The organism is Tenebrionibacter intestinalis, from assembly GCF_016632365.1.
Classification (GTDB): Bacteria; Pseudomonadota; Gammaproteobacteria; order Enterobacterales; family Enterobacteriaceae; genus Tenebrionibacter; species Tenebrionibacter intestinalis.
This window is the reverse complement of the sequence record NZ_JAEPBH010000011.1, coordinates 1-57,671: the sequence shown is the minus strand read 5'-3', so window position 1 is coordinate 57,671 and position 57,671 is coordinate 1. Positions and strand designations below refer to the sequence as shown.

The 57,671-nt window shown below is 54.4% G+C and carries 42 protein-coding genes (1 of these 42 running past the window's edge); 20 read left to right on the top strand and 22 right to left on the bottom strand.

Going from position 1 to position 57,671, the window contains the following annotated elements; translation table 11 throughout:
- Positions 1 to 225, top strand: the 3' portion of a protein-coding gene (locus JJB97_RS05800; protein WP_238713086.1) for a secondary thiamine-phosphate synthase enzyme YjbQ. 192 nt of this gene lie to the left of the window's left edge; only the last 225 of its 417 coding nucleotides appear in the window; the start codon falls outside the window, past its left edge; it ends in the stop codon at positions 223 to 225.
- 2 nt (positions 226 to 227) lie between these two features.
- Complete coding sequence (locus JJB97_RS05795) at positions 228 to 584, top strand: MmcQ/YjbR family DNA-binding protein (RefSeq protein ID WP_238713085.1); 357 nt, start codon at positions 228 to 230, stop codon at positions 582 to 584.
- A gap of 151 nt (positions 585 to 735) precedes the next feature.
- Here JJB97_RS05795 and uvrA read toward each other — a convergent pair whose 3' ends face one another.
- Positions 736 to 3,567 carry an excinuclease ABC subunit UvrA gene (gene uvrA, locus JJB97_RS05790; protein WP_238713084.1) on the bottom strand — a complete coding sequence of 944 codons (2,832 nt, stop codon included), beginning with the start codon at positions 3,565 to 3,567 and terminating at the stop codon, positions 736 to 738.
- A gap of 220 nt (positions 3,568 to 3,787) precedes the next feature.
- Here uvrA and ssb1 point away from each other — a divergent pair, with 220 nt between their 5' ends.
- The 5 genes from ssb1 (at position 3,788) to JJB97_RS05765 (ending at position 11,733) form a co-directional block, all read left to right on the top strand.
- Positions 3,788 to 4,330 carry a single-stranded DNA-binding protein SSB1 gene (gene ssb1, locus JJB97_RS05785; RefSeq protein ID WP_238713083.1) on the top strand — a complete coding sequence of 181 codons (543 nt, stop codon included), beginning with the start codon at positions 3,788 to 3,790 and terminating at the stop codon, positions 4,328 to 4,330.
- 2,461 nt (positions 4,331 to 6,791) lie between these two features.
- Positions 6,792 to 8,303 (top strand): diguanylate cyclase, encoded by a 1,512-nt coding sequence (locus tag JJB97_RS05780; protein ID WP_238713082.1) that lies wholly within the window; start codon positions 6,792 to 6,794, stop codon positions 8,301 to 8,303.
- Positions 8,304 to 8,501: 198 nt separating this feature from the next.
- A complete protein-coding gene (locus tag JJB97_RS05775; protein ID WP_238713081.1) occupies positions 8,502 to 9,473 on the top strand; it encodes an HlyD family secretion protein in 972 nt (323 codons plus the stop codon).
- Entirely contained in the window at positions 9,455 to 10,609 is a 1,155-nt protein-coding gene (locus JJB97_RS05770; RefSeq protein ID WP_238713080.1) for an ABC transporter permease, read from the top strand. Before JJB97_RS05775 ends, JJB97_RS05770 begins: the two co-directional genes overlap by 19 nt.
- A complete protein-coding gene (locus JJB97_RS05765) occupies positions 10,606 to 11,733 on the top strand; it encodes an ABC transporter permease (protein ID WP_238713079.1) in 1,128 nt (375 codons plus the stop codon). Before JJB97_RS05770 ends, JJB97_RS05765 begins: the two co-directional genes overlap by 4 nt.
- Positions 11,734 to 12,387: 654 nt before the next feature.
- Here the strand turns inward: JJB97_RS05765 and JJB97_RS05760 are convergent.
- Complete coding sequence (locus tag JJB97_RS05760) at positions 12,388 to 12,666, bottom strand: YjcB family protein (protein ID WP_238713078.1); 279 nt, start codon at positions 12,664 to 12,666, stop codon at positions 12,388 to 12,390.
- Between the two features lie 266 nt (positions 12,667 to 12,932).
- Complete coding sequence (soxS, locus tag JJB97_RS05755; protein WP_238713077.1) at positions 12,933 to 13,256, bottom strand: superoxide response transcriptional regulator SoxS; 324 nt, start codon at positions 13,254 to 13,256, stop codon at positions 12,933 to 12,935.
- A gap of 81 nt (positions 13,257 to 13,337) precedes the next feature.
- Here soxS and soxR point away from each other — a divergent pair, with 81 nt between their 5' ends.
- The 4 genes from soxR (at position 13,338) to JJB97_RS05735 (ending at position 17,971) form a co-directional block, all read left to right on the top strand.
- Positions 13,338 to 13,805, top strand: coding sequence for a redox-sensitive transcriptional activator SoxR (soxR, locus tag JJB97_RS05750; protein WP_238713076.1), 468 nt, complete (start codon positions 13,338 to 13,340; stop codon positions 13,803 to 13,805).
- Between the two features lie 67 nt (positions 13,806 to 13,872).
- Positions 13,873 to 14,544 carry a glutathione S-transferase family protein gene (locus JJB97_RS05745; protein WP_238713075.1) on the top strand — a complete coding sequence of 224 codons (672 nt, stop codon included), beginning with the start codon at positions 13,873 to 13,875 and terminating at the stop codon, positions 14,542 to 14,544.
- A 285-nt stretch (positions 14,545 to 14,829) separates the two neighbouring features.
- A complete protein-coding gene (locus JJB97_RS05740; protein ID WP_238713074.1) occupies positions 14,830 to 16,179 on the top strand; it encodes an NCS2 family permease in 1,350 nt (449 codons plus the stop codon).
- Positions 16,180 to 16,324: 145 nt separating this feature from the next.
- Positions 16,325 to 17,971, top strand: a complete 1,647-nt coding sequence (locus JJB97_RS05735; protein ID WP_238713073.1) for a Na+/H+ antiporter — start codon at positions 16,325 to 16,327, stop codon at positions 17,969 to 17,971.
- Between the two features lie 405 nt (positions 17,972 to 18,376).
- On the opposite strand, the gene JJB97_RS05730 is transcribed toward JJB97_RS05735, so the two are convergent.
- From JJB97_RS05730 to acs, 4 genes are all read right to left on the bottom strand, one after another.
- Positions 18,377 to 19,258 (bottom strand): LysR family transcriptional regulator, encoded by an 882-nt coding sequence (locus JJB97_RS05730; RefSeq protein ID WP_238713072.1) that lies wholly within the window; start codon positions 19,256 to 19,258, stop codon positions 18,377 to 18,379.
- Positions 19,259 to 19,497: 239 nt separating this feature from the next.
- The gene (gene actP, locus JJB97_RS05725; RefSeq protein WP_238713071.1) at positions 19,498 to 21,147 is read right to left on the bottom strand and encodes a cation/acetate symporter ActP; all 1,650 of its coding nucleotides are present in this window, start codon (positions 21,145 to 21,147) and stop codon (positions 19,498 to 19,500) included.
- Positions 21,144 to 21,458 carry a DUF485 domain-containing protein gene (locus tag JJB97_RS05720; protein ID WP_238713070.1) on the bottom strand — a complete coding sequence of 105 codons (315 nt, stop codon included), beginning with the start codon at positions 21,456 to 21,458 and terminating at the stop codon, positions 21,144 to 21,146. Before JJB97_RS05720 ends, actP begins: the two co-directional genes overlap by 4 nt.
- A 178-nt stretch (positions 21,459 to 21,636) precedes the next feature.
- On the bottom strand, positions 21,637 to 23,595 hold the full coding sequence (gene acs / locus JJB97_RS05715; RefSeq protein WP_238713069.1) for an acetate--CoA ligase: 1,959 nt from the start codon (positions 23,593 to 23,595) through the stop codon (positions 21,637 to 21,639).
- A gap of 418 nt (positions 23,596 to 24,013) precedes the next feature.
- Here acs and gltP point away from each other — a divergent pair, with 418 nt between their 5' ends.
- The gene (gene gltP, locus JJB97_RS05710) at positions 24,014 to 25,327 is read left to right on the top strand and encodes a glutamate/aspartate:proton symporter GltP (RefSeq protein ID WP_238713068.1); all 1,314 of its coding nucleotides are present in this window, start codon (positions 24,014 to 24,016) and stop codon (positions 25,325 to 25,327) included.
- 59 nt (positions 25,328 to 25,386) lie between these two features.
- Here the strand turns inward: gltP and fdhF are convergent, their stop codons facing one another.
- The gene (gene fdhF, locus JJB97_RS05705) at positions 25,387 to 27,534 is read right to left on the bottom strand and encodes a formate dehydrogenase subunit alpha (RefSeq protein WP_238713067.1); all 2,148 of its coding nucleotides are present in this window, start codon (positions 27,532 to 27,534) and stop codon (positions 25,387 to 25,389) included.
- 135 nt (positions 27,535 to 27,669) lie between these two features.
- Here fdhF and JJB97_RS05700 point away from each other — a divergent pair, with 135 nt between their 5' ends.
- Entirely contained in the window at positions 27,670 to 28,455 is a 786-nt protein-coding gene (locus tag JJB97_RS05700) for a tyrosine-protein phosphatase (RefSeq protein ID WP_238713066.1), read from the top strand.
- Between the two features lie 147 nt (positions 28,456 to 28,602).
- Here JJB97_RS05700 and JJB97_RS18530 read toward each other — a convergent pair whose 3' ends face one another.
- The 4 genes from JJB97_RS18530 to ygfK form a co-directional block, all read right to left on the bottom strand.
- Positions 28,603 to 28,731 carry a hypothetical protein gene (locus JJB97_RS18530; protein ID WP_263457875.1) on the bottom strand — a complete coding sequence of 43 codons (129 nt, stop codon included), beginning with the start codon at positions 28,729 to 28,731 and terminating at the stop codon, positions 28,603 to 28,605.
- Positions 28,731 to 30,203, bottom strand: a complete 1,473-nt coding sequence (locus JJB97_RS05695) for a nucleobase:cation symporter-2 family protein (RefSeq protein ID WP_238713065.1) — start codon at positions 30,201 to 30,203, stop codon at positions 28,731 to 28,733. The genes JJB97_RS18530 and JJB97_RS05695 overlap by 1 nt, the downstream gene beginning before the upstream one ends.
- Positions 30,204 to 30,590: 387 nt before the next feature.
- A complete protein-coding gene (gene ssnA, locus JJB97_RS05690; protein WP_238713064.1) occupies positions 30,591 to 31,919 on the bottom strand; it encodes a putative aminohydrolase SsnA in 1,329 nt (442 codons plus the stop codon).
- A 2-nt stretch (positions 31,920 to 31,921) separates the two neighbouring features.
- Positions 31,922 to 35,020, bottom strand: coding sequence for a putative selenate reductase subunit YgfK (ygfK, locus tag JJB97_RS05685; protein ID WP_238713063.1), 3,099 nt, complete (start codon positions 35,018 to 35,020; stop codon positions 31,922 to 31,924).
- Positions 35,021 to 35,318: 298 nt separating this feature from the next.
- Between ygfK and JJB97_RS05680 the strand changes: the two genes are divergently transcribed.
- Entirely contained in the window at positions 35,319 to 36,155 is an 837-nt protein-coding gene (locus JJB97_RS05680; RefSeq protein WP_238713062.1) for an XdhC family protein, read from the top strand.
- A gap of 245 nt (positions 36,156 to 36,400) precedes the next feature.
- Here the strand turns inward: JJB97_RS05680 and arcC are convergent, their stop codons facing one another.
- Genes arcC through ygeW form a run of 5 tightly spaced genes read right to left on the bottom strand, consistent with a single transcriptional unit; the run spans position 36,401 to position 42,463 of the window.
- Positions 36,401 to 37,336, bottom strand: coding sequence for a carbamate kinase (gene arcC / locus JJB97_RS05675; RefSeq protein ID WP_238713061.1), 936 nt, complete (start codon positions 37,334 to 37,336; stop codon positions 36,401 to 36,403).
- Entirely contained in the window at positions 37,333 to 38,733 is a 1,401-nt protein-coding gene (gene hydA, locus JJB97_RS05670; protein WP_238713060.1) for a dihydropyrimidinase, read from the bottom strand. The genes arcC and hydA overlap by 4 nt, the downstream gene beginning before the upstream one ends.
- A gap of 45 nt (positions 38,734 to 38,778) precedes the next feature.
- A complete protein-coding gene (locus tag JJB97_RS05665) occupies positions 38,779 to 39,996 on the bottom strand; it encodes a YgeY family selenium metabolism-linked hydrolase (protein ID WP_238713059.1) in 1,218 nt (405 codons plus the stop codon).
- Positions 39,997 to 40,015: 19 nt separating this feature from the next.
- Positions 40,016 to 41,218 (bottom strand): diaminopropionate ammonia-lyase, encoded by a 1,203-nt coding sequence (dpaL, locus tag JJB97_RS05660; protein ID WP_238713058.1) that lies wholly within the window; start codon positions 41,216 to 41,218, stop codon positions 40,016 to 40,018.
- Positions 41,219 to 41,272: 54 nt separating this feature from the next.
- On the bottom strand, positions 41,273 to 42,463 hold the full coding sequence (ygeW, locus tag JJB97_RS05655) for a knotted carbamoyltransferase YgeW (RefSeq protein WP_238713057.1): 1,191 nt from the start codon (positions 42,461 to 42,463) through the stop codon (positions 41,273 to 41,275).
- Positions 42,464 to 42,800: 337 nt separating this feature from the next.
- Here ygeW and JJB97_RS05650 point away from each other — a divergent pair, with 337 nt between their 5' ends.
- On the top strand, positions 42,801 to 44,522 hold the full coding sequence (locus tag JJB97_RS05650; protein WP_238713116.1) for a sigma 54-interacting transcriptional regulator: 1,722 nt from the start codon (positions 42,801 to 42,803) through the stop codon (positions 44,520 to 44,522).
- A gap of 108 nt (positions 44,523 to 44,630) precedes the next feature.
- Here JJB97_RS05650 and JJB97_RS05645 read toward each other — a convergent pair whose 3' ends face one another.
- From JJB97_RS05645 to JJB97_RS05635, 3 genes are read right to left on the bottom strand one after another with little or no spacing between them, the layout of a single operon-like run.
- Entirely contained in the window at positions 44,631 to 45,245 is a 615-nt protein-coding gene (locus tag JJB97_RS05645; RefSeq protein ID WP_238713056.1) for an NTP transferase domain-containing protein, read from the bottom strand.
- A gap of 18 nt (positions 45,246 to 45,263) precedes the next feature.
- Positions 45,264 to 45,725, bottom strand: coding sequence for a (2Fe-2S)-binding protein (locus JJB97_RS05640; protein WP_238713055.1), 462 nt, complete (start codon positions 45,723 to 45,725; stop codon positions 45,264 to 45,266).
- A gap of 10 nt (positions 45,726 to 45,735) precedes the next feature.
- Positions 45,736 to 48,963: a molybdopterin cofactor-binding domain-containing protein gene (locus JJB97_RS05635; RefSeq protein ID WP_238713054.1), complete on the bottom strand. Its 3,228-nt coding sequence runs from the start codon at positions 48,961 to 48,963 to the stop codon at positions 45,736 to 45,738.
- A gap of 354 nt (positions 48,964 to 49,317) precedes the next feature.
- Between JJB97_RS05635 and JJB97_RS05630 the strand changes: the two genes are divergently transcribed.
- Complete coding sequence (locus JJB97_RS05630) at positions 49,318 to 51,258, top strand: FAD-dependent oxidoreductase (protein WP_238713053.1); 1,941 nt, start codon at positions 49,318 to 49,320, stop codon at positions 51,256 to 51,258.
- Between the two features lies 1 nt (position 51,259).
- Complete coding sequence (locus JJB97_RS05625; RefSeq protein ID WP_238713052.1) at positions 51,260 to 51,769, top strand: 4Fe-4S dicluster domain-containing protein; 510 nt, start codon at positions 51,260 to 51,262, stop codon at positions 51,767 to 51,769.
- 190 nt (positions 51,770 to 51,959) lie between these two features.
- Here the strand turns inward: JJB97_RS05625 and JJB97_RS05620 are convergent, their stop codons facing one another.
- On the bottom strand, positions 51,960 to 52,295 hold the full coding sequence (locus tag JJB97_RS05620; RefSeq protein ID WP_238713051.1) for a zinc ribbon domain-containing protein YjdM: 336 nt from the start codon (positions 52,293 to 52,295) through the stop codon (positions 51,960 to 51,962).
- A gap of 745 nt (positions 52,296 to 53,040) precedes the next feature.
- Between JJB97_RS05620 and JJB97_RS05615 the strand changes: the two genes are divergently transcribed.
- Positions 53,041 to 53,727, top strand: coding sequence for a bactofilin family protein (locus tag JJB97_RS05615; RefSeq protein ID WP_238713050.1), 687 nt, complete (start codon positions 53,041 to 53,043; stop codon positions 53,725 to 53,727).
- 520 nt (positions 53,728 to 54,247) lie between these two features.
- Here the strand turns inward: JJB97_RS05615 and eco are convergent.
- The gene (gene eco / locus JJB97_RS05610) at positions 54,248 to 54,760 is read right to left on the bottom strand and encodes a serine protease inhibitor ecotin (protein ID WP_263457874.1); all 513 of its coding nucleotides are present in this window, start codon (positions 54,758 to 54,760) and stop codon (positions 54,248 to 54,250) included.
- 572 nt (positions 54,761 to 55,332) lie between these two features.
- Between eco and JJB97_RS05605 the strand changes: the two genes are divergently transcribed.
- Entirely contained in the window at positions 55,333 to 55,929 is a 597-nt protein-coding gene (locus JJB97_RS05605; RefSeq protein WP_238713049.1) for a response regulator transcription factor, read from the top strand.
- A gap of 351 nt (positions 55,930 to 56,280) precedes the next feature.
- A partial coding sequence (locus JJB97_RS05600; RefSeq protein WP_238713048.1) for an Ig-like domain-containing protein occupies positions 56,281 to 57,671 on the top strand: 1,391 nt, incomplete at its 3' end.

Below are 57,671 nucleotides of genomic sequence, written 5' to 3'. Positions count from 1 at the left end.
CGCCATTTTTTACGCAGCGTGCCGGACAGCGCGTCGTATGAGCATGATTATGAAGGTGGCGACGACATGCCCGCGCATATTAAATCGTCCCTGTTGGGCGCGTCGCTGACGTTGCCCGTAAAGCATGGGCAGCCCGAACTGGGGCGCTGGCAGGGGATCTGGCTGGGGGAGCATCGTATCTACGGCGGTTCGCGAAAAATTGTTGCAACGTTGCAGGGGGAATAACAATGACTAATTCAGAGCTGCTACCGTACTGTATGAGTAAACCTGGCGCGGAGCAGAGCGTCCACAGCGACTGGAAGGCAACACAAATTAAAGTGGCGGGCGTGCTGTTTGCTATGGCGCACGAAGTAAATGGACGCCCGGCGGTATCGCTGAAAACCAGTCCGGAGCTGGCGGAACTGCTGCGCGAAGAACATCTGGATGTAAAGCCCAGCGCCCACCTTAATAAAGCCCACTGGAGCACGCTGTTTCTTGATGGCACGCTGGCGGATTCGCGCATCTACTATCTGGTGGATGCCTCGTATCAGCTGGCGCTGGAGCTGGCGCCGGAACCGGCGCGCAGACAGCTTCTGGGCTCGTAAAAGTCTGAGAACCGTTGTTTACGCGCCAGCGCAGGGCCAGACCGCAGAGGCGCAAAGGGAACCGGGCCTTTCCATCCTGCATACCGGCGTTTTTTAACGTGGGTAAATGATTAGCCTTCTGCCGCTTTTGAGCGGCAGTGAGGCAACTACCTTACTTTTGTTTCAGCATGGGTTTGAGGAACCTTGCCGTATGCGAAGTTTTGCACTCTGCGACCGTTTCCGGCGTGCCGGAAACGAGGATTTCGCCGCCGCCGCTGCCGCCTTCCGGCCCCAGGTCAACTATCCAGTCTGCGGTTTTAATCACATCCAGGTTATGTTCAATGACCACAATGGTATTGCCCTGGTCGCGTAACTGATGCAGTACATCCAGCAACTGCTGGATGTCAGCAAAGTGCAGGCCGGTTGTTGGTTCGTCAAGAATATAGAGCGTCTGCCCGGTGCCGCGCTTTGACAGCTCGCGCGCCAGCTTCACGCGCTGGGCCTCACCGCCGGATAGCGTGGTCGCCGATTGCCCCAGGCGAATATAGGACAATCCCACATCCATCAGCGTCTGGAGTTTGCGCGCCAGCGCAGGCACGGCGTCAAAGAATTCGCGTGCTTCTTCAATCGTCATGTCCAGTACTTCGTGTATATTTTTACCCTTGTACTTGATCTCCAGCGTTTCGCGGTTGTAGCGCTTGCCTTTGCACTGGTCGCAGGCTACGTAAACGTCAGGCAGGAAGTGCATCTCTACTTTGATAACGCCGTCGCCCTGGCAAGCCTCACAGCGACCGCCGCGCACGTTAAAGCTGAAGCGGCCCGGCGTATAGCCGCGCGAGCGCGATTCCGGTACGCCAGCGAACAGCTCGCGTACCGGGGTAAATACGCCAGTATAAGTGGCCGGGTTGGAGCGAGGCGTGCGGCCAATGGGGCTTTGGTCGATATCGATGACCTTATCGAAATTTTCCAGCCCCTGAATATCGCGGTAGGGCGCCGGTTCGTTGCTGGTCGCGCCGTTAAGCTGACGCTGAGCGATGGGAAACAGCGTATCATTAATCAGCGTGGACTTGCCGGAACCGGAGACGCCGGTAATGCAGGTAAACAGCCCAACCGGCAGCGTCAGCGTGACGTTTTTCAGGTTATTGCCCCGTGCGCCGCTGAGTCTGAGCGTTTTTGACGGATCGGCCTGCACGCGCTTCTCAGGCACAGCGATCTGGCGTTTGCCGCTCATATACTGACCGGTAAGCGATTCCGGCACCGCCATAATCGCTTTCAGCGGGCCTTCAGCCACTACCTGACCGCCGTGCACGCCTGCGCCGGGGCCAATATCAATCACATGGTCGGCGGCGCGAATAGCATCTTCGTCATGTTCAACCACAATGACGGTATTGCCCAGGTCGCGCAGATGGATCAGCGTGCCGAGCAGGCGTTCGTTGTCACGCTGGTGCAGGCCGATAGACGGCTCGTCGAGTACATACATAACGCCGACCAGACCTGCGCCAATCTGGCTGGCCAGGCGGATACGCTGCGCTTCGCCGCCGGACAGCGTTTCCGCTGAACGCGACAAAGTAAGGTAGTTCAGCCCTACGTTGACCAGGAATTTGAGACGATCGCCGATCTCCTTTAACACTTTTTCAGCAATTTTGGCACGCTGGCCGGATAGCTTCATCGTGTTGAAGAAATCCATCGCATGGCCAATGCTCATGTCAGAAATCGTCGGCAATGAAGTGTTTTCAACGAAGACATGTCGCGCTTCACGCTTAAGACGAGTGCCCTCGCAACTGATGCAGGGGCGATTACTGATGTATTTTGACAGTTCCTCACGCACCGCGTTGGATTCCGTTTCCTTATAACGGCGCGCCATGTTGTGGAGCACCCCCTCAAAAGGGTGCCGACGCACGGAGGTATCTCCGCGATCGTTAACGTATTTAAACTCAATCGTTTCTTTGCCGGAACCGTTGAATATTGCGTCGCGCACTTTATCGCTCAGCTTGTTCCAGGGCGCCTCTACGTCAAACCCGTAGTGATCGGCAAGCGAGCGCAGCATCTGAAAATAATAAAAGTTGCGGCGATCCCAGCCGCGAATAGCGCCGCCTGCCAACGACAGCTCGCCGTTTTGCACCACGCGATCCGGATCGAAATACTGCTGTACGCCGAGGCCGTCGCAGGTGGGGCAGGCGCCGGCGGGGTTGTTGAACGAGAACAGACGCGGTTCCAGTTCACGCATGCTATAGCCGCAGATGGGGCAGGCAAAGTTGGCGGAGAACAGCAGTTCTTCCGCTTTAGGATCGTCCATATCCGCCACGATGGCGGAGCCGCCGGAAAGTTCCAGTGCGGTTTCAAAGGATTCAGCCAGGCGCGTGGCGAGATCGGCGCGCACTTTAAAGCGATCGATAACGACCTCAATAGTGTGTTTCTTTTGCAATTCCAGCTTCGGCGGATCGGAGAGATCGCATACTTCGCCGTCGATACGGGCGCGGATATAGCCCTGGCTTGCCAGGTTCTCCAGCGTTTTGGCGTGTTCGCCCTTACGCTCTTTAATCACGGGCGCCAGTAGCATCAGGCGTTTGCCTTCTGGTTGGCTTAGCGCGTTATCCACCATCTGGCTGACCGTCTGAGCCGCCAGCGTAACGTCATGGTCCGGGCAGCGCGGTTCGCCGACGCGGGCGAAAAGCAGTCGCAGGTAATCGTGAATTTCCGTAATCGTGCCTACGGTGGAGCGTGGGTTGTGCGATGTTGATTTTTGCTCAATAGAAATGGCGGGCGACAGGCCTTCGATGTGATCGACATCCGGTTTTTCCATTAGCGACAAAAACTGGCGCGCGTAGGCAGACAGCGACTCAACGTAGCGACGCTGCCCTTCGGCATACAGCGTATCAAACGCCAGCGATGATTTACCGGAACCGGACAGACCGGTGATAACGATAAGTTTGTCGCGCGGAATGACGAGGTTAATATTCTTGAGATTATGGGTGCGTACGCCCCTGACTTCGATCTTATCCATTCACCTTTCCCGGAAGATAGCGCCGCGCCAGGACGATAACCTGCGGCCAGAAACGGCTAATTATGACACAATTAAACCTGAATGAATATCCAGTGTTCTTCGCAATGTTGCATCAGGTGTGGTAGATTTCCGGAAGTCAGGCCGCAGGTACACTCTCTGGGGCTGGCGTGATAGAATCACGCGTTTTACACTATTTAAAACCATCTCAGGAGACACGAACATGGCCAGCAGAGGCGTAAACAAGGTGATTCTCATCGGGAACCTGGGGCAGGATCCGGAACTACGCTATTTGCCGAGCGGTGGCGCGGTGGCCAACCTGACGCTGGCTACCTCTGAATCCTGGCGCGATAAACAGACTGGCGAGATGAAAGAGCAGACCGAATGGCACCGCGTTGTGATGTTCGGCAAGCTGGCGGAAGTGGCTGGCGAATATCTGCGTAAGGGATCGCAGGTCTATATCGAAGGCCAGTTGCGTACCCGTAAATGGACCGATCAGAGCGGACAGGAACGTTATACGACCGAAATCAACGTTCCGCAAATTGGCGGCGTAATGCAGATGTTGGGCGGCCGCCAGCAGGGCGCAGGCGGCGGGCAGCAGCAGGGAAGCTGGGGCCAGCCGCAGCAACCACAGCAGCCGCAACAGCCGCAGGGCGGCGGCCAGCAGTTTAGCGGAGGCGCGCAGTCTCGCCCGCAGCAGCAAAATGCGCCGGCGGCGCCTTCTAACGAACCGCCGATGGATTTTGACGACGATATCCCGTTCTGATGCGCGGTTAAAGCAATACGCGCCGTTTGGCAAAAACGCCCTGGATACGGGTAATGCTCGTTGCTCAGGGCTAAGAGGGCGTTTCGTTCCTCCTGCGTTAGCGAAAACGGGGCCTTTTCATTGTTAAACGGGTAAGAGACGCTTGCGCGTCTCTTCAGATTGTTGACAAAGAAGGAAAAAACGATTTTTTTCTTTGTTTGCGGTAAGCAGGTGAAAGTCAATCCTTTGATTTTCCTTGTTTTTTATTGTGTTTCATCCATCCTGTCTGCGACAGGGCCGCAGTCTCAAGAGACGTTTGCGCGTCTCTTACCTGTCCTGGCGGCTTGCCAGGAAAGCGCCGCTATTTTGGCAAGCCTGTAGATGGCAAAGAGGGCGCAGTCGTGTTTATGCTCTTTTGGCATTTCCTGCCGATGACAAAAAAACAATGCGTTGAATTTCCCGCTCTTTCTGGCTGAGGCCGTTCGGCACAGCGTCTGTCAACCGTCTTGCGCCTTTTAGGCGGTGCGTTCCTCTCCTGGTTTTCAGCCTGCGGTTGTTTGATGCTGCATTCATGCAGCGCTTTACGTCGGGCCGCCACTCTCTGCGACGTGGTTTTGTCTTTCAACCTCCGGATCGCTGATTTCAGCAGGGCGTTGTTTACACCCACACAGGCGAAAGAAAATCTGAGACTTAACAACGGCATGGGCGTTGCTGACGTCCTTTTTACGTATGGGTAGGTACATTGTTCATACCTGCGGTCGGGCAACCCCTTTCGTATGATAGCGGCGCTTTTTATAGCAGGTTAAAGTCAACGCTTCCTGATGCGCCAGTAACAGGCGCCTTTATTGCGTTAATGCCGCTTTAAACCTGCTTTTGACAAAAGCGGCAGGCAGGGAATGTGTGTCTGTTTAGCCAGCCGGGAGCAGGAAAAAAATGGCGTTAATGGCATGGACCGCTTTTATAACTTTTTGCACGCCCTTGCTCCGGCTGTTGGCTGCACCCATCGTAAGAATGGTTGACGCACTTTGTGCCTCGAATTTTTGTGCGTATCCGTCCAGTGCGCTTTTTATTTTTCTGTCACTGTATTAATTACAATTAAGAAATAGCTTATTTATGAAATGAGATGGGTGTGTAGGCTTTGTTTTGATGGTCAACAGGAAGTGATGCTAAAAAAGTATACTGCTTTTTCTCATCACAAACCCGCCGTTGTGTGAATTGCAATCTAAAAATAGAACTATTTACAGGCGGCGGCAGGGGATCTCTGGTGGGCAATTTTGTAAAAAGAAGCTTATTGTGCATGATTATGTTGGTTTATTGTTGCTTTCATGTTTTGTTGCGTTTTGTGATGTCAGCAGGCAATAAGCGCGCTATTAAAAATGTACCGGCGCATGGATAACGGCATCGCCGCCTTATTCATTATCATTTATTGCGAAAACGTAACGGACATGCAAGAAAACACATATTGCCAGAAAAAATTTTCTGTACATAAAATATTCTTTTTCGTTATACCACGTAAGTCAACGATACACTTGAATGCATTCTACGGAACGCGATGCTGCCTTATGGTGAGTTTGGCGCGGGACTGGCGCAGCTTATACGCGCGTTCAGTAGACGGTACGCTAGCCCATGTCGCATGGTGCTAAACGGGGCATGTCGTGGATGCCCTGTATCCGGGCAGGTTAAATATGTGCTCTGTGCCGATATACACCACGCCGCTAGACTGACAATATCGTTTTTCATTACAACAGACCGGGTGTTGTAAATGTCACAGAATAAAAACCTTGTCTAAAATAGTGTTTTTATTCGGATGAATACCGCCCTAATATTACCGCGCGGAATTATCTTAAGCGCGCGTCCGGTTAGTAAATGCTAATGGTAGACAGAAAACATCAAAAAAACGTTACGGAACTATTAAATATGGCTTTGTATCAACTTTTATGGAGTTGAGAATTATTCTTTATAACAAGAAATTTGTTTCATGTTAGGCTATATATCAATGAGATAACACCTGCGGCGAATAAATTAAATACAATTCAATTGTCTTTTAAATAAAGTCTGATAAGCTGCTCACAGATTTTTGTTGTTGACGTATATTTACACAAACAAAATTATAGCGTCTGGTTAACAACCTCCGACAGTAAATAGCCGTATGGCTGGCTTGTAATGGCGCTTATCGCATATGGGGCATTGTAGTGTAAGGAAGAACATCTCTGGCGATGTGTTATCCACGTAACCGGGGACGATAACCCCAATACATTCTCTTTTCAGGACAAGAAAAGCTTTTCAGGCTTAAACAGGTATGCCGCTAACGTGAAGTAGCATACCTGTCGGCTTACGTTGAAACGCTTTTCGTCAACAGGCATGGATGCGGCCGTTTTATTTTTTGTTAGCTTGCCGGATGCCTGAAGCGTTCGGTTGGCCTCATCGAGCTGTAACGTACCCCGGGTGCGTCATCAGCCCGTGCTACCGTGGAGTTTGAGCTTTGAATGCGGTTGAGTCTGAACAGATGATCAGTGAAAGTCGCTTATCCCGACTTGATTCGAAAGTATTTGTCATTGCCATTACGCTGACTGGCTTTTTGCTGGTCATGGCTATCATGGGCTACTTTTCTTACCAGCGACAGCTATCTATAGCCAGAGCGGCAGGGAATGAGCTGTCTCGGCTAATCGAAAGCGATTTACAACATAACGAAAACTTTTCCGATGCCGTTTCTATGCTGTACATGCGGTTGAAGCGCGGCGAATCCGGAAGCGTCCACGTTCGCCAGGAATTTGATCGCGATAGCGGCATCTATGGCATAAACCTGTATGCCGATAAGCCGAATAACGCGCTGGAGGGCACCCTACAGTCCGTCACGCCGCTGACAGAAGATGCGCTGTTGATCGCAGAATCTATTGATATGGCTTTGAAAATTGAGAATAAAGACTCCCGTTACAGCAAAATGGAACGGCGATACTTTTTCTCCGGTGATAACCATTTTATCTATATTACGAATAAAATGCCGCTGTCGCGCTTCGTTTTTCAGCACAACAACGGTAAAAGCCACAGCATGTTTACGACGCCTCAGTCCGGCGTTTGGCTGAGTCAGAAACTGCGCGCAGCGCCTGTAACCCGTAATAATGCGGTAACGCATGTTTATATCGACTCTATCTCTAACGCGCCGGTCATCACAGTTCGCCATCCAGTGTGGTCTCGTACCAAAGGAGGGGTGGTGCTGGGCTGGTTGTGCTTTGATTATCAACAAAGCGAGCTACAGGAGATAGTCCGTAGCCTGGGGGTCAGCGCGCAAAATAACTTCCTGAACGTTTATCTGCTGGATAAGCAAACGAATACTGAATTTCGTATTGCTGGTAAAAGCAGTGACGGGAAGGAGACACAGGTGTCGATAAACGACCGCTACGACGTCATTGTTACTATCAATACACTGCGCTATTACGTCACTCAAAAAGGGCGTAACGACCTGATGGTGCTGTTACTGGTCGCACTGTGCTTTTTAGCCGCCTATATGATTTGCTGCAATATCATCCGCGCAGCGCGTGAACGCGCCCAGCGTGACCCGTTGACGGGCCTGTATAATCGAAGCTGGTTGCATAAGCTTGATCAACGCAAAACAAAAGATAATATGACCGTCGTGATGATCGATTGTAATAATTTTAAAGCGATTAACGATACTCACGGCCATGCGGTTGGCGACAGTCTCCTTAAGCATATCGGGCAGTTGCTAAGAGCGCGCCTTAACAGCAACTCGGATTATGCGGTGCGGATGGGCGGCGATGAATTTTTGCTGGTATTTGAAGGCAGCAACGTTTCCCAGGTCAGAGCATGTATGAAACGAATTGAATCTGATATTGCCATGTCCAGCGCTAAAATCCCGCTTACCGTGAGCTATGGCGTAACGGAAGTGGCGCGCGGTATGTCAATCTATACTGCGATAGCCCTGGCCGATACCCTGATGCATAACGCGAAAAAAGACGCCAAAAACCCCGACGCATAATTGCCCGCAGAAGGCAGAAGACAGCCCGCCGCCTGAAACTTCAGGCGGCGGGCTTTTTACGCCACGCTTCGCCCTACATTTGCTACGTAGATGTGCCTGAATGTTTAACCGCCGTCAACGGCGTGTGTTAGGCTATTTACACATTTCTCAGCAAGGAGTCGCGATGAAAGTGTCTAAGCGGGGCAGGGGGTTGCGCAGGTGAAGAAAAAGACATTATTTACGCTGCTTCTGATCCTTATTGTTATCTCTCTGGCCGTACTTTTTCGGGCGCAAAATCAGGATTTGCTCTTGCAGGGGGAAGTGGATGCGCCGGAAGTCATCGTGACGTCCAAAGCGAAAGGACGCGTGGTGGAACGGTTGGTGGAGCGCGGTGACGATGTGCATGCGGGTCAGTTGCTGATGAAGCTTGAAGCGCCGGAGCTTATCGCGCAGCTTCAGGCAGCTCAGGCGAGCCGCGATCGGGCTAAAGCGCAGCTTGATCTTTCTATGAACGGCACCCGCGAAGAAAGCATTCGCAACCTCAAAGCAACGCTGGCGCAGGCGCAGGCGGATTATCGTAATGCGCAGGATACTTACGCGCGTAATCAGCACGTGGCCGCTAAGGGCTATATTTCCGCTCAGGAACTGGAGCAGTCGCGCAGCACGCGCGACGCCGCACGGGAGAAAGTGCTGGCCGCCAAAGCTAACCTGGACGAAGGCATTAACGGCGATCGCGTCGAACAGCGCCAGGTTTACGCCGCGCAACTGCGTCAGGCAGAACAGCAGTTAGTGGAAATTAAAGTTCAGGCCGACGATCTGTACGTCCGTTCGCCGGTGGATGGCGAAGTTGGTCCTGTGGCGGCGGAAGTCGGCGAACTGCTCGGCGCTTCCAGCCCGCTGCTGACGCTGGTGCGCCAGCAGCAGTCTTATTTTGTCTTTAATCTGCGTGAAGATATTCTGGCCCGCGTTCGCAAGGGCGATAAAGTGCGCCTGCGCGTGCCTGCGCTTAACAATAGGCTTATTGAAGCCGAGGTGCATTATATCGCCCCGTTGGGCGATTATGCGACTAAACGAGCCACGCGTGCGACAGGCGACTTTGATTTAAAAACCTTTGAAGTTCGACTTTGGCCGACGCAGCCGGTAGAAGGGCTGCGCCAGGGGATGAGCGTGTTATGGCAATGGAAGGTTTAAGAACCGGCTGGCGCTGCTTCAGTCTTGCCTTTCGCCGGGAAGTTCACACTGCGTTTCGTAAACCCATCATCCACTGGCTTGGCTGGTGCTTTCCTTTATTGCTGTTTGGAATTATCGGCAGCAATTTTTCGGAAGGCACGCTGCTGGAACTGCCGGTTGCGGTTGTGGATAACGACAACAGCCCGCTTTCTCACCAACTGGTGCGCAAGCTCGATGCTGGCTCTCATGCTCAACTTTTTGCTGCAACGGGCGGGCTTGCCGAAGCGAAAGAGCGCCTGAGCAGCGCTCAAATCTACGGCATCGTTTATATCCCGCTGGATTTTGCAGCCGATGCGCTGGCCGGCCGTCAGCCGCAGGTCACTTTTTATTATAACGCGCTGTTTTACGGAGCCGGATTGTATTCCACTCAGGATTTCAGCGCGCTTATGGCGGAACTTAATAGTAGCTATCGTTCAATTGTTGCCGCGCGGACAGGTAAAACGGTGCCCGCGCTGGCGCTGGCGACACTATCTTACGACAGTCTGTTTAACGCCAGCGGTAGCTACGTTTATTACCAGCAGTTTGCGGCTACGATACACCTGCTACAGCTTTTTGTCGTCACGTGCATGATTTATGTGCTGGCGCGTAGCAAACCGCTCATCTATTCAAGTTCATTTAGTCTGTCGCTGTTGGGGAAAATTGCGCCCTATACGCTGTGCTACACCGTACTGCTGATGGTCGAGCTGGCGTTGCTGGTATGGATTTTTGACGCGCGAGTCGTGGGTAATCCCATTTACATGCTGCTGGTAGGGTTCTTTTATGTCATGGCGGCGCAAAGTATTGGGTTATTACTGTTTACCTTTACCGGCAGCGCAATTACCGCTTATACGTTGATGGGGATTCTGGTGGGGATCGCGCTGACCTTCTCCGGCACGGTATTCCCGACGCTTTCCATGCCGCCAGTGGCGCAACTGATTTCCAATATTGAGCCGCTAACGCATGCGCTGTCCGCCATGTTTGATATTTTCCTGCGTCAGGTCCCCGGTAAGCCGGTTATCAGCGTTTGCGCCATATTGCTGATGTATCCGCTGGCGGCCGCGTTGCTGGTGCGCAAGCGCTTACCTGCACGCTTGCGCAAGCAGGAGGTTGTGGCGTGAAGCGTTACTGGGACACCTTTACGCAGGTGCTGATGGGAATGCTGGAGCGGCCGATGTGGATGCTGCTGCTGGTATCGCTGTGTATTATGAGCACCGTTTACGCGCACCGTACCGTATGGGATTTGCCGGTCGCGGTGATTGACCAGGATCACAGTCCGGCCAGCCGCCTGCTTATCCGCAACCTTGACGCTACCGCCAGGATTAAAATGCACAGCTACGATAATCTGGACGCGGCGTTGCATGATTTAGGCTGGCGGCGTTTGTTTGCCGTGCTCATTGTACCGACCGATCTGGAAAAGAAGCTGCTGAGCGGCAAACGGGTGACGATTCCGGTTTACGGCGACGCCACCAACCGGCTGGCGAACGGCCAGATTCAGCAGGACGTGCTGGCGGCATACCAGGATATGCTTAAACGCTACAATATGTCGCTTATGTTGCGAAACGGCTTTAGCGAGCGTCAGGCTGAGGTGGTTCTTACGCCCGTTGTCAGCCAGGCGGTGGAAGTGTTTAACCCCGGCATCAGCTTTGCAGCCATTGTGTTTCCGGGCCTGCTGGTCATGTTGCTGCAACACTCGCTGACGATCGCCAGCGTGCGCGTTAGCCTTATGCTGCGCGCGCAGGGGAAACCGCCGCTGCCGGTATACCTGGGCGGCCTGACGGCGCTGTTGCCCGTCTGGCTGTTTCTCTCTATCGTGCTTTTCGTGCTCTGGCCGTGGGTGCTGGGCTATCGGCAAACGGCGTCGATACTGGAAATACTGCTGTTAACCTTTCCGTTTTTGCTGGCGGTGTTGGGGATGGGGAAGCTGCTAACCGAATGCCTGCGCAGCGTTGAGATGATTTATCTGACGCTGTCGTTTATTACGATGCCGGTATTTTACCTGTCAGGAACGATTTGGCCGCTCCAGGCGATGCCGGGTTGGGTACATGCGATATCGGCGTTTTTGCCGTCCACCTGGGCGACGAAAGCGATAGCTGGCGTGAATCAAATGGGGCTGTCCTGGCACTCCGCGCTATACGATATTCTGAATCTGCTTTTTCTGGGGGCATTTTATGCGGCGCTGGGCGTTGGCGTAGGGTTGCTGCGGGACAGCGGACGCCTGCGCACGTTGCTCAAACGTAAATAACGCGCCGCCGGGGATTTGAAGGTCAATGTTGTAAAAAACCACGTTAGAGGGATGGTTCATTGTTTATGTTTAATGAACGAAGCTCTTCTTTGAGAATATCCCCGGATAACAAAAAACCGGAAGATTTGATCGCTGATGCCGCTATGCCCACAGTTGAATTCACGGGGGCAGCCGTAATAGTGGACCGGGAATCTCTAAATCGATCTCGCTTGTTGCAAATGCTTAGCCTGTTCGGTCTGTTCAGGCGCCCTGGAACCTGGCGTTTATTTCGGTATCCGCCTGCGGATGATTACAGGAAAGTCAGTCGTTGAGCCGTGCGGAACTTACAATGAAAATTGACTGTTATTGACGCGGTTCAGAATTGCGATAGCGCTATGACGTGTAGGTAAATTTTGCTGGCGTTAAACACCCTATAAAAAGCAATACAAACGCAAGCGTGATGCGGTATCTACGGATGTCAGCGTCAGCGTGAGAGCCGGGTGGGTAAAGGCAGCGATAGACATCCGCTTTGAGGTTTTAAATTTTCCGCGTAAAACGGCAGCATATTTAATGTCTTGTTGGTATTTTTTTGTAAAAAACAATTAATTAAATAATAAAAGTGTTTATTTACACGATTGGCCCTCAAACTGCCGCCCTGCTCGGGCGGCGTGCATATCAGTTCATCATTACCGGCCACTCCGGCGGCGTATGACTCATCACTTCTGTCATTACATCTTTCACATTGGCCCAGAGCAGGGCGAAATCAATACTTAGCCCCAGCAGGCCGGTCGCGAACCAGCAGGCGGCGGCGATACCCAGGCCGCTTGAGATCACGGCCAGAAAAGGAAAATCGGATTTACGGAACTGAATATTCAGCGTGCTGGCAAGAAACATAAGTACAGCGCTGATTAACTGCCAGCGCATCAGAACAACGCCAGTGGTAAGTGTAGCCATGAAACCTAATCCTCAAAGCAAACGTATTACGCAGCACGGCACGGGCGCAAACTGTGTAAAGTTGAAAAGCCGCAGGAATAAGCCGTGTGAAATGTAAATTTACGTCCAGTTGCACTGAACATGTGAACTATATCACATTTGTTGATTAATTCATCAGCGCGTTGCGGTTTTTTTTCACCGTTTGTAAAGCCATTAAGGGGAGAAGCCGGCAAGGCCCACGCGGGGTGGGCGGGCCTTTTGCGCAGCATCAGGGCGTGCTGGCGAGGTCAGGCGTGCTGACGGTAGTTGGTTGGCGTTTGATCAAACTCGCGGCGGAATACCCGGGAAAATGTCTGCTGTGAAACGTAGCCAAAGTCCATTGCAATATCAAAGATGGGGCGCTGCGTGGTGCGAAGCTCTCTTGCGGCCATTGCCAGGCGGCGCTGGCGAATGTAGTCGCCCAGCGTTTGATGCTTCACTGAGCGGAACATCCGCTGTAGATACCACTTGGAATACCCGGCTTTTTGCGCCACGACGTCAATATTGAGCGGCTGATCGATATGCTCATCAATCCATTGCGTCAGAGTGTCAATAATCTCTTGATGTGCCATGGTTATCCTCTCTGATTTTAATTCGAAGTTCTGGCTGAGCTGAAGTATAATTCCTCAACCTAACTTGAGGTAAAGCTTATTTTGGAAAAGAAATCATCGCGGTTAAAAGCGCTGCTTTCACCGGGCGAGGTTGCAAAGCGCAGTGGTGTGGCGGTATCGGCTTTACATTTCTATGAAAGCAAAGGGCTTATCAAGAGCCGCCGTAACGCCGGTAATCAGCGACAGTACACGCGTGACGTGCTGCGTTATGTCGCTATTATCAAAATAGCCCAGCGTATTGGCATTCCGCTGGCCACCATCAAAGAAGCGTTCAGCGTGCTGCCTGAGGGGCACTCGCTGAGCGCGAAAGCGTGGAAGCAGTTATCGCTGCGCTGGCGTGAAGAGCTGGATAGACGCATCAACACCCTGACGGCCCTGCGTGATGAGCTTGACGGCTGTATTGGTTGTGGCTGCCTTTCACGCAGCGATTGCCCGTTGCGCAACCCTAACGATCGGTTGGGTGAACAGGGAACCGGCGCAAGGTTGCTGGGGGAGCCGGAAGAGCCCTGAGCGTATTGTTCGCCAGAAGCGCCAGGCGTTTCTATAGTTGATACACAGAAACTGCCGGGAGATGCCAGTGCTAACCGTCCACCATTTAGATCATTCTCGCTCCAGCCGTATTCTCTGGATGCTGGAAGAACTGCACGTGCCTTACCGGATAGTGCGCTACACGCGCCAGAAAAGCCTGCTGGCGCCGGCTTCCCTTAAGCGCGTTCATCCACTGGGCAAAGCGCCTGTGCTGGAAGATAACGGCCAGGTTATGGCTGAATCGGGAGCAATCCTGGAATATCTTCAGGAAACATATGACGTTGACGGGCGGCTGCGCCCCGCTGCCGGGGACGAACGCCAGGCGTGCCGCTTCTGGTTGCATTATGCCGAAGGCTCGCTCATGCCGCCGCTGTTAATTGCGCTGGCGCTCACACGGCTTGGTCGCGCGCCGGCGCCGTGGCTGCTGCGCCCCGTTGGCCGGGCCCTGGGCGCGGGCGTGCGGCGCGGCTGGCTCAATGGGCAACTGAAGACGCACGCTATGTTTATCAATAACCATCTGTCGACGAACCCGTACTTTGCCGGTTGCGATTTCAGTATTGCCGATATTCAGATGAGCTATACCATCGCCGCGTTGCTGGCGCGCGGTGGGCATAATGAACTGGCGCACGTTCGGGGCTGGTGGCGGCGTATACAACTGCGTCCAGCCTGCCAGCGCGCAATACAGCAGGGCGGGCCGTTTGATATCCCTGTCCAGGCCTGAAAACGCTCACTATTGTTAACTCTTTGCGCAGCAGCGGTAACGATTGCGCAGCGGGTGTTGATAAAATATACGGACAGGCGTTTTTTAACCCCGGATCGATAAAGTTATGTTGAAAACCCCCCGGAGAAGGCCGGATAATCGTTTGCCTTAAATTAACGGTCGCGCTGTACATACAGAGTTAAACGTTTGCGTTACTGTTTTTTAATGCGTAAACGAAAACAGCGGCCACGGCGAATTTCCGCCATAAACGACAACCTGTCCAAAATTTTCAGGGGATTACTCACTATGTCTACTTCTTCTCAGCACGCAGGCGGCAAGCTTGACGCCTGGTTCAAAATTTCTGCGCGCGGCAGCTCCGTGCGTAAAGAAGTGCTGGCCGGGGTGACAACCTTTCTGGCGATGGTGTATTCCGTTATCGTGGTGCCGGGCATGCTTGGCAAAGCAGGTTTCCCGCCCGCTGCGGTTTTCGTCGCGACCTGCCTGGTAGCTGGCCTTGGCTCAATTGTTATGGGGCTGTGGGCGAATCTGCCGCTGGCGATAGGCTGCGCTATCTCATTAACGGCTTTTACGGCTTTCAGCCTGGTGCTGGGTCAGCATATCAGCGTGCCGGTAGCGCTGGGCGCGGTGTTCCTGATGGGCGTGCTATTTACGGTTATCTCCGCTACCGGCATTCGTAGCTGGATTTTGCGCAATCTGCCGATGGGCGTGGCGCAGGGTACGGGTATCGGCATCGGTTTGTTTCTGCTGATTATCGCCGCTAACGGCGTGGGCCTTGTGGTGAAAAACCCTCTCGATGGCCTGCCGGTAACGCTGGGCCGCTTCACCAGTTTCCCGGTGCTAATGTCGCTGTTGGGCCTGGCGGCCATTATTGGTCTGGAAAAACGTAAAGTGCCCGGCGGCATACTGTTGACTATTATCGGCATCTCGATTATTGGCCTGATTTACGATCCGGGCGTGCATTTCAGCGGTTTTTTTGCTATGCCGTCTCTGAACGATGAACACGGCAATTCGTTGATCGGCAGCCTTGATATTATGGGGGCGCTGAACCCGGTTGTGTTGCCGAGCGTGCTGGCGTTGGTTATGACCGCGATATTTGACGCGACCGGCACTATCCGCGCTGTAGCAAGTCAGGCAAATTTACTGAATAAAGACGGGCAGATTATTGACGGCGGTAAAGCGCTGACTACCGACTCTATGAGCAGCATTTTTTCAAGCCTGGTGGGCGCTTCTCCTGCGGCGGTCTATATCGAATCAGCGGCAGGAACCGCAGCGGGCGGCAAAACCGGCCTTACTGCTATTGTGGTGGGGGGGCTGTTCTTATTGCTTCTGTTTCTTTCGCCGCTATCTTATCTGGTTCCGGCCTACGCGACCGCGCCGGCGCTCATGTATGTCGGCCTGTTGATGCTGAGCAATGTAGCGAAAATTAACTTCGACGATTTTGTGGATGCAATGTCAGGGCTGATTACCGCCGTATTTATTGTGTTTACCTGCAATATCGTCACCGGCATTATGATCGGCTTTGCTGTACTGGTAGTCGGGCGTGTCATGGCCGGCGAATGGCGCAAACTTAACGTGGGGACGGTTATTATTGCTGTCGCGCTGGTTGCGTTTTACGCAGGCGGCTGGGCCATCTGACCATGCGGGCGGGCCGTAAGGCCCGCCTGAACCCTCTTCCCCTTTTCGTGCCTTTTAATTCTGTTTCTGTTTCTTTTCGTTCAAAAAAGTTGTTCTATAGTGGCGTGGTCTTCATTGTTTAGTAGAAAAACGTGACAAGGACAGCATGGAAATCTTTTTTACCATTTTGATTTTGACCTTAATGGTCTCTCTTTCAGGGGTTATTACCCGAATTCTGCCCTTCCAGATCCCGCTACCGCTAATGCAAATCGCTATCGGGGCGCTGTTGGCGTGGCCGACGTTTGGTTTACATGTAGATTTTGATCCGGAACTGTTTCTGGTGTTATTTATCCCGCCGCTGCTTTTTGCCGATGGCTGGAAGACGCCGACGCATGAGTTTATTCAACACGGGCGCGAGATTATTGGCCTGGCGCTGGCGCTGGTGATTATTACCGTTGTGGGCATTGGCTTTTTGATTTACTGGATGGTGCCCGGCATTCCGCTCATTCCAGCCTTTGCGCTGGCCGCAGTGCTGTCGCCGACTGATGCGGTGGCGCTCTCCGGTATTGTCGGTGAAGGCCGTATACCGAAAAGAATCATGGGCATTCTTCAGGGCGAAGCGCTGATGAACGACGCCTCCGGTCTGGTATCGTTGAAATTTGCCGTAGCCGTGGCGATGGGGACGATGATTTTTACCGTCGGCGGCGCTTCGGTGGAGTTCATGAAAGTGGCTATCGGCGGGCTGCTGGCAGGCTTTGCCGTGAGCTGGCTTTATGGCCGGTCGCTAAGGTTGATGAGCCGCTGGAGCGGCGATGAGCCTGCAACCCAGATTGTGCTGCTGTTTCTGCTGCCGTTTGCGTCATACCTGATTGCGGAACATATCGGCGTATCCGGTATCCTGGCTGCGGTGGCGGCGGGGATGACGATTACGCGTTCCGGCGTGATGCGTACCGCGCCGCTGGCAATGCGCCTGCGAGCCAATAGCGTGTGGGCGATGCTGGAGTTTGTTTTTAACGGCATGGTGTTCCTGATGCTGGGTCTGCAACTGCCGGGCATCCTGGAAACCTCGCTGGTGGCCGCCGAGGCAGATCCGAATGTTGAAACCTGGATGCTGTTTTTAGATATCGTGCTGATTTATTTTGCGCTGATGCTGGTGCGCTTCCTTTGGTTATGGGGCATGAAGAGTTTCAGCAAGCGCCTTTTGAAGAAGAAGCCAATGGAATTTGGCGCCTGGAGCATGCGTGAAGTGCTTATCGCCACTTTTGCTGGCGTGCGTGGCGCGATTACGCTTGCCGGCGTGCTCTCCATTCCTCTGCTGTTGCCGAGCGGCGAGGTCTTCCCGGCGCGTTACGAACTGGTATTCCTTGCGGCAGGCGTCATTTTGTTCTCATTGTTTGTCGGCGTTATCATGCTGCCGATTCTGCTGCGCCATCTTGACGTGGCGGATAAAACGCAATCGCATAGAGAAGAGCGTATGGCGAAGTCGGTCATGGCTGAAGTGGCGATTGTCGCTATCCAAAAAATGGAAGAAAGGCTGGCGAGCGATACAGAAGAAAATATTGATAACGAGCTGCTTAAAGAAGTGAGTTCGCGTGTTATCGGTAATCTGCGTCGCCGGGCAGACGGGCGTAACGATGTGGAAAACACGGAGCAGGAAGAGAGCCTGGAACGCCGCTTCCGTCTGACGGCGCTACGCTCTGAACGCGCGGAGCTTTATCATCTGCGCGCGACGCAGAAAATCAGTAATGAGACGTTGACTAAAATGCTCTACGATCTCGATTTGATGGAAGCATTACTGATCGAAAAAGAATAAGCGCTATGCTTTGAGTAAAATGGCCGGCTGAAGACCGTAATGCCGGCCGCTTAAGGTTAGCTGGGCGCAGTAGCGCAAAGTCGTTATTGCGTCGCGCTGCGCTCACCTCCCGGCCATTCGCCTGCGTCCGGCCCGCTTCCTGTCCCGTTTCGCCTCTGCCCTTGTCTCCGCCTGCGTTAGCGGACATCCCCCATCGCGCCGTAAGCCTGTACACGTTAAAAGCAGGCAATGAGGCTGAGCAAATAAAAGGAACGAGGCCCCCGATATATCATGGTATTTTTGCATTAACAGGCGTCATTATTCACAAACAGGCTTAACTGACCGGCATTGCGGCTGAATGGTATAGGTAAATACAGATAGCGGATACGCCGTGCCGTTTTACGCTTTTTGGCGCTTACCGGTAGTTTATGCGCCCCAGTACTGCTTGCAGCATTCAATCCACGCGCGGGCGCTGTTAGAGAGATAATTTTCCTCACGCCATATCATCCCCATCTGCCACTGTAGCGGGCTGTTTAGCGGCAGCCACATTAGCGTTTTTTCATCCAGCCGCTGGCAGACAGGTTCTGGCAGAACCGCGATGCCGACGCCGGTCTGCACCATTGCCGCCAGAAAATCCCACTGGCCGCTGCGCACCGCAATGCGTGGAGTGACATTACAGGCCTCAAACAGGTGCATTAGCTGGCGGTTGAGCGCAAAGTCTTCGTTGTGAATAACCAGCGGGTATTCGCCCAGTTCGACAGGGTCTATGCGCTGGCGGCTAAGCCACGGTTCGCTGCGCGGCGTCAGTACGCATAGCGGGTGGCTGAACAGTTGCTGTGTGGCAAGCCTTGGCTCATCTTCCACTGGCAGCGCGGTCATCGCCAGATCCAGCTCGCCGTTCATCACCGCCTGCTGTGCCGCCAGGCCGCCAGATTCGGCGATTTTCAGCTCCACGCCGGGATACTGTTGATGATAGGCGCTAATGGGCCTGGCCACCATCATACCCACCATAGGCGGAATACCGAGCCGCAGGATGCCCTTATTGAGATGGTTAATATCAATAAGCTCGGCTTTTAACTGCCTGAACTCGTCGAGAATGGTTATCCCGTGTTCGTAAACCGCGCGGCCTGTATCGGTCAACAGCAGCCTGCGCCCTTCACGAATCAGAAGCGTACTGCCCAGCTCATCTTCCAGATTGCGCAGCATCTTGCTAATCGTGGGCTGGGTAACAAACATTTTCTCCGCCGCGCGGGTAAAGCTCTGCTGGTGCACGACTTCGACAAAATAGCGCAACGTGCGGATATCCATAGCCATTCCTGATTTCTGTTGTTGCATTGATTTTAATGCATTTTTATTTTATCGCGGTATCCGGGCGCGCTATTTGCTGAAAAATACGTATCGGATACCGGCTGTTTGGTGCAAAAACGACGGCAAGCAAGCCAAAAGGCGTAACCGCTCCGGCCCGCCTACGGCGCTAATACAGATAAAAACACTACCGCGCTGATTCAGCGCGGCAGGCTTACACAGGAAGTCAATTCAACGGCGCGCTAGTGCGCGTTTCCCTGCTCTATACCTAAACCCGTTTGCGAGCGGATAAACTGGGCGCGGAACAGATCGCGTTCGCGCGCGCCTTCTGCGCTGTTGTCGGTCGTCGAAAATAGCCAGATGCCGACAAAGGCGACCAGAATTGAAAACAGCGCCGGATATTCATAAGGGAATATTGGCGTAGCGTGGCCGAGGATTTGCACCCAAATCGTTGGGCCGAGGATCATCAACACTACCGCCGTCAACAGCCCCAGCCAGCCGCCAATCATTGCGCCGCGGGTGGTTAGCTTCGACCAGTACATCGACAGCAGAATAATCGGGAAATTACAGCTTGCGGCAATTGAGAACGCCAGCCCGACCATAAAGGCGATATTCTGGTTCTCAAACGCAATCCCCAGCACAATTGCTACCACGCCCAGCACCAGTACGGTTAGCTTCGACACCCGCAGTTCCTGGCGATCGGTAGCGCCCTTGCGAAAGACATTCGCGTAGAGATCGTGCGATACCGCCGAGGCGCCCGCCAGCGTCAGACCGGCGACCACGGCCAGGATCGTGGCGAAGGCCACCGCAGAAATAAAGCCCAGGAACATATTGCCGCCTACGGCGTTAGCCAAATGTACGGCGGCCATGTTATTACCGCCGATTAGCGCGCCCGCCGCATCCTTAAACGCTGGATTTGCGCCTACCAGCATAATGGCGCCAAAACCGATGATAAAGGTCAGAATATAGAAATAACCCATAAAACCGGTGGCATAGAACACACTTTTGCGCGCCTCGCGGGCGTCGCTCACGGTGAAAAAACGCATCAGGATATGCGGCAGGCCTGCGGTGCCGAACATTAGCCCCAGGCCTAGCGACAGCGCGGAAATAGGATCTTTCACCAGCCCGCCGGGGCGCATAATCGCCTCGCCGTTCGGGTGTGCGGCCATTGCCTCGGAGAACAGATTATTAAAACTAAAACCAACGTGGCGCATTACCATGAAAGCCATAAAGCTGGCGCCGAAAAGCAGCAGCACCGCTTTGATAATTTGCACCCAGGTGGTAGCGAGCATGCCGCCAAAAAGTACATACATCACCATCAGCACGCCGACCAGCACCACGGCAATGTGGTAATTCAGACCAAAAAGTAGCTGAATCAGTTTGCCTGCGCCCACCATCTGGGCGATGAGGTAGAGCGCGACCACAACCAGCGAGCCGCAGGCGGAAAGCACGCGAATCGGCCCTTGCTTCAGGCGGTACGAGGCGACATCGGCAAAAGTGTAACGCCCAAGATTGCGCAGCCGTTCGGCAATCAGAAACAGAATAATCGGCCAGCCGACCAGGAAACCAAGCGAATAGATAAGGCCGTCGTAGCCGGAGGTATAGACCAGCGCTGAGATACCCAGAAAGGAGGCCGCTGACATAAAATCACCGGCAATCGCTAACCCGTTTTGCAGACCGGTAATATTGCCGCCTGCGGTGTAGTAATCGCTGCGTGAGCGGGTGCGCTGCGAGGCCCACCATGTAATGCCAAGCGTCATTGCCACAAACACCACAAACATAATAATGGCCTGCCAGTTGGTCGGCTGGCGCTGCACCGAGCCGGTAATGGCATCGGCCGCCATTAGCGTGCCGGGCGCGGTCAGCAGTATAAATACAAGGAGGCGTTTCATGGCGTTTTTACCTCCTCAAGCACAACTTTCGTCAGGCGATCGAACTGGCCGTTGGCGCGCCAGACGTAAAGCCCGGTTAGCAGGAAAGAGATAACGATAACGCCTATGCCGATAGGGATGCCGCGCGTGACGCTGGTGTGGGCATGAAGCGGCGCGCCAAGCCAGGCAGGCGCAAAGGCGATAAGTAAAATAAAGCCAACGTAAATTACCAGCATAATCAGAGATAATACCGCGGCGAAACGCTGACGTTTTTCCACCAGCTCGGTGAAATGCGCACTTCCTGCTATTCGCTGACAAGTGAGGTCATTCATCACAGAGTCTCCAGAGGTCATTATTGTGTTGAGCGTACGGGAGGGATGGCCACTGTGCGCTCGTCGCCCCTTTTGCCGGGGCGAGCCGGTTTATTGACTGGCGCGTTGACGCGCCATACAGATTCTTCCTTGCGACGAACGGGCGGCGGGCTTTCACCTGCCGTTGCGGCTGCACGAATCAGGACGGTAGGGTAATGCCCTGTTTTTCTTCGAGCAGTTTTTCCACCACGCCGGGATCGGCGAGGGTAGAGGTATCGCCCAGGTTGCTGGTATCGCCGGCGGCGATTTTGCGCAAAATGCGGCGCATTATCTTACCTGAGCGGGTTTTCGGCAGCGAATCAGTCCAGTGCAGCACATCCGGCGTCGCCAGCGGGCCAATCTCTTTACGCACCCAGTTGCGGACTTCGGCATACAGATTCGGCGTGGGCTCTTCGCCGTGGTTGAGCGTTACGTAGGCGTAAATCGCCTGCCCTTTAATGTTGTGTGGGATCCCCACTACCGCCGCCTCTGCGATTTTTGGGTGCGACACCAGCGCGGATTCTATTTCAGCGGTGCCGAGGCGGTGGCCGGAAACGTTAAGCACATCGTCCACGCGCCCGGTTATCCAGTAGTAACCCTCTTCATCACGGCGCGCGCCGTCGCCGCTAAAGTAACAGTTTTTGAAGGTAGAAAAGTAGGTCTGCTCAAAGCGTTCATGGTCGCCAAACAGCGTGCGCGCCTGGCCGGGCCAGGCGTCAATGATAACCAGGTTGCCTTCGGCTGCGCCTTCCTGCGGGCGGCCTTCATTATCCACCAGAGCGGGCTGCACGCCGAAGAATGGCCGCGTGGCGGACCCCGCTTTCAGTTCGGTGGCGCCCGGCATTGGCGTAATCATGAAGCCGCCGGTTTCGGTCTGCCACCAGGTATCCATGACCGGACACTTCTCGTTGCCAATTTTTTTCCAGAACCATTCCCAGGCTTCGGGATTGATGGGTTCGCCGACGGAGCCGAGGATACGCAGCGATGCGCGACTGGTGCCTTCAATGGCTTTGTCGCCTTCGGCCATGAGCGCGCGAATGGCGGTAGGGGCGGTGTAGAGAATATTGACCTTGTGTTTATCCACGACCTGCGCCATACGGTTTGGCTGCGGCCAGTTCGGTACGCCTTCGAACATGAGCGTTGTGGCGCCGCAGGCCAGCGGCCCGTAAAGCAGGTAGCTGTGGCCGGTCACCCAGCCTACATCGGCAGTGCACCAGTAGATATCGCCCGGATGGTAGTCGAACACATATTTAAACGTTGTGGCCGCATAGACCAGATAACCGCCGGTCGTATGCAACACGCCTTTGGGTTTGCCGGTGGAGCCGGAGGTGTAGAGAATAAACAACGGATCTTCGGCGTTCATTTCCACTGGCTGATGTGCGCTATCGGCATTTTCCGTCAGGTCGTGCCACCACAGATCGCGTCCTTCCTGCCAGTCAATCTGGCCTGCGGTGCGTTTGAGCGTGATGACATGGTTAACCGTAGTGATATTCGGGTTTTTTAGCGCGTCATCAACGTTTTTCTTAAGAGGAATGCTGCGCCCGGCGCGCACGCCTTCGTCGGCGGTAATTACCAGGCGAGCGCTGGAATCTATGATGCGGCCTGCTACCGCTTCTGGTGAAAAGCCGCCAAAAATAACAGAATGGATAGCGCCAATACGTGCGCAGGCCAGCATCGCTACCGCCGCTTCCGGCACCATAGGCATGTAAATTGCGACCACATCGCCTTTGCGGATACCCAAATCCAGCAGCACGTTGGCAAAGCGGCAGACGTCCTGATGTAGCTGGCGGTAGGTGATGGTTTTGCTCTGGCTGGCGTCGTCGCCTTCCCAAATGATCGCAGCCTGGTCGCCGCGCGCGCTCAGGTGGCGGTCAAGACAGTTGGCGGCAAGATTTAGCGTACCGTCTTCATACCATTTGATGGAAACGTTGCCTGGTGCGAATGAGGTGTTTTTTACCGTCGTATACGGCCTGATCCAGTCGAGAATTTTCCCCTCTTCGCCCCAGAATGTATCCGGGTCGCTGATGGACTGTTGATACTTCGCACTGTATTGCTCAGGGGTAATCAGACAATGTTCTGCAATATTGGCAGGAATGGGATGTTTATGTATTTGGCTCATGGCTTTTTTTCTCCTGTGGAATGTTAATATTATGTCAAATAAAGGTTAACCAAACGCATGGCGAGCATTTTGTTTACTATTTGCGCGATAGATCACGCATTAAAGTTTGTATAAAAAATAAGCAAACGATTCGTCGGAGAGAAAAAGTTTTGAGGCGTAATTATTTAAAAACATGAAGTATAAATTCATTTTTTAACAGTGGGTTACGTGGAGGGAACTGCAAAAAATATCGATAACAGAATTAATTCTGTGAATGACTTCAATTTTCAAGGGTTGCGCTCGGTGCGGTGCAAATGATACTGATCAGGGCGTAAAAATAATCCATAACATCACCCGACGTTTGCTTTACCCTTCCAGTTCGCGGCATTCTCGTAGACAGGGTTGAGAGTGTCGCCTGAATTCAGGATACAGAAATAGTATGAAGAAACAAAAGATTAGCCTTGCATGGCAAATTTTGCTGGCGCTTGTGTTAGGCATCCTTCTTGGAAGCTATCTCCATTATCAGCCGGATACCCGCAGTTGGCTGGTAGAAAACCTGCTGTCGCCGGCTGGTGATATTTTTATTCACCTCATTAAAATGATTGTGGTGCCCATTGTCATTTCAACGCTGGTGGTGGGGATCGCTGGCGTGGGCGATGCCAAACAGTTGGGCCGTATTGGCGCTAAGACCATTATCTATTTTGAAGTTATCACGACTGTCGCCATTATTCTTGGCATTACGCTTGCGAATGTCTTTCAGCCAGGCAGCGGTATTGATATGTCGCAGCTTGCGCAGGTGGATATTTCTAAATACCAGCACACTACTGAAGAAGTGGCGAGCCACGCCCACGGCCTGATGGGGACGATTTTGTCGCTGGTGCCGACAAACGTTTTCGCCTCAATGGCGAAAGGCGATATGCTGCCGATTATCTTCTTCTCGGTGCTGTTTGGGCTGGGGCTTTCGTCGCTGCCGTCCACGCACCGCGAGCCGCTGGTTACCGTGTTTCGCAGCATTTCGGAAACCATGTTTAAAGTGACGCACATGGTGATGCGTTATGCGCCGATTGGGGTGTTCGCGCTGATTTCCGTGACCGTTGCGAACTTTGGTTTCGCTTCGCTGTGGCCGCTCGCCAAACTGGTTATCCTGGTATATGTGGCCGTGCTGTTCTTTGCGCTGGTGGTGCTGGGTGTCGTGGCGCGCGCGTGTAAACTGAGCATCTGGACGTTAATCCGTATTCTGAAAGATGAACTGATCCTGGCCTATTCCACCGCCAGCTCAGAGAGCGTCCTGCCGCGTATTATTGAGAAAATGGAAGCCTACGGCGCGCCGTCGTCTATTACCAGTTTCGTGGTTCCGACCGGCTACTCGTTCAACCTTGATGGTTCTACTTTGTATCAAAGCATCGCGGCTATTTTTATCGCCCAGCTTTACGGCATTGAACTGTCGCTTGGTCAGGAAATTATACTGGTACTGACGCTGATGGTGACCTCCAAGGGCATCGCGGGCGTACCCGGCGTATCGTTTGTTGTGCTGCTGGCGACGCTTGGCAGCGTCGGCATTCCACTGGAAGGCCTGGCGTTTATTGCAGGCGTTGACCGTATTCTCGATATGGCGCGTACCGCGCTCAATGTGGTGGGGAATGCGCTGGCTGTACTGGTTATCGCCAAGTGGGAAAGGCAGTTTGACACCAAAAAAGCGCGTGAATACGAGCGGGAAATGCTCGGCAAATTCGATAAAACCGCGCAGGACTGAGTAGATTTAACGTCGGAATTTATTGCCCCTCAGCCGTAAGGCCGAGGGGTTTTTTATTTTTATCCCGCCGCGCTGGCGCGCAGGCGCTCTTTAAGTTGCTCGTAGGTGTGAATAACATACTGCTCTGCCGCCTGTTGGTCGGCAATAGGTTCCACGCGCACGGCGCTGTACTTGTACTCCGGCGTTTTAGTAATCGGGCTGAGGTTTTCATTAACCAGCTCATTACAGGCCCCAATCCACCACTGATAAGTCATGTACACCGCGCCTTTATTCGGGCGATCGCTGACCTGCGCGCGCGTAATTACCCGACCCTTGCGTGAGGTTATCCACACCAGCGCTTCATCTTCGATGCCAAGGCGTGCGGCGTCCTCAGTGTTAATTTGCGCATAGCCGGGTTCGTCGGCAAGCGCCGCCAGCGCCGCGCAGTTGCCGGTCATCGAGCGGCAGGAGTAGTGGCCTACTTCGCGCACGGTGGAGAGCACCATCGGGTACTCCTCGCTGAGCTTATCCTGCGGCGCCACCCAGTCGCAGGTGAAAAACTGCCCCAGGCCGTTGGCGCGATCGAACCGCTCGGCATAAAGCCACTGTGTGCCCTGGTCCGCTGGCGATTCATCGCGGCACGGCCACTGGATATAGCCCATTTCGCCAATCTTTTCGTAAGTGGCGCCGAAGAAATTCGGGCAGAGGCGCCGCATTTCATCCCAGATCTCCTGCGTGCAGGCATAGTTCATCGGATAACCCATACGCGTGGCGATTTCACTGATTATCTGCCAGTCAGTTTTTAGCTCCCATTGCGGCTCGATGGCCTTGTAGAAACGCTGGAACCCGCGATCGGCGGCGGTGTACACCCCTTCATGTTCGCCCCAACTGGTGGAAGGCAGCACGACATCCGCTACGGCTGCGGTTTTAGTCATAAAGATATCCTGCACCACCAGCAGCTCAAGGCCGTCCATCGCTTCGCGAACGGATGACAGCTCTGCGTCCGTCTGCATGGGATCTTCCCCCATAATGTAAGCCGCCCGTACTTCTCCGTGGGCCACGCGGTGCGGCAGCTCGCTGATACGATAGCCCGGTTTTTCCGGTAATTGCGCCACGCCCCAGGCTTTTGCGAACTTCTCGCGATGCGCCGCTACCGTCACAGATTGATAGCCCGGGTAGGTATCCGGCAGCGCGCCCATATCACACGCGCCCTGCACATTATTCTGACCGCGTACCGGGTTAACGCCCGTGTTCGGTTTTCCGATGTGTCCGGTCAGTAGCGCCAGGCTGGTCAGCGCCCGCACGGTTTCCACACCCTGATAGAACTGGGTTACGCCCATACCCCACAGAATAGTCGCGGTTTTTGCCGTTGCGTATAAGCGCGCAGCCCTGCGGATATCCGCTGCCGCCACGCCGGTAATCGCTTCAACGGACTGAGGCGTGTAGCCTTCGACAATTTTGCAGTATTCGTCGAAACCTTCGGTACGCCCGGCGATAAAGGCGCGGTTGGCGAGTCCTTCGTGAATAATCACGTGGGCGAAGGCGTTCAGCAGCGCGATATTAGAACCGTTATTAAGCTGGATATGTATATCGGCGATACGCGCGGTTTCAATGCGTCGCGGGTCGCAGACAATAATCGTTGCCCCTTTTTGTTTTGCGCGGATAACGCGATTGGCGACAATCGGGTGTGAATCCGCCGGGTTATAGCCAAAAATCAGCAGTAAATCGGTGTCCTCAATTTCGACGACCGAATTACTCATTGCGCCATTGCCGACCGACTGGTGCAGACCTGCAACCGAGGGGCCGTGTCAGACGCGAGCGCAGCAGTCGACGTTATTGGTGCCCACAACGGCGCGGGCGAATTTCTGCATCAGGTAGTTGGTTTCGTTGCCCGGGCCGCGCGATGAGCCGGTCGTCATGATGGCATCCGGGCCGTACTGCGTTTTTATTGCCGTCAGCTTTTGCGCGACATAATCGAGCGCTTCGTCCCAGCTTACGGATTCCAGTTTGCCGCCGCGGCTGCGGCGAATCATGGGGCTTTTCAGGCGCGGCGTCAGGATTTGCGTATCATTGAGAAAATCCCAGCCGTAATGGCCTTTTAAACACAGGGTACCTTGATTATTTTTACCCTGTGCGGCCTGCGCGCCTACAACGCGGTTATCTTCGACCAGTAGGTTTAGCTTGCAGCCAGAGGCGCAGTAGGGACAGACGGTGATGACCTTTTTCATGGTGCATTGCTCCGTGCTTGTTGCTGTTATGGTTAAATTTATGCAGTTTTTATGCCATGCAATCAAGGCCTGCCTCAGGCATTATGTTGGGGAAAAGATAAATATTCAGGCTGGCGCACAGCGCAAGGAGCAAACATGGGGACGTTTTTAACGCCGAATCCGCTCAGTATCGCAGGCGTATGCAACGCCCGCGATTTAGGCGGCTATCGGGTACAGGGTGGGCATATCATTCCCGGCAGGCTCATACGCGGCGCGGATCTCAGCGCGCTGACGCCGCAAGGGCAGTGCCAACTGGCGCAGTATCCGGTCAGAAAAGTAATAGACCTGCGTACGGATAGCGAATGCAACGCACATCCTGACCGTCGCCCGGAAGGCGCGCAAATGCGCCAGCTTGATGTGTTGAAAGCCGTCCTGAAAGAGCATAACGCCAGTGTGCAGGAGATGGTCGCGCGCATGGGGCAACACTCCCCGGCACAAATGTTAAACGATATCTACCATGCCTTTGTCGCACAGCCTTCCTGCAATGCGGTTTGGCGGCGCTGGTTTGATGAACTGTTGGCGATGCCGCAGCATGAGGCTGTGTATTTTCACTGTACGGCAGGTAAAGACAGAACCGGCTTTGCGACGGCGCTGGTGTTGTTAGCGCTGGGCGCGGAACGCGGGCTGATTATGGAAGATTATCTTCTCAGTAATCGCTATCGCGTCCACGAAAACCAGCGCTTGCTGGCGCAGTTTCAGGCGCAGGCGCCGGATAAGACCGCAGCCGAGATTCTGGTGCTGCTGGAGGTGCAGGAAAAATACTTATGTACCGCCTTCGCGGCGATGGATTCCCTTTACGGCGGCGCCGATGCATACCTGCGTGTGGCGCTGGGCGTGGACGATAAACAGCGTGCGGCGCTGCGGGCTTGGCTGGTTGAATAAAACAAGCAGGCCGCTGTTGCCGGCGGCCTGAAAACCGGGGCAGAGACACAATTGCGCCCGAAACGACTCAACGTACTTCATACTGGTAAACGGTGCCGGTCAGGCATACAAAACGCGGCTGTTCATTGCGCTATTATCGTAACGGGCTTATAAAAAATAGGCCTGCCAGCTAAACCGGCTTTCAATACCCAGCGCGACGGCATCGGCGATAGCAGGCAATGCGATAATACCTGCCAGCGCCAACCCGGCGCCGAGGCGCAGCATCCAGGCTTTCATCAGTGTCCTCCCCGCTGTGCTTCTTCGCGTTCCACTTTGCGCAACAGCAGCCACATTCGCACCGTTCTTACCGCCATAAGCCGGGCTGCGGTGGGCGAAGGACGCGGATCGGGCGCGACGGTTTCACTGACGGCGTTTTTAGCCGGGCGTTCAATGCCGTTTAACGTCAGATTAGCGACAATTGCCGTTACCGTGCCGATGGTAATGCCGCTGTGCAGGAACATGCGCGCTAACTCCGGCATTTTACTGAACAGATCCGGCACCAGCACTGGCATCAGCCCGATACCGAGCGTTAGCGCCACCACCATTCCGTTGTTGTTGTTACGGTAGTTTACGCTGCCGAGCGTGCGAATACCTGATACTGCCACCATGCCGAACATAACCACGCCCGCGCCGCCGAGAATGGGTTTAGGGATCATCACCACCAGCGCGGCCATTTTAGCAAACATGCCCATTAGCATCAGGATGCAGCCGGATACCGCCACTACAAAGCGGCTGCGCACGCCGGTCAGGCCAATCAGGCCCACATTCTGGGCGAAGGCGGAGTAGGGGAAGAGATTGAACAGACCACCTATCGTGGTGGCAAGGCCGCAGGCGGTTAGCCCGCCGCGCAACATTTGCTGATCGGCCTTTTTGCCGACGATATCGCTGGTTGCCATCATCGACGACATCGTCTCCACCATAACCACAATCATTACCATCGATAGCATAATAATAGGCAGCAGATGGAACTCTGGCCGGGCAAAGCGCAGCGGTTGCGGGAAGTTAATCCACGGCGTTTCATTTACCAGATGAAAATCAAGCGGATTAAAAAAGCCCCAGATAATGGTGCCGACAATGAGCCCAATTAACACTGCGATGTTTTTTATCAGGCCGGCGGCAAAGGTGTAGATATTCAGGATTATCACCAGCGTTAAAAAAGCCATTAGTAGCGCGGTGATATTGCCAAAGCCTTCCATATCAGTACTGCCGCCGCCGATCCATCCTCCAGCCACGGGCATGATTGACAATCCAATGAGCGTCACGATGCCGCCCATGACGACCCTGGGAAACAGATGCACCGCACGGCTGATCCACGGCGCGCACAGTAGCGTGAACAGTCCGGCGATAATCACGGCGCCCGAGATCCCGCCGAGACCGTACTCTTTACCAATTAGCACCATCGGCACCAGCGCGGCGAAAGTACATCCCTGAATCACCGGCAGACGACAGCCGATCCACTTGCCGATACCGAGCGCCTGAACGATCGTGGCGGCGCCGCAGATAAACAGATCGGTACTGATGAGCAGGATAACCTGCTCTACCGGCAGCCCGACCGCCGTACCGATGACCAGCGGCACGGCCACGGCTCCGGCATACATCACCAATACATGTTGCAACCCATAAAGGATCATTTGCCCCGCAGGCAGGATTTCATCAACAGGGCAGGTCGAGCTCAGGTCTTTTGGTCGATTCAGAACAGACTCTTTCATTTCACGTTTCTCTCCTGTACGGCCCGTATGGCTTCTTAGGGTTACGACGCCTGCGGGCTACGATTCGAAGGCGTTATGCCTCCCTTGATGCGTTGCAATCATCCTGTGACGCCCGGGTGTTAATGCTCAAGCAGTGCCAGATTGGCTAAAAGGCGCGGGTAGTAGCTGTAAAATGTGAAAAACATCACGCAAATGAAAATGAAATGCGGGTCGGGCAATTGGGCAACCTCAAAGGGAGCCGGGGTTTATCATCCCGGGTTATCAGAATGAGAAAAAAGTTGCGGGATGACACGGCTGTTTTGCAGGCTGAGAAGGGGCAATAAAAAAGCCGGCGCAAGTGCCGGCAAGTACAGATAAGAAAACAGAAAAGAAGTTACAATGCGTTACTTATAGCTCGGCCATTTTGCGCCACATTCTTTCGGCGGCTTTACTGGCTTCGGCGTAAAAGCGCGAGGTATCGAAGGCAAATTCTCGGTTTTCATAAATCATCCGCCCGGCAACGATGACGCTATGCACCGAAGCGCTGCTCATGCCAAAGGCGATATGGCCGCCAAGATTCTCCGCGCACAGCGGCGTGGGCGCGGCGTAATCGCAGATGGTAATATCAGCGGTATAACCCTGCTCCAGCTTGCCAAAGCGCAGGCCGTGGAAGTTACGTTCCAGCAGAGCGTTGCCCTGGGCCAGCATCTTCAGAAAATCTCCCGGCCAGAGCGGGCCGCCTGCGTCACGGTGTTTAAAGTAGGCGAATTTAAACTCTTCGAACATATCAGAGCCGATGCCGTCAGTACCGAGAGCGACGTGTTTAAGCTCGGGCAGGTGAGGGTTATAACCCACCGCGTTATTCATGTTAGAGCGGGCGTTGTGCACCAGGAAACCGTTGCGTTCGTTTAACAGCGCCACATCCTGCGCTGAGAGCCAAAGCCCGTGGGCAATCAACGCCTTATCATTGAGCAGGTTGTACTTGTCAAGACGCGCCAGCGGTTCCATGCCGTACTTATCGCGGCTGTGCGAGACATCGTAACGGTCTTCCGCCACGTGTATATGCAGGCCGCGCCCGGTGCTGTGTACGGCGTCACGCAACAGCTCCAGGCCAACATCGGGTACGGTGAAGGGCGCATGTGCGCCGATGTGCGCTTCCACCAGCCAGCTTTCCGGTGAAGCCTCTTTTTCCTTATCGATAAGCCTGGCGAAGTTTATATTCTCTTCCACGCCGGCTTCCAGCTCTTTCACGCCATCGTTGCGATCGGTGGTTTCAAAACAGGTCATACCGCGCAGGCCTGCGGTAATAAACCCTTCACGTAGCAGCGTTAGCGAGTTTTTAATGAACGCGGGCGAGGCGTGGTGGTCGATAACGGCAGTACAGCCGTTGCGCACCGCCTCCAGAGAACAGATAAGCCCGCTGTAGTAGAGCGACTCTTCATCCAGCGCGCGATCGAGTCGCCACCAGAGGTTTTTCAGCGTTGAGATGAAATCCGGGCACGGCGCGATAGGCGCCAGCACACCGCGCGACAGGCCTGAATAGAAGTGGTTATGCGCGCAAACCATGCCGGGCATAACCAGTTTGCCGCCCATATTTTTCACCTGTGCGGAAGGATGCTTCCCAACCAGATCGCGCCCCACTTCTGCAATTTTGTTACCATCAATCAGGATATCAACGCCAGACGTCACTTTTGGCGGATCGAACTCTACGGCGGTACAGTTTTTCAGTAACAGCATGTTCACTCCTCCACGGCGCCCAGCAGGTAAGCGTGGTGCTGCCGGGTGTAATTGATTATCTGGTTCATTTCCGTGAGCTCCTGCGGCAGGTCTACAATCTGGCCGTCGCCGTTAAGCGCCAGTTGCCAGGTGCGCCCGTCCTGGCGGATACGGATCTGTTTACCGTTCAGCAGAAAGCCGGGGTTGTTGCTACGTTCGAAGTCCTGCTCCAGGCTGAATACGGTTACCTTGTCGTGATAGGGTTTTCCCTGCCACGGGCAGAACTGAGCGCAGTTGCCGCACTCGTTGCACAGCGCGTCCAGATGCAGGATCTGGTGGCGGCTGCGAAAGCCCGGTACGGCAAGGGCGACATTGGCGCGGTTGGGGCAGACATCCACGCACTTGCTGCAAATATAGTTACAGGAGAGGCAGCGTTCGGCCTCCTGGCGCGCAAAAGCGTCTGGCGCATCGCTGTTAACCTGCTGAACGGCGATAATACCTTTGCGGGTATAAACCTCTTGCGGATCGGTATTCAGTGCGCGGGATGGCGCAGGCGCGGGTTTATTTTCACGCTTAAGTATGGCGTCACAGGCTTTACGCGCGCCGCCGATAGCTCCCACAATAGAGGCCGGGCCGCTTTGTACATCGCCAATCAGAAAGACGTTAGGGCGCTCGGTTTCCAGCGTTCTGGCATCCACTGTCGGCACGCCGCTGTCGCCAACCGGCAAGCCGATGCGGCGCAGCGCCTGTTCATCCGGGTTTTCGCCGGTTGCGGTAATAAGCGCGTCAAAGTGGGTTTTGCGTATTTCCTGTGTAGCGACGGGACGGCGGCGGCCGCCTTCGTCAGGTTCGCCGAGCTGCATCACCCGCAGGTGCAACTGACCGTCAGCATCATACTGCTCCGGGTTAACCAGCGTCATAAAGCGCACGCCGTCGTGCTCGGCCTCGGCAATCTCCTCCGGCCAGGCGGGCATGGCGTCGCGGTCGCGGCGGTAAACGATGGTGGCGCCGGTGACCTCCGGCAGGCGCAGCGCGGCGCGCGCGCAATCCATCGCGGTGTTGCCCGCGCCCACAATCGCCACTTCGCCGCGCAGGGCGGGCGGCGCTTTGCTGTTAAAGGCGCGCAGGAACTCAAATGAACGCCAGACGTTGGCGTTATCGCCCGCCAGACGCAGCGCGTTATTTTTTGTTGCGCCCGTGCCGATACAGATATAGTGAAAGCCCTGCTGTTTCAGGCTGTCTATGGTCAGGTCCGGATCGCAGTTATAAACAAACTTCACGCCGTGCTCGGCAATAAAATCAATGTCCTGCTGCACCAGTTCGGCCGGGATACGAAAACGCGGCACGATATTGCGCACTACGCCGCCTGCGTTAGCTTCCCGTTCAAACAGCGTCACCGGATGTCCGGCACGCGCCAGGAAGTAACCGGCGGCCAGCCCGGCCGGGCCTGCGCCAATTACTGCGACCGGGTGGCGGTCGCCTGAGCCTGCCGGACGATGCCAGCGGCGGCGATACTCTTCCCAGCCCTTTTCGCGGGCAATCTTTTTAATCGCCCGAATATTCAGCGCGCTGTCGTAGTCCAGACGGGTACAGTTGTACTGGCACTGGTGGTCGCAAATATGGCCGGTAATGGAGGGCAGGGCGTTGCGTTCGTAAATCAGGCTTAGCGCGTCGGCGTAGCGCCCGGCGCCCGCCAGACGCAGGTATTCGGGAATATCCTGTTTAATGGCGCAGGCGGTAACGCACGGCGCCACGTAGCAGTCGGTTAGCGGCAGCGCTTCGCCGGTATCGATTTCATCCTTACTTTTCCACTCTTTCTGCGCCCAGTCGGCGTTCAGCGCCCGCTTTGCAAGTTGGTCCAGCGCAGCGACGTCAATATGGCGACGGCCCCAGTCTGCTACCTCCTCCAGCATACGGGTGCTTTTTGCCATGCGCAGATAACCGCCAGGCTTGAGCAGATCGGTTGCCATCGTGATCGGTTTAATACCGGTTGCGAAGATCGCGGCAATATTGTACTGGCTGGCGCCGCCGGAATAGGAAATAGGCAGCCGGCCATCGAAATGGCGCGACAGCAGCGCGGCGACATTAATGGAAAGTGGGAATAACGCGCGCCCGGACATGTACATCTCATCGCCGGGTAAACGCCCTTTGTGATTGCGCGCGCCGAGGGTGTTAGTGAGCTTCACGCCAAACGCCAGCCCTTTTTCTACGCCAAGCGTCATCAGGCGCTCCAGCATATCCAGCGCCTGCGCAAGCTGCAGGTCGTGGCCGAACGACTCTTCACTGAGCTGGATATAATCAAACCCGTTGTTATCGAGAATTTCCCGTACCCGCGCGTAGCCAAGCAGCGTTGGATTGAGCTTCACATAGGTGTGTAGCCCTTTTTCCGTCAGCATATAGCGGCAGATGGATTCAATCTCGTCCGGGGGACAGCCGTGCATAGTAGAGAGCGTTACGCTGCGCACCATGCGCGGCGAAATGCTCTCCGGCAGCTCGCTCAGCGCCCGGGCGTCGCCTTTTGCCAGCAACGACCAGCCGCCGCGGGCGATAAACTGCGCCAGCTCCTGACGGTAGCGGTTAAATTTGGCGTTTTTGCTCGCGTCCATCGTCTCATCGATAAACGTCTGCATTCGTGGCTCGGTGATGCCTTTGAGGTCATAACCGACGCTCATATTGAAAATAAACGAGCGCCCGTGTGCCGAAGAGCGCGGGGACAGCAGCGTTTCCAGCAGCCACAGCGCCATCCATGCCTTAAGGTATTCATCCCACGCTTTTTCCAGCGTGAGTTCGGTTGACCATTCGGTGTTGTAGGCCTCGTCGCTGGGATCGATACAGGGCTTTTCCAGTTCCAGCCGGTCAAGGATTTGCACCGTTTTCAGCTCGATAAAGCTGCCGCCGGTGAGCCACGCCACAATAATATTGGGCGCAAGCTGCGTGTGGGGGCCGGCAGCCGGGCCGACCGGCGTGTCGCAGGTTTCGCCAAACAGCCGTAGCTGGCGGGCCGGATCGCGCTGGTAAAACTCGCTTTCCGGGATGCCGAAGATAGAGCGATTTTCCTCATATTCGGCGCAGATTCTTGTTAGCAGCTCACTAAAAGGGACAGGACGCATGATGTCGGACATTCTTTGCTCCTTGCATTTTTTCTTGTGTTATCGGTGGCCCCCGGCAGGTGCCGGCTGGCCGCTGAGGGGGTACAAAGCAACATCCGCGCCAGCCAGCATATCCTCACCCCATATCGTGATGAATTTCTCACTCCTGAGCGGTAAACGCCTTTTGTCGCCGCTGCGTTTCGCACAGGCGTTATCACGCATTATCACAATGAGAATGGATGAGGCATACGGGTCAGTAAAACGGCGCAAAACGAGACGGCACAAGACTTGCTTGTTATCCCGCATACTTTCAGGAAAAGGACTCTGTACCATGAATATCTTTGCGACGCTGTCCCGCCTTGAAGCGGAAAACCGGAGTTTCGCCCTGTTGCAGATTATTGAATGTCGTGGCTCCTCGCCACGACATTGCGCCTGTATGTTGCTGAGCGAAACCGGCGAGGTGGAAGGCACTATTGGCGGCGGGATGCTGGAGCGGCTGGCTATAGCGCGCGCGCGCGAGGCGCTGGAGGAGGGCGCTTCCTGTATTTTTCACGGCAGGCTGGCGCGCCACGGTGAAAACGCGGTAGGGTCGGACTGCGGCGGAGCGGTAAGCGTGCATATTGCCGTTTATCCCCGTCAGCCGGAATTGTTCCTGCTTGGCGCAGGTCACGTGAATCGTGAAATTGCCCGTCTGGCGCTTGCGCTCAACTATCGCGTGACGGTGGCGGACACCTGGCCGGATAATCTCACTCACCCGCAGTTGCCGCCCGCATGTCGGCGGGTCGGGGGGGATAATTATATGCAGATTACGCCTCAGCTTGGGCTGGATACGCAAAGTTACGTCGTTATCGCCACCAACCATGAGGATCGGGAGGCGCTGGAGCAGGTGATAAACCAGCCTTATCGCTACCTTGGTCTGCTGGCGAGCCGCCGTAAGGCGCACCACCTGCGCAATATGTTGCGTAAAGAGCTGGGGATGGATGAAGAGACCGTCGCACGCCTGCATGCCCCGCTGGGGCTGGATATTGGCGCTGAAACGCCGGCGGAGATCGCAGTCAGCGTACTGGCGGAAATTGTGCGTGAACACCGAGGCACAGGTAAAGCGGCGCGCGCCGCCCAGCCGCAAACTGGGACGACGCCCGTGCTGGAAGTGGCGACAACGGGTTAAGTGCGCTGTTTTATAAAGAAGAAAAAAGGGAAGCGTGCTTTCTCTGGTTGTAAAAAAGGGCGAAAACGGGATTTCGCCCTTTTTCAGCTTGTTGACAAAAAAGGAAAAAACGAGGTTTTTCCTTCTTTGTGGTTAACCATTGAAAAACAGCGCGCTGATTTTCATGGTTTAATTTGCAGGCTTTTCGGGCCGAATCCGTTTGTCCTGGAAGGTGACAATCGCCCTTGAGGGCCTGCGGCTTGGGGTTATCCCATACTGATTACCGTACCCGTGCGCCCGGCAATGCCGTCGCTGGCTTTCTCAAGCAGGGTAATGAGCGCCTGGCGTCCGGGGCGAGATTCGGCAAAAGCGACCGCCGCTTCGACTTTCGGCAACATGGAGCCTGGTGCGAACTCACCGGCGCGCATATAGTCGCGCGCCTGCGCCGTTGTCAGGTTGCTCAGCCACGCCTGTTGCGGCGTATTAAAGTGGATCGCCACTTTTTCTACGGCGGTCAGGATTATCAGCATATCGGCATTCAGATCGTTCGCCAGTACCGCGCTTGCGCGATCTTTGTCGATGACTGCGCTGGCGCCGCGCAGGTGATTGCCGTGCGCCACAACCGGAATTCCGCCGCCGCCTACGGCAATGGGAATCTGTCCTGCGGCCAGCAGCGCTTTAATGGCGTCGGTTTCCACTATCTCCTGCGGCATGGGCGAGGCTACCACGCGCCGCCAGCCGCGACCCGACTCTTCGCGTACGGTTATGCCCTGTTTCGCCATTTCATGAGCGGTGTCTGGCGACAGGAAAGAGCCGATGGGTTTATCCGGGTTGTTAAAGGCCGGGTCGCGCTCGTCCACCCGCACCTGAGTAATCAGCGATACCACATTCTTATGAATGCCCCGACGGCACAATTCTTCGCGCAGCGCATTTTGCAGATCGTAACCGATATAACCCTGGCTTAAGGCTACGCATACCGACATTGGCAGCACAGGCGAATGCGCCTGGGTGTCGTGAGCGGCTTCGAAAGCCTGGTGAATCATACCCACCTGCGGGCCATTACCGTGGGTGATGACCAGTTCGTGCCCCTCTTCAATTAACCCGGCCAGCGCGGATGCGGTGCCTTGTACCGCCTGCATCTGCTCGGACAAATCTTTACCCAGCGCGTTGCCGCCCAGCGCCAGCACAATTCTTTTTTTCATCGTAATCCTTCTCCCTGTGAGCAAGTAAACGGCTGACGATGCAGGAATCGCCCGTGGCCTGCGTGGCCCGTAAAGCGTTCGTGTTGGCAGACGATTTCGCCGCGCGACAGGGTCATTACCGGCCAACCGTGGCAGGTAAATCCTTCGTAAGGCGAATAATCGACATTATCGTGCAGATCAGCGTGATAGATGGTTTTTTTGCGCCCGGCGTCGAACAGCACCAGATCGGCATCGCTGCCTTTTAGCAGGCTGCCTTTCTGCGGCCACAGGCCAAACAGTTTGGCCGGATTGCTGCTGGTGAGCGCCACAAAGCGCGACGGGCTGATGCGCCCGGTGGATACCCCTTCCGAGAACAGCAGCGCCATGCGGTTTTCCACGCCCGGCAGGCCGTTGGGGCAGCGGGTAAAATTGTCTGCCGCCAGTTCACGACGCAGGCTGGCGCGGAAGGTACAGTGGTCGGTTGCGACCGTATCGATACTGCCGTCGGCAATACCCTGCCAGAGTTTGTCCAGCTCGGCATGGGGACGCAGCGGCGGGCTGAGAATGTACTTCAGTCCGTCCGGTTCCAGGTAACGGTTGATATCCAGTAACAGATATTGTGGGCAGGTTTCTACCCATACCGGCTGGCGGCGCGCGCGCGCCAGGCGCAGGTAATCCAGCCCAAGCCCGTTGGATAAGTGTACAATATACAGCGGCGCGTCGTCGGCGAGGTGCGCCAGATTCACAGCCCGGCCGATTGCCTCCGCTTCGCAGGCCAGCGGCCGGCTTCGGGCATGCCAGACAGGCGTAAGCTTGCCTTCTTCAATAAAACGGCGGCGATTAAAGTTTACTACCGCATTGTTTTCCGGATGCACTGTCGCCAGCGCGCCAACCTCCTTCAGGCGGCGTAGCAGGCGCAGTGAATCGCCGTCGTTGAGGTAATACTGATAGGTGAGGTAAAACTTAAAACTACTGATGCCTTCTTCATGCACCATTGACGCCAGCTCGTCGATAATGGCGTCATCAATATGCTGCACCACGCCGTGAAAACTATAGTCAATCACTGCCTGCCCGCGGGCGTAACCGTGATAGGCGCTCAGTTGGTGGTGCAGATTGCAGCCTGCCGGGCCAAAGCCCATATGATCGATGATAGTCGTCGTGCCGCCGCAGGCGGCCGCGCGGGTGCCGCTGTAAAAATCGTCACAACTGCGGGCGATTCCAACATCGATATTAAAATGCGTATGCGCATCCACGCCGCCAGGCATGACTAACAGCCCACGGGCATCAATCAGCGTGTCGTTTTTTTCCGCTTTGATATCGGGGGCAGTGCGGGCGATTTTTCCATTTTCAATCAGCAGGTCCTGGCGATACTCACCCGCATCGTCCACCAGCGTGCCGCCCTTAATTAATACTCTCATGGCCCCGCTCCTGAGGCGCCCCGGCCAGGGGCGCCTCTGCCGTAGTTACGCTTTTTGTTGTTGCATCCAGGTCAACGGAATGGCGGCGTACATCGCTGCGCAAGTGACCAGGTGAGACTTCCAGGTTTTCTCGTTAGGCGCGTGGGCTTCCGGTTCCTTACCGGGGCCAAAACCGATAACCGGAATACCGTGGCGGCCCATAATAGAGACGCCGTTGGTGGAGAAGGTCCATTTATCCACCACAGGCTCCTTACCGAACAGGCCGCGATAGGCCTCACTCAGGCTGAGTACCGTAAAGTGCTCTGCATCCACTTTCCAGGTAGGGAAGTAGCACTCGGTAGGGTAGACCAGCCCGGTCCAGGAGGGGCGGTCATAGCTATAAAGGCTGACCACGGCTTTTGCCGCCTTCACGGCGGGCAATGCGCGAATCTCTTCAAGCGCGCCTTCCCAGGTTTCGCCCCAGGTCAGGCGGCGGTCGATAGAGACGGCGCAGCTATCCGCCACCGCGCAGCGGCTGGGGGAGGTGAAGAAAATTTCCGATACGGTCAGCGTTCCCTTGCCGAGAAACTCGTCATTGCCCAGGCGGCCTGCCAGCGTCTGTAGCTCGGTGAGGATCGGCGCCATTTTGAAGATAGCGTTATCGCCGCGCTCCGGTGCGGAACCGTGGCAGCTTACGCCGCTCACTTCCACACGGATTTCCATGCGCCCGCGTTGGCCGCGGTAAATCTGGCAGTCTGTCGGTTCGGTACTGACGACGAATTCCGGGCGGATGCCGTCCTGCTCGATGATGTACTGCCAGCACAGGCCGTCGCAGTCTTCTTCCTGAACGGTGCCGGTCACAAGCAGCGTATAGTCGTCTTCAAGCCCCAGTTCTTTAATTATCTTACCGGCGTAAACCATAGAGGCCATGCCGCCTTCCTGGTCGGAGGCGCCGCGTCCGCCGATAATTTCGTCATCTTCCATGCCCTCGTAAGGGTCAAACTTCCAGTTATTGATATTGCCGATGCCGACAGTATCAATGTGAGCATCCATCGCCAGCAGGCGCGGGCCGTGGCCGACGTAGCCGAGAATATTCCCCATCGGGTCGATTTCTACTTTATCGAAACCCACCTTTTCCATCTCTTCTTTAATACGGTGAATAACGCGTTTTTCGTCGCAGCTTTCACTGGGAATGGCGATCATATCGCGCAAAAAGCGCGTCATTTCCGGCTGATAGCGTTGAGCCAGTTTCAGAATGTCATTAAATGGGATTGCTCGGGCCATTTTTAAAAATCCTCTATGATTAACAGTGGGTTATTCCGTTTTTGCCTTCCCAGACCACTTCTCTGTAGTGCTGCGGATCGGTATCGCCTTCGGTACTGATAGTTAAAATGCGTGACTCTGGCGTCAGATTGAGCTGCTTTTTCAGCGCATCACGCTGTGGGTGATGCAAAATAGCGGCCAGCACGCCAAAGCACACCGCGCCGGATTCGCCGGAAATCGTGCGTGGGTCCTGTGCTGGCGGGTTGCCCAGCACGCGCATACCGAGCGCGGCAACGCTGTCCTCACAGGAAATGAACTGGCGCGCGTTATCGCGCAGCAGCGGCCAGCCGAGCGGATTGGGTTCGCCGCAGGCGAGCCCTGCCATGATTGTGTTCAGCTCGCCGCCGATATTGACCATGTCGCCCTTAATGGCTGAGCGGTACAGACAGTCGGCGCGATCCGGTTCGACGATGATGGCGTTGAAGTTTTCCGCGCCGTAGCGGTCGGCAAAATACCCAAGCACGCCGCCTGCCATAGCGCCCACGCCTGCCTGGAGCAGGATATGCGTGGGCGGCTTAAGGCGCATGGCTTCCATCTGCTCCGCCGCCTCATCGGCAAGGGTTGCGTAGCCTTGCATAATCCAGGTCGGAACGTCGGTGTAGCCCTCCCATGCCGTATCCTGGACCACTTCCCAGCCGTGTTCTGCCGCAGTACGCATAGTCAGACGAACGGTGTCGTCGTAGTTCATGTCGGTGACAATGCACTCTGCGCCAAGATCGGTGATGTGTTTCACGCGCCACGGCGAGGAGCCTTTGGGCATGTATATCACCGCGTTCTGGCCCAACGCTCTTGCGGCCCATGCCACGCCGCGGCCGTGGTTGCCGTCTGTGGTGGTCGTGAAGGTCATTTTGGGATGACCCGCCTCACGGAACTGACGAAATGAAAAATTCTCAATATTGAGATCCAGCTTACGGCAAAGCAGACGCGCGATAGCCCAGGTGCCGCCAAGTATTTTGAATGCGTTAAGATCGAAACGCTGAGATTCATCCTTGACCAGTACCTGAGCCACGCCCAGCTCGTGCGCAAACTGCCTCATTGTATTAAGCGGCGTGGGGCGGTAGCCGGTTAACCCCTGATGGAAGCGCCGGGCGCTAATAGCCGCTTCCCGGTTAAAGCGCGGATCCGGTTTAGGGCTAAAGCGTGCGTTATCGACGATATCCATTTTTAAAGCAAACTGTGACATATGATTTTCCTCACCGCACGGGCGCCCGTTTTGTACGAGCGCACCGGTGATTGATTATCGATAAACACGTGGGATAGCCGCTTCCAGACGCCGGGCCAATACATCGCCCGGGTGCGCGAATTTACGGGCAAGTATCATGGCGGCGATAATCCACGGCTTCCAACTGGCCTCTTTGTAGGTGGCGATGCGGTAGCGTTCAAATACGCTGGCCTCCACCTCGCCTCGTTCGCACGACACGCCGGTGATATCCGCAGGCAGGCAGTGCATGTAAAGCGCGTTGCCATCGCGGGTGCGCTTCATCATGGCCTCTGTACAGTGCCAGTCTTTGTATTGCGCGTTTTGCGCAAGGCAGGTCTGCTCCAGCGCCTTGAGGCCCTGACTGTCGTTCTGGCGCAGGAGTTCGGTACGCTGCTGCATGATTTGCCACGGCGCCCAGGACTTGGGATAGACGATATCGGCGCCGTCGAAAGCTTCTTCCATGGAAGCAACCTGACGGAAGCTGCCGCCGGAGGCCTGGGCGTTGTTTTTCGCGACGTCTACAACGTCCGGGATCAGGTCGTAGCCTTGCGGATGCGCCAGCGTCACATCCATACCAAAACGCGTCATCAGGCCGATAATGCCCTGCGGCACCGAAAGCGGCTTGCCGTAGCTGGGCGAGTAGGCCCAGGTCATCGCGATTTTCTTACCCTTAAGGTTATCCAGGCCGCCGAAGTGTTCTTTCAGCCAGGCGAGGTCGGCCATTGCCTGGGTTGGGTGGTCAATATCGCACTGCAGGTTAATGATGGCCGGGCGCTGTGGCAGCACGCCTTCGTTAAAGCCGTCGTCCAGCGCTTCGCCGACTTCGCGCATATAGGCGTTGCCGGCGCCGAGATACATGTCGTCGCGAATACCGATAGCCTCGGCGCAGAAGGCTATCATGTTGGCCGTTTCGCGCACGGTTTCGCCGTGGGCTATCTGCGATTTGCCTTCATCCAGATCCTGCTGGGTCAGGCCGACCAGGTTCAGCGCTGAAGCATAGGAGAAGCGGGTGCGGGTTGAGTTATCGCGAAACAGCGAAATGCCTAAACCGTTGTTAAATACGCGCGTATCAATATTACTGGCGCGCAGAGATTTCAACGCCTCGGCCAGATACAGCACTTGCTCCAGCTCATCGCGGCTTTGTTCCCAGGTCAGGAGAAAATCTTTTTCATGCAGTTTGGAGTTTTTATCTTCAATGATATTCAGTAGACGTTTTATCTCTTTCATTTATGAAATCCCTTACGAACGGATTAAGTCCGGGTACTTGAGAGGACGCGATTGCGTCATTGAAAATACGCGACAGGGAGTAAGCGAGTTTTGTGCCAGTTTGAAACCGAATGTTAAAAACATGGTTCCCGTCATATATTTATGGCCGCTCCAGGGAGTAACCTCATGAACTGAGATCACAAAATCAGTACCGGTCCATCCCGGAGGGATCAAAATGAGAAAGGCCAGTACCGTTATCAAAATGAGAGAGCAGGAAAATGATAATTCAGCCGGGCTTATTAAAGAGGCGTGCGAGGCGTTGAAAAAAAGCGCGCCGCCGCCCGTTGCTTCCGCGCTGATGCCAATACAGAAAACGATCCAGCATTTCGCCACGCTGCTGGCGAATGTACTTCACCTTGAAGTGGAAGTGGTGGATAACCAACTGCTGCGCATTGCCGGCACAGGGCCTTACGGCCAGGGGTTCGGTCAGGTGCCTGCCAGCAACACCGTGCTGCTTCGCGAGGTGCTGGAAAAAGGCCAGGAAGTGGTCATTTTCGACTCGCGACAAAATTCGCTATGCCTGGAATGTACCCAGCGCGAGAGTTGCCGCGAGCGCGGGTTCGTCGGCGTGCCCGTCATGTATCAGGAGCGGTGTCTTGGCGTGATAAGCCTGGTGGCGGTAAATATAGAGCAACTGCGTCATCTGCGGGAGCATACCCGCATGTTTATTGAATATATCCGCCATATTTCTTCCCTTCTTGCCGCTAATCTTTCCGTTTTTCCCAGAAAAGAGTCTGCTATCGACCCCTTATTGCAGAGTCTGGCGCAGTGCGTTGATCAGGCGGTTATCGTCTGCGACAGGCAGGGAAAAATTGTCCTGATCAACGTGCGGGCGCAGATGTTGCTGGGCGCGCACGCCGATCTGCGGCTGGAAAAGTTGCGCGTTGTCGGCGTGCCGGCGCGCGAGCGCACCTATCAGGTGCAGGTGGGCAATCAGCGTTGGCGAATTACCGGGCAGGTGAGAGAGACGGAAGAAGGCACGGTATTAGCCTTTTCCGATGCGCGTTCTGAGCAGCGTGACGGCCCTGGCGCGGAGGCTGCGCCTGTCATAAAAAGTCTTATCGGGGACTCGTCAGCAATGAGAAAGCTCAAGCGGCTCATCGCCCGTATTGCGTCCAGCCCGTCGAGCGTAATGATCCTTGGCGAAAGCGGCACCGGTAAAGAAGTGGTCGCGCGTGCGGTACACCGCCTGAGCGAGCGTCATGATAAGGCGTTTGTTGCTATTAATTGCGCGGCTATTCCTGAAAACCTGCTTGAAAGCGAGCTGTTTGGCTACGCGAAGGGCGCGTTTACTGGCGCAGCGCCTGGCGGCAAGCGCGGGTTAATTCAGATAGCCCACGGCGGCACGCTGTTTCTTGATGAAATCGGCGATATGCCGTCGGGCCTGCAGGCGCGGCTGTTGCGCGCCATCGAAAGCCGGGAGGTGATGCCCATCGGCGCCAGCGTACCGGTACCGGTCGATATTCGCATTATCTCCGCCACGCATCAAAATCTGGAGAATCATATCCGCGACGGCAGCTTTCGCGAAGATCTCTACTACCGCCTGAACGTTATCCCGCTGTGGCTGCCGCCGCTGCGCGAGCGCGACGGTGATATCGAACTGTTGCTAAAACACTTCCTGACGCTGCATGCCGGGCGCGTGGGCCGCCTGCAGCCGGGCGTTAGCCCGCAGGCGCTACGCATGTTGCGCGGCCACCGTTGGCCTGGCAATGTGCGCGAACTCAGTAACCTGGTAGAGTATCTGATTAATATCGTACCGGAAGGCGAGATTATCGACAGCGCGCTACTGCCGCCGGTTTTCCATTCTTCCTGGCTTAGTGAGCCGCCGCCGGTTATGGCTCAACCGGTACAGGAAACGCGCTGTGAAAGTACAGAAAAGGCCCGGCTGAAATCGGTAGAAAAAACGCTGATTGAGGAAGCGTTGATGCGCACGCGCAACAAAAAGCAGGTGGCAGACGAGTTAGGTATTGGCGTCGCTACGCTGTATCGCAAAATCAAAAAATACGGGTTGGCGGGATAGCGCGTTATTCCCTGAACGCCGGGTAAAACCGCGCATGGCAGGCCGCTGCCGCTTGAGCCTGTACGCAGAGCGCGCAGCCGTATCCGTGCCTGTTTTGCGAATTGCCGGTTATTCGGGATACTCGCCGTCTTCCCGGTGCGCAAACTGCCAGGCCTGATATAACAGGCGTTGACGTAGCGCCGCATACTGCTGCGGCGTATCAAGATCCCAGTGTATGCTGGCGCAGGTGACGTCCACCGTTTCGCGGCCATATCCGACAATAAGCTGGCGCAAATTGGCCTGTGGATTGGCGTTGCGTATTTGCTCGCGCATTGCAGGCGGTAACAAAACCGGGTGGCCGCAACCGCCGTCGATAGTCGGTATAAGGCAGCGGCTGCCGCGCTGTTGCCACAGTGCGGCATATACGCCCGGCGATACTGCGGGCATATCGCCTGGGATCACAAAAAAATGCCCGTCGGCCAGTAGACGTATGCCCCGTTGCAGCGAGCTGAACATGCCGCGTTCGTAATTTGGGTTATGGCACAGCGTAATGTTGGGTTGCCCGGCGTAGCGCTGGCGTAGCGCCTCGCCGCGAAACCCGGTTACCAGCACAACGCGGTCGCAAAAGGCCAGCGCGTGGTCAAGCGCGCCGTCCAGTACGGTGCCGTCGCCCCAGGGGAGCTGCATTTTCCAGCGGCCCATTCGCGACGACAAACCCGCCGCCAACATCAGACACTGTTTCATTACGGCTCCCCTCCCGCATTACGCTGATTTCAGCACGGCCTTAATGGATTTGATGATTGGCAGGTAACCGGTGCAACGACACAGATTTCCCTCCAGCGCATCGTGGATCTGCGCATCATCGGGTTGTGGATTGCTGTCGAGCAGCGCTTTGGCGCTCATCAACACGCCCGGCGTGCAGAAACCGCACTGTACGCCGCCGTGGCGTACAAATGCGCTTTGTAAGCGCTGGCCGATACGACTGCTTTTTAGCGATTCGACCGTTTCTACTTCTGCCCCGTCGCACTGCGCGGCAAGCAGCAGGCAGGAGCACACCGCTTTGCCATCCAGAATGACCGTGCAGGCGCCGCACTCGCCTACCGAACAACCCTCTTTCGTGCCGGTAAGCCGTAGATCCTCACGCAGGAAATCAATCAGCCGCCGGTTGTCGTCAACGTCGCATACCATGCGTATGCCGTTTACTTTCAGTTCAATATGATTCATTACATTCTCCTTAGCGGCCTTTATTTTCCAGTACTTCTTCCAGCATCTGTTTAAACATCGCCACGCCAACGGGGACCTTGTAAGCGGCAGACCAGCGCTTGCCGATGGCGTCATCCAGCATTTTTTGTAAAACGCCAGCGCCCTCCTCAATCAATGCGGCGTTGAGTCGACGCCCGGTCAGGCATTTTTCAAGCGGAATCAGGCGCTGCGGTTTGTTAAACAGCGCGCCGTCTACCACGCGGCAGTGGGTGAGTTCGCCGGAGCCGTTAAGCACAAACTGCCCGGTGAAGCTCTGACGCGTAATGTTCAGGGCGTTGCGGCGGCCAAGTTGCAAATAGCGTTGCTGGAGGCCCTCATGTGTCGGCGGTGGCGGCAGCACAATTGCGCTTAGCAGTTCGCCGGGTTTTAGCTGCGTCTGGTAGCCGCTGATGATAAAGTCGCTCAGCGGCATCTGCTGCGGCTGCTCGCCGTGGCGCTGAATTTCGACCTTCGCATCGTGAATAATAAGCGGAGGCACCGAGTCGGCGCAGGGGGCGGCGTTAACGATATTGCCGCCGATGGTGGCGCGGTTACGCAACTGTAACGACCCAATAGTGTTACAGGCGGTTACCAGCAGCGGGTAATGGGCGGCGATCAGAGGATGTGTGGTCAAATCGCTAAAACGCACGCCTGCGCCGATACGCACTCCCCCTTCCGGCAAGGCGCTAATATCGCGCAGTTCCGGGATGCCAGAAATGTCCACCAGCGCTACCGGGGAAGTGGTGAGACGCGCCTGTACCAGAACGTCGGTTCCCCCTGCTATAATGCGGCGCTCAGGCTCTTGCGCCAGCAGCGCGAGTGCGTCATCGAGCGTTTTTGCGCGCTTCACGTCAAGCGTATTCAGGCGTAGCACCTGTTTTTTCTCGCCGGACTCCACCATCTGCTCGCTCTGGCGTACCGGCTTTTTCAGCGCGTAGCCGAGTTTTACCTGTTCCAGCGTGAGCGGCAGCGCGTAGTTACGCTTGCCCAGCGCAAAACTGACGGCATTATTCAGCGCCGCGCCGCCCAGTTCCAGCACAGGTTCGCCGATGACTTTTGCGCCGTAGGGGCCGGCTTTATCATGGTTTTCTACCGGGATAATGGTCATCGGCGGCATATCTTTGATAGTCGGAAGCAGGTAGGTGTCAAAGTTTTCCGATTTCACCTCGCCGTGCTCAATATTGAATTCTTCCAGCATCCCGTAACCGATCATTCCCTGCGCCACGCCGCCGCTCACTTGCCCTTCAAAGCCGACTTTGTTGATCACTTTACCGACATCGTGTACGGCTGTTGCGTGATTGACGTGGATCTTGCCGGTGCGGGTGTCAATGACGATGTCCGCCACCTGGCAGCCATACACCCAGGTAAAGTAAGGGTTGCCGGTGCCTTTTTCTTCGTCCCAGTGGATATCCGGAGCCACAAACCACCCATAGGCAGAAAGATTGGCGCCCGTCGCGCGGGTCATGGCGACAACGTCTGCGAACGCCAGCCGGTTATAGGGATGACGACGGTTAAAGACCTTGCCATTTTCCCACACCAGTTCATCAATGCTGTTAGCGGCAAGCTTTTCACAAACGGCATCGGCCATGCGCTGCTTGAGCTTGTTAGCGGCGTCGAGTATCGCCTGGCCGCCCATCAGCGTGCCGCGTGAGGCAACGGTAGAGCCGCCGTCGGCGATCATGCTGGTGGCCGGGTCGGTGAACATCACTTTATCCAGCCCAATACCAAATGCCTCAGCGGCGATGAGCGACATGGTGGTTTGCAGACCCTGGCCGTTTTCAGACACGGAGGTGGAAATATTAACGCTGCCGTCGGCGTTAATCTGAATCAGCGCAGACGAGGCATCCAGCCCTTCTGCGCCCAGTGAGCAGCCGCGGTGGCTGAGCGCCAGGCCAATACCGTATTTCAGCGGACCGCCTTTTGCGTTTAGCTCGGCATAGTGCTTGCGACGCGCTTCGTATTCAGTGCTTTGTACCGCCTTTTGCAATACTTCCTGCGCTGAAACGGTATGCTCCGTGAAATGCTGGCCCGCCATACTGACATCGTTCTGGCGCAGGGCGTTACGCATACGCAGCTCGATTGGGGACATACCCAGAGCGTCGGCGACTTCATCCATGAGCGATTCATTGGCAAAAATCACCTGAGGCGCGCCGAAGCCGCGATAGGCCGAGGTGTAGCTGTTATTGGTGTATACGCCGGTAACGTCAATGCGCACGTTTGGAATATTGTATGGCCCGGCGGCCTGCACGGAACTGCGCCAGGTGACAAATACCGTTTGACCGGCGTAGCCGCCGCCGTCGGCTAGTACGTCGATTTTAATGGCCTGGATACGCGCATTCTCATCAAGGCCGATTTTATACTTCATGGTGTACGGGTGACGCTTGTAGCTTTCGCGCATCGACTGTTCGCGGTTATAGGTCATCTTCACCGGACGGCCTGTCAGCCAGGTCAGCAGCGCCGAACGGCAGGCAAGATGGTCGATGATATCGTCCTTACCGCCGAAGGAGCCGCCGAGTATTGAACGCTTCACGTTCACTTTCGACTGCGGCAGATTAAGGTATTTCGCCACGAAGCCGCGCACGCGGTGCGCGTTTTGCACCGAGCCGTAAACGGTAATGATATCTTCATTATCGTCAAAACATGTGGTGATCGTTTCCGGTTCGATGTAAGCGTGCTCCTGGAAACCGACGGTGTATTCGCGCTCAAAGATATGGGTGGAGGCTGCGAATCCGGCTTCGATATCGCCCTTCACTGTGTGGTGGTGATTAATGATGTTGTCTTTGGTATCGCTGTGTATTTTACGCGCGCCGGGTTGAATCGCCTCCTGCACTGTACTGATGGGCGTCCAGGGGATGTAGTTGATTTTAATTTTCTCTGCGGCCAGGCAGGCTGCTTCGTAGTTTTCGGCGGCAATAACCGCCACTACGTCGCCGCGAAAGGCTATCTCTTTATCTACGATGGGAGGATAATCGGGGATAACCACGCCAATAAGCTTTTCGCCGGGAACGTCTTCCCAGGTGGCGATGCGCACTACGCCCGGCACAGCCAGGGCTTCGCTGAGATCCATGGATGCTATACGTCCAGCGGCGATATCGGCATAGCGGCACACGCCATAAAGCATATCTTTCATCTCGATATCATCGCCGTATATCGCCGACCCTTTTACTTTGGCCGTGCCGTCAATACGCGACACTTCACTGCCCACAGTTGTTGTTTCCATGTAACAAAGTCTCCTCGTGTATGGAGTCTGGTGCTGCCCGTTGTTTTGGTTAAAACAGCAAGGGCTGTGCCAGGGTGTACTCCCTGTGGCAGAGTTGTGAAGTGCGGCAATAAATCGCCGGGAGCGGCGCTTTGCCGGGCCGTACGGGCGCGTGTCACAGTGACGCGTTTTTCTCAAAGTGATACGTCGCGTTGAGAACGGTAGGGTAAATTGCGGTTTTCTATGAACGGTGAAATTTGAAACCGCTCACAAACCTGGCCTTCGCGTAACGGCGAATGGCCAGGTTGCCCCTTTTTTTGCATACCATCTACACGTGAGCCGTGCCAGAACAACAAGAAAGAAGGGATATCGCGAATGAATAAATTTATTGTTGCCAACGCGCAGGAATGCATTAACTGCCACGTTTGTGAAGTGGCCTGCGCCGTTGCCCATCACCACGAACAGTGGCCGGAGAAGACAGCGTTTTATCCGCGTATCCGCGTATTGACGCAGCAGGGAAAAAGCGTAGCGCTGACCTGCCGTCACTGTAATGATGCGCCCTGTGTGACAAGCTGCCCGGTAGCGGCGCTAACTCTGACGCAGGATGCTGTAAAGCTTGATGAGGCACTGTGTATCGGCTGTAAAAACTGTGTTCTTGCCTGCCCGTTTGGCGCCATTGAAATGGTGGCGCCCGAGGGGGAAGAAAACGCGCTGGCGCAGAAGTGTGATCTGTGCGCCGACAGCGCCGCCGGGCAGCCTGCCTGCGTTGCCGGTTGCCCTACCCAGGCGCTAACGTTAATGGATGGCGCGGGCCTGCGCGCGCTGCGTCAACAACGCCAGCGCGCCACCGCCAGCGGGCGTTATGACGCCGGGCGTACGCCATTGCGCAGCGCCCGGCTATTGGCGCGCGCTGCGCGTAAAGGCGCGACGAAAGTGCCCGCAGAAGCGCGAAAAACGCATTTTGGTGAAATTTATCAGGGGCTGGATGCGCAGCAGGCCGCTTTTGAAAGCGAGCGCTGCCTGTATTGCGCCAGCAAAGCCTGGTGCAACTGGACGTGCCCGCTGCATAACGCGATTCCCGACTTTGTGCGGCTGGTGAGTGAGGGGCGGGTACAGGAAGCGGCGGAGCTGTGCAATTCCAGCAGTTCGCTGCCGGAAATTTGCGGTCGGGTATGCCCGCAGGACCGTTTGTGCGAAGGCGCGTGTACGCTCAAAGATCGCAGCGGCGCGGTAAGCATTGGCAACCTGGAACGCTACATTACCGATACCGCGCTGGAACAGGGCTGGCGGCCCGATCTTAGCGGCGTTACGCCGCGTCGCGAACGCGTGGCGGTGGTAGGCGCCGGGCCGGCCGGGCTGGGCTGCGCCGACATTCTGGCGCGACATGGCGTACAGGTAGATGTCTTTGACAGCCACCCGGAAATCGGCGGTTTGCTGACCTTCGGTATCCCGCCATTCAAGCTGGACAAGCAGGTGTTGAGTCAGCGGCGCGATATTTTCAGCGCTATGGGGATTAATTTTCACCTGAGCTGCGAAGTGGGGCGCGATATCGGTTTTGATGCGCTGCTTGCGGGTTATGATGCCGTGTTTCTTGGCGTGGGCACCTATGGGCTGATGCATGCCGGTCTGGAGCATGAGGATGCTCCCGGCGTTGTGCAGGCTTTGCCGTTTCTTATCGCCAGCACCCGGCGCGTGATGGGGCTTGAAGATGATGCGCGCTACCCCTGGATCGACGTGGCGGGCAAAAATGTGGTGGTGCTGGGCGGGGGCGATACGGCGATGGACTGCGTACGCACGTCGGTGCGCCGGGGAGCGGCAAGCGTGACCTGCGCTTACCGGCGCGATGAGGCGAGTATGCCCGGTTCGAAAAAAGAGGTGGTGAATGCGCGCGAAGAAGGCGTGGAATTTGCTTTTAACGTCCAGCCGCAGTTTATTGAACGCAATCGTAAAGGCCACGTTACCGGCATTGGTATGGTGAGAACCCGCATGGGTGAGCCGGGCGCGGATGGAAGACGTCGCCCGCAGATTATTGAGGGTTCTGAGTTTATCCTGGCGGCAGATGTGCTGATTATGGCGTTTGGCTTTAAGCCGCATCCGATGCCGTGGCTACGCCAGCATGGCGTAAGTTTCGATGACTGGGGTCTAATCGAAACGGGGGCGCACGGTATATCCACCCGTACCAGTAATCCGAAGGTGTATGCCGGCGGCGATGCGGTGCATGGCGCGGATTTGGTTGTAACGGCAATGGCAGCCGGACGCCAGGCGGCGCGGGAGATGATTGCGCAGTTTGATGTTGCGCAGGCCAGCGGAGGTTGATATGACGGATTTTATACTTGCCGATCCTGCGCGCTGTATTGGCTGTCGTACCTGCGAGGTAGCGTGCGCCAGCGCGCATACTACAACGCCTTTGACCAGCAGCGCGTTTCGCCCGCGTCTGTCTGTCGTCAAGCATGGCCTGGTCAGCGTACCGGTTATGTGTCATCAGTGCGAAAATGCGCCCTGTGCGGCCGCTTGCCCAACCGGCGCGCTGGTGCAGGGGCGTACAACCGTAGAGATTGATGAAGCGCGCTGTATTGGTTGTAACAGTTGCGTGGTAGTCTGCCCGTTTGGCGCAGTGACTATACAGCGCCAAACGAACACTGAGGGGTTAAAGGTGATTAAGTGCGATTTGTGCGTTGCCAGTGAAAACGGGCCGGCCTGCATATCAGTATGCCCCACAGCGGCCCTTTCCCTGACTGGCGCGCAGGCGCTGGCGCAGCTTTCCGGCCAGCGCAGGAGCGACACGGCTATCAGCGCCGGCGTAAATGAGAGCAAACCGCGCGCCTGACGGCTTTCGTATGAAATCACGTTGTTTTCTGCAGCGGCGTGATTTTTGCCCGGAGTCCTGTGCCGCGTTATTACGACAAGCCACTGCACAGGTTGGTGAGATAAATAGACTGTTTTTTTAATAAAAGTAAAAACAGCAGGTTAACCAGCTAAATCGCGCCGGGCGGCGTTACCGCCCGGCGCGGAGAATATCAATTCTTTTTCACGAATTCGGACTTAAGCTTCATAGGGCCAAAACCATCAATTTTGCAGTCGATATTGTGATCGCCTTCGACAAGGCGGATATTTTTCACTTTTGTACCTATTTTCAACATCGACGAACTGCCCTTAACTTTTAAGTCTTTGATTATTGTGATGCTGTCGCCGTCAGACAGCAAATTGCCGTTTGCGTCTTTTACCACCAGCTCATCACTTTCTTCCATACCTGCGGCATCGTTCCACTCATGCGCACATTCCGGGCAGATAAACATTCCATTGTCTTCATATGTGTATTCCGAGTTGCATTTTGGGCAGTGCGGCAGAGCCATGATCAATCCTCATTCAGTTTTGAAAACATAAAAAAAACGCCATTTAGCGCTCCGGGGAGAACGAAGGCGGAAAATGGGGCTAAGTATACCGCAAAGGCACAGATTTGTCGGGGCTAACGGCGTTTATCTCTCTGCTTGCGAAACAGGCGCAACTTTTATCGATATCGGCGCAGTTGTTATAAAAAACTATATATAACGAAACTGAAGACGACGGACGAAACAGTTAACGCTCGCGTTTATGCTTTTTGCGTTGCCGTCAGTTGCTGGCTTCCAGAGTGGGTTCGGCTCAGCGCAGTGCGCCTTTTCGCTATATCTGCACCGTTTTCCATAAGTGGAGTTTATGTATTAGCGCGGCGTGTCGGGCGTGCGGCTTTGCTTAACGTCTTTGTTGCTTCGCTTCCCGCTCAGAAATTTCTCACTTCGTGGGGATTCGGTGAATAAATGTGCTTTTTTTGCATCCGTGTTTATATATAAGTATGTCGATTTAGCAATTGTGCGCATATTGATAAGAGGGTGTTGAGAAAATAATTGTAACAGAAACATGGTAAGAATGATCCAATATCCACAGTGGTAAAGACGCGTAATCTTTCCGGCCGCTGTGTTTACCTTAAAGTGAAAATATGGCAGTCTACTGGCGTTCAGATAATGGCCCTACATGGCCGTGAACCTGCCGGGCAGAGGTGGGGGAGACTGACAAAGTAGCGAGCAGGGAGTCCTGTCGGCACCGGGAGCGTGGATACCAACGATGAATAAAACCTCAAAAATTTACTGGTTTCTTAATGCTGGCCTGGCATTCTGGGTTATCGCACTTTCTTCATTCTGGCTCAAATATACTTCAGTCAGCATCATATTAGCTATTTTGTCAGTCATAGCTTTTATATTTCATATAAAACAAGAAAGGATTTTGTTTATGTTTAGAAAAAGTAAAACTGATGCTCAGGAAAAGCGTTCTGCATTGCCAGAACTCACCGAGCATGTATTTCCCGATGAGAAGGATCTTATTATGGAGACAAATAACTTGTCAGTAAAAGAAGCGGAGCGCGAAGATAAAACTACGAATACGGTTGTGGCAAGCGGTGTGCGCTTTGACGGGAACATCTGCAGCAGCGGTATGATCTATATCTACGGCACCATTGTAGGAAATGTGGAATCTGAAAACGGCATTGTGAAAGTGATGCGTAGCGGGCAGGTTGAAGGTAACATTATCTGCCGTGAGCTGATCGTTGATGGGCTGGTGAAAGGTGAATGTTGCTGCAGTGCAATTGATGTGTATGAGAATGGACGCATTGATGGAAATATACGCTATGCGCATTTGTCGATTAAGAAAGGCGGCGTATTCTGCGGGCAGGCGCAGGTCGAAAGTAAACTGATAAAGCAGGACGAGCCTAAAATTATCGAAATGAAAAAAGACGTTCTGCCGATCGCGAATTGATCATCAGATCACGCTTTTTGGCTTGCGGCATCCGTGGTTAAACCGGCTGCCGCACAGCGTGTGCCCCGGTAAAACGCGTTACGGCGCGGCCGCTGTGAGCTATTTTAACGCTTTTCTGACGTGCCTGTTTTCCTTGCGTTGCTGCGTTAAGTCTTTGCCTCGATGATACCATCTTTTGCTTACTGGCCCTGCGAATGCGCCGGCCGGTTTATCTGCGTTGGTCAGTAAGTCGTGCTTAAAATTCGCTTTATTCAGCCCTTCCTGAAGTTTGTCGCCTTCTCCCAGCCTTATTGATGAAAATCCATTCTGTTCGACCCAACGAATAACGTATAGCCGATGCGATAAAGTACCTTACTTAAGTGTTATTGATATTTTCCGGTATCGTTAGATCACTAACGAACACACAACCCGGCCGGTTGACCGGGCCGTGTGTAACGGTATCTGGCTGGCGCTGTGGTATGCGTTTTTGCGGGCGTTGTGCTTTATACCGCGTGTTCGCGCATAACCGGAAATATGACGTTTAATCAAGCGCTGCCTTTTGTACGCTATCTTCTGCCTTCCACAGGCGATAGCGGACCTCAACGCCTTGCGGGGCGTAAACGACAACCGGCAGGCGGCTGTTGTAGCGCTGAAGCGCATTTTCACCGAGGTTTGCCTGTACAAACCTTACCTTTTTACTTTTATCCGGGCAGGCCATCATGGTAGTGACAGGGCCGGAAACGTTATCCACAACCAGGTAGTCATATCCCCAGCCTTTAAGCGTTTTCTTTTCCAGTTTTGCACCCAGCGCCCGACGATTACAGTCGGTTTCCATCTCCTTACCAATCAGCAGTTCAAGCTTGTAGTTATCCTCGTTAGTCTGGGCAGGCAACCAGATGACCTGGCGCGTCATTCCTTTTTCGGCTGCGGGATAGGGCGCGATTTTTTCCAGCGGCTGTTGGGCTGGTTGGTTTGATCCCGTTACCGCCGCGGCCTGACCGACATTAGTCATTAATGCAGAAAAACACGTTATTGCTAAGATCTTACCCTTCATTTCTACCACCTTCTCAGTTTAATGTTTTGTGATAATAGAGCAATGCATAATAATTTTCATGCTGTTTTGCTTTTAACAAATAATGATTTTTTCAGAAAAATGATTATAAAGCGCTTCTCGCTACTTCTTAAGAATATTGAATGTCATTTTTAGTCAGGAAAATATATAAATTCCTTTTCGTTAGAAAGGCGGTTTTTTTGTTTGAAACAGGTATATAAGAAAAGTACTGATACTTCAGGATATAAACGCGTTACACGAAAAATTAACGTTCGTTTATATTCTATTGTTAACCGTGGCGGCCATTGCCAATACTGTATAGGAATGTTTGTTACCCTATTTGTTATATGAAATTTTTAAGTGTCATTCTCAGTTAAACCTAATCCAATGCTTATTTAAATAATCCATTCCTAATTGACATCGCTTTTGTATAGTGATTTTCTTTGCACTGAATTTAGTGGGAGAATTCATGGTGTAACTGGAGTGGTCTTATATTTTTTTGTTGCTGAATTGTTGGGTGTTTCCATATTTAATTGAAATTAAAGATTTTTTCCGGATATTATAAGGCGGTTGAAATGAACATATTATATTTATGCGTAGGAAGCCTGAGTAGTAATGGCATATTTTATATGCTTAAAACTTGCTTTCCCAACGATGAGATTACACTTGCTAATATCCAGGATAACACTACAGAATTGCTTAAAAATAAGTTCGATATCATTATCCTGGATTGTGAATCTATTGTGACTTATATCAATACGTTGATTGGTATGTTTTCCGCCAGTGATACTCCTGTCCTGGCGTTGGCTGTAGATAAGAGTCTTCTTCGAAAGTTGCATAATGAGCTGCCGGGGCTGCACGGAATGATTAATCGAAATGGTAATACTGACTTTCTCATCAAGGCTATCAGTGTGATTGCCGAAGGAGGGTACTGTTATTCCTGGAATATCTTTGATTACAGTAATATTTCCTGTAACGGGCTTAGCGAAGATATGTATGAAAAAGCGGGATTGACTCGTCGCGAGCGAGAGATTCTGCAATTTTGCCTGGCTGGTGAAACTAACAAGTCGATTTCTTTAAGGCTTTCCAGGAGCGAAAAGACTATCAGTGCGCATAAATCTAATATCTTAAGAAAATTAGGAATGAAAGGTTGGCAGTTAAAAGCGCCCTGAATATTGTGAAGTTTTTGAAATATTCCTGGAGAATATTCTTGATGCTGTGATGGTTCTTTATAAAAAATCATAACTTATATGAGGATGCATAGTTTTATGTTTAATAATAAGTAAGCCTTAAAGTGGATTATTTTTTAACTTATCTTTGACAAAGCTTGACAATTAAATTTCATATTTTTCAATAGGTTATTGTTGTGTTTTTGTTGGAGATTCTGATTTTAAGTTGGGAGGCATTTTCCGGCTGATATCTTTACCTCACTCAGGAAAATAGAATATTTAAGGTTGGACTTGAAGGCTGCAGCGAATTCGCTGCCAGCACTTAGCTCGACAATCTTAGATTCAGGAGAATATATGAACGGGAAGAGCATCATCCTCGTCACAAGGATCATGGATGGCAGAAGTGAAAGCTTTAAGCCAGGTAAACACAGTGCTAAAAAAATTGCTGTTAAGCCTGGTTCTTTATATTTATTAAAAAATGCGGCAGATAATTATGCGCCTGAAAATATTACACTAAAACGTGTAGGCAAAGATCTGCAGGTCTTCAATGAGGGTGATGAAAAACCTTGCCTTATTCTTACCAACTATTTTACTAACGCAGAAGGCAGTGAACGCGCCCCCGTACTGCTGGGTATGGCGGAAGATGGCCAGCTTTATCAATACATTCCCCTTTCCGGAGAAGGCTATGAAACCGGTTATCTGATGGACGATGGCCAAATGACGCCGATCGCGTTGGGCGGCCAGCCGATGGGGGCGGGAGACGCATTCTTTACCGCGCAAGAATCTGATAATGAATTGTGGCCTGTTCTGCTGGGATTGTTCGCGCTTGCTGGCGCAGTCGGCGCAGGTATAGCCATTGCCCGCCATAACCGTGACAAAGACGATACGCGTGATAGCAAGGATACCACTGCGCCGGTCAGTAAAGGCATAGGCGGCGCGCTGGATAATACAGGTAGCAAAACCGGCCCTCTGGCATCAGGCGACACCACTGATGAAACTCGTCCTCAGCTTACCGGTAAAAGCGAACCGGGTAGTACCATCGCCATTTATGATAACGGCAAAAAGATTGGCGAAACCGTCTCTGATGATTATGGTAACTGGTCGTGGACGCCAGACAAGCCGTTGGGGGAAGGGAAACATGAGCTGACCACCACGGAAACGGATAAAAGCGGCAACACCTCTAAACCCTCTCCAGGGTTTGAAATCAATGTCGATACGACCGCACCGGAAAGTACGACTCCCCCCACCGTTGTTGACAACGCAGGCGATAAAACCGGCCCGCTAAAGAACGGCGATGCTACCGACGACACCCAGCCGGAGCTGTCCGGCAAGGGCGAGCCGGGTAACGTTATCGATTTCTGGGATAACGGCGACAAGATAGGCTCCACCGTTGTGGACAAAGACGGCAACTGGACATGGAAACCGGAAAAACCGCTGCCTGAGNCGGGTAACGTTATCGATATCTGGGATAACGGCGACAAGATAGGCTCCACCGTTGTGGACAAAGACGGCAACTGGACATGGAAACCGGAAAAACCGCTGCCTGAGGGCGAGCATGAGCTTTCCACCACCGAGACCGATGCGGCGGGCAATACTTCTGAACCATCGCCGGGGATTACTATCGAAGTTGATACCACGGTGCCGGCCACGCCGTCCGTTCCGGGCGCTATTGATAATGTGGGTGATAAAACTGGCCCGCTGAAAGATGGCGATATCACCGACGACACCCAGCCGGAGCTGTCCGG

Bases quoted from the DNA above. Each gene is read 5' to 3' on its own strand.
- JJB97_RS05645 (WP_238713056.1), bottom strand. From the start codon at position 45,245: ATGAAACAGTGTCTGATGTTGGCGGCGGGTTTGTCGTCGCGAATGGGC.
- JJB97_RS05700 (WP_238713066.1), top strand. From the start codon at position 27,670: ATGGGGACGTTTTTAACGCCGAATCCGCTCAGTATCGCAGGCGTATGC.
- dpaL (WP_238713058.1), bottom strand. From the start codon at position 41,218: ATGTCACAGTTTGCTTTAAAAATGGATATCGTCGATAACGCACGCTTT.
- JJB97_RS05665 (WP_238713059.1), bottom strand. From the start codon at position 39,996: ATGGCCCGAGCAATCCCATTTAATGACATTCTGAAACTGGCTCAACGC.
- hydA (WP_238713060.1), bottom strand. From the start codon at position 38,733: ATGAGAGTATTAATTAAGGGCGGCACGCTGGTGGACGATGCGGGTGAG.
- JJB97_RS05695 (WP_238713065.1), bottom strand. From the start codon at position 30,203: ATGAAAGAGTCTGTTCTGAATCGACCAAAAGACCTGAGCTCGACCTGC.
- JJB97_RS05680 (WP_238713062.1), top strand. From the start codon at position 35,319: ATGAATATCTTTGCGACGCTGTCCCGCCTTGAAGCGGAAAACCGGAGT.
- JJB97_RS05650 (WP_238713116.1), top strand. From the start codon at position 42,801: ATGCCAATACAGAAAACGATCCAGCATTTCGCCACGCTGCTGGCGAAT.
- JJB97_RS18530 (WP_263457875.1), bottom strand. From the start codon at position 28,731: ATGAAAGCCTGGATGCTGCGCCTCGGCGCCGGGTTGGCGCTGGCAGGT.
- JJB97_RS05640 (WP_238713055.1), bottom strand. From the start codon at position 45,725: ATGAATCATATTGAACTGAAAGTAAACGGCATACGCATGGTATGCGAC.
- JJB97_RS05740 (WP_238713074.1), top strand. From the start codon at position 14,830: ATGTCTACTTCTTCTCAGCACGCAGGCGGCAAGCTTGACGCCTGGTTC.
- JJB97_RS05770 (WP_238713080.1), top strand. From the start codon at position 9,455: ATGGCAATGGAAGGTTTAAGAACCGGCTGGCGCTGCTTCAGTCTTGCC.
- actP (WP_238713071.1), bottom strand. From the start codon at position 21,147: ATGAAACGCCTCCTTGTATTTATACTGCTGACCGCGCCCGGCACGCTA.
- ygfK (WP_238713063.1), bottom strand. From the start codon at position 35,020: ATGTCCGACATCATGCGTCCTGTCCCTTTTAGTGAGCTGCTAACAAGA.
- JJB97_RS05730 (WP_238713072.1), bottom strand. From the start codon at position 19,258: ATGGATATCCGCACGTTGCGCTATTTTGTCGAAGTCGTGCACCAGCAG.
- JJB97_RS05605 (WP_238713049.1), top strand. From the start codon at position 55,333: ATGAACATATTATATTTATGCGTAGGAAGCCTGAGTAGTAATGGCATA.
- JJB97_RS05720 (WP_238713070.1), bottom strand. From the start codon at position 21,458: ATGAATGACCTCACTTGTCAGCGAATAGCAGGAAGTGCGCATTTCACC.
- JJB97_RS05735 (WP_238713073.1), top strand. From the start codon at position 16,325: ATGGAAATCTTTTTTACCATTTTGATTTTGACCTTAATGGTCTCTCTT.
- JJB97_RS05630 (WP_238713053.1), top strand. From the start codon at position 49,318: ATGAATAAATTTATTGTTGCCAACGCGCAGGAATGCATTAACTGCCAC.
- ygeW (WP_238713057.1), bottom strand. From the start codon at position 42,463: ATGAAAGAGATAAAACGTCTACTGAATATCATTGAAGATAAAAACTCC.
- acs (WP_238713069.1), bottom strand. From the start codon at position 23,595: ATGAGCCAAATACATAAACATCCCATTCCTGCCAATATTGCAGAACAT.
- gltP (WP_238713068.1), top strand. From the start codon at position 24,014: ATGAAGAAACAAAAGATTAGCCTTGCATGGCAAATTTTGCTGGCGCTT.
- JJB97_RS05620 (WP_238713051.1), bottom strand. From the start codon at position 52,295: ATGGCTCTGCCGCACTGCCCAAAATGCAACTCGGAATACACATATGAA.
- JJB97_RS05635 (WP_238713054.1), bottom strand. From the start codon at position 48,963: ATGGAAACAACAACTGTGGGCAGTGAAGTGTCGCGTATTGACGGCACG.
- ssnA (WP_238713064.1), bottom strand. From the start codon at position 31,919: ATGCTGTTACTGAAAAACTGTACCGCCGTAGAGTTCGATCCGCCAAAA.
- JJB97_RS05625 (WP_238713052.1), top strand. From the start codon at position 51,260: ATGACGGATTTTATACTTGCCGATCCTGCGCGCTGTATTGGCTGTCGT.
- ssb1 (WP_238713083.1), top strand. From the start codon at position 3,788: ATGGCCAGCAGAGGCGTAAACAAGGTGATTCTCATCGGGAACCTGGGG.
- arcC (WP_238713061.1), bottom strand. From the start codon at position 37,336: ATGAAAAAAAGAATTGTGCTGGCGCTGGGCGGCAACGCGCTGGGTAAA.
- JJB97_RS05795 (WP_238713085.1), top strand. From the start codon at position 228: ATGACTAATTCAGAGCTGCTACCGTACTGTATGAGTAAACCTGGCGCG.
- soxS (WP_238713077.1), bottom strand. From the start codon at position 13,256: ATGGCACATCAAGAGATTATTGACACTCTGACGCAATGGATTGATGAG.
- eco (WP_263457874.1), bottom strand. From the start codon at position 54,760: ATGAAGGGTAAGATCTTAGCAATAACGTGTTTTTCTGCATTAATGACT.
- JJB97_RS05615 (WP_238713050.1), top strand. From the start codon at position 53,041: ATGAATAAAACCTCAAAAATTTACTGGTTTCTTAATGCTGGCCTGGCA.
- JJB97_RS05760 (WP_238713078.1), bottom strand. From the start codon at position 12,666: ATGGCTACACTTACCACTGGCGTTGTTCTGATGCGCTGGCAGTTAATC.
- uvrA (WP_238713084.1), bottom strand. From the start codon at position 3,567: ATGGATAAGATCGAAGTCAGGGGCGTACGCACCCATAATCTCAAGAAT.